Below are 57,671 nucleotides of genomic sequence, written 5' to 3' on the forward strand. Positions count from 1 at the left end.
GGGGGGGGGGGGGGGCCTTTTTTGTTGGTAACGTGGGGCGTCAGGAGCATCAAGGCTTGCGCGCGCTCTCCAGTTGCATCAGGTAGCTGGTGCCCCCGAGCTGGCTCATCTGCCGTCGAATCCACCCCGCCCGGCTGGCGACATAGGTACTCGGGCGGCTGGCGCTCCACTTGAGCGGGCTGGGCAGCACTGCCGCAAGCTGGCTGGCCTGCTGGCGCGTGAGGCGGCTGGCGTCGACGCCGAAGTGATAGCGCGCCGCTGCCTGGGCGCCGAATACGCCCGGGCCCCATTCGGCGCTGTTTAGATAGACCTCGAGGATTCGCTCTTTCGACCAGAACAGCTCCATCAGGCCGGTGAACCAGGCTTCCAGACCTTTGCGAAACCAGCTGCGCCCGGACCACAGGAACAGGTTCTTCGCCACTTGCTGGGAGAGTGTGCTGGCGCCGCGGATACTGCCGCCGCGCTCGTTATGGGCCAGCGCGGCCTGGATCGCGGGGATGTCGAACCCCCAGTGGCTGGCGAAACGCTGGTCCTCGCCCGCGATGACGGCTACCTTGAGGTCATCGGAGATCTCATCCCAGGGCGTCCAGTCGCGCTGCAGGTCGATCGGCTCACCACTGAACCAGGACTGCACCTTGCGTTCGACCATCAGCGCGGTGCCCGGTGGCGGCACCCAGCGCAGCACCAGCACCAGCACGATGCTGCCGGCGGCGAACCAGAGCAGGGCGCGGGCGAGACGGCGGATCAGGGATGACAGCATGTCGATAGCTTGGCCGGACCGATGGAACGGGCCATTATACAGACCCGTCTCGAGGAGTCGTCCCATGCTTCGCAGCTTCCTGATGCTCGCCGCGTTCTTTGGCTTTACGGGTGTGGCCCTGGGCGCTTTCGCCGCACACGGCCTGAAGAACCGTCTTACCGCCGATTACCTGGCAATCTTCCACACCGGCGTTACGTATCAACTGGTCCATGCCCTGGCGATCCTGGCGGTCGCGCTGCTTTCGGTGCACTTGCCGGGCCGCCTGGTCGGCTGGGCGGGTGGGCTGTTCGCGGTCGGTATCCTGCTGTTTTCCGGCAGCCTTTACGTATTGACCCTCACTGGGCTGGGCAAGCTTGGCATCATCACCCCCATCGGCGGCCTGTGCTTCCTCGCCGGCTGGCTGTGCCTGGGGTTGGCAGCCTGGCGCCTGGGCTGACCAAGCGGTCGGGAATCGCGACTAATGGCGCGCGTCGCCCTTGGGTTGCAAGGCTGATCGGGGCTAGAATGCGGGCCCCAATGAACGATGGTGGCCGTGCGCATGCGCATTCAACTGAACGGTGAACCTTACGAACTGCCTGCGGGCGAGAGCGTCGCGGCCCTGTTGGGCCGGCTGGAGCTGGTCGGGCGTCGTGTGGCGGTGGAACTGAACCTGGACATCGTGCCGCGCAGCCAGCACGAAAGCACCCTGTTGAACGAGGGTGACCAGGTCGAAGTGGTCCACGCCATCGGCGGCGGTTGAGCGCGCCCCGGCAAGTCACCCGTAAGCCCCGTAACCTTTGCAGAGGAACATCGATGAGCAACGTTCGCAGCGACAAGCCTTTCGTCCTGGCCGGGCGCACTTTCCAGTCGCGCCTGCTGGTGGGTACCGGCAAATACCGTGACATGGAAGAAACCCGCCTGGCCACCGAGGCCTCGGGTGCCGAGATCGTCACCGTAGCCGTGCGCCGCACCAACCTCGGCCAGAATGCGGGCGAGCCGAACCTGCTCGACGTGTTGTCGCCCGACAAGTACACCATCCTGCCGAACACCGCAGGCTGCTTCGATGCCGTTGAAGCGGTGCGTACCTGCCGCCTGGCCCGTGAGCTGCTCGAAGGGCACAAGTCCCACGAGAGCCGTACCCTGGTGAAGCTGGAAGTGCTGGCCGACCAGAAAACCCTGTTCCCCAACGTCATCGAAACCCTCAAGGCCGCCGAAGTGCTGGTCAAGGAAGGTTTCGACGTGATGGTCTACACCAGCGATGATCCGATCATCGCCCGTCAGCTGGCCGAAGCCGGCTGCATCGCGGTGATGCCACTAGCTGGCCTGATCGGCACCGGTCTCGGGATCTGCAACCCGTACAACCTGCAGATCATCCTCGAAGAATCGAAAGTACCGGTGCTGGTCGATGCCGGCGTGGGTACCGCCTCCGACGCCACCATCGCCATGGAAATGGGCTGCGAAGCGGTGCTGATGAACTCGGCAATCGCCCACGCGCAGCAACCGGTGCTGATGGCCGAGGCCATGAAGCACGCGATCCTTGCCGGCCGCATGGCGTACCTCGCCGGGCGCATGCCTAAGAAACTCTATGCCAGCGCGTCCTCGCCGCTGGAAGGTCTGATCAAGTAAGAGCCCCCGATGACTGAATCGCAAGAAACGCCGATCACTGCCGACGGCGAAGAGCGCCCGCACCGCCGCATCAAGAGCTTCGTGATGCGTGCAGGCCGCATGACCGAAGGCCAGCAACGCGGCCTGGACCAGGGCGGCCCCCTGTTCATTCTGCCGTTGGCCGAGAGCCCGGTAGACTACGACCAGGTGTTCGGGCGCTCGGCGCCGCGCACCCTGGAGATCGGCTTCGGCATGGGCCACTCGCTGCTGGAGATGGCCGCTGCTTCGCCTGAGCTGGACTTCATCGGCGTGGAAGTGCACCGCCCAGGTGTTGGTGCGCTGCTCAACGGCGTGCTGACCCAAGGGCTGAAGAACCTGCGGGTGTACGACTGCGATGCCATCGAGGTGCTCAACCGCTGTGTCGCCGACAACAGCCTCGACCGCCTGATGCTGTTCTTCCCCGATCCTTGGCACAAGGCGCGACACCACAAGCGCCGCATCGTCCAGCCCGAGTTCGCCGAGCTGGTACGGCGCAAGCTCAAGGTGGGCGGCGTGTTCCATATGGCCACCGACTGGGAACCCTATGCCGAGCACATGCTGGAGGTGATGAAGGTCGCGCCGGGCTATCGCAACCAGGCGGCGGATGGTGCTTACGTGCCACGCCCCGAGGAGCGTCCGATCACCAAGTTCGAGCGCCGCGGCGAGCGGCTCGGGCACGGGGTCTGGGACCTCAAGTTCGAGAAGCTGGACTGAAAAAAACGCCCTGGAAAGGGCGTTTTTTCATTTTGCGGCCTGTTACCCGCGGCGGTCGGCTACCACCCCGATGAGTACCAGCACCACCAGCAGCACTGGCGCCAACGCATAGTTGTTGAATTGCGCCAGCGCCTTCACCACCCAGGGCGTGGCATAGATCAGCGCCGCACCGCTGCCGATCATCACCAGCAGCGCCATGAACGGCACGCGCAGGGCACCGGCGAGGCCGCCCAGGCGCTGGTCGACCCAGCCCTTGAGGTCGGTGCCGAACAACACCAGCAAGCACCCTACGAGTGCCAGGGAAATCTCCGAGAGGTTGCTGCGGCTCCAGCGGGAAACGGTCGAGAGCAGGTCAAGTACCAGGTCCATGGGTCATCCTTAATTCAAGAAGTACTGCAGCAGGTCGTTGAGGAACAACTGGCCCCGCGGTGTGGCCGCCAGTCGATCGGGTTCGACCTGCAGAAGGCCCTTTTGTTCGGCCCCACGGCGAGCTTCTGCCAACCGTGCCAGCGGCAGGCCGGTGCGTCGGGTGAACAGCTCGGCCTCCACGCCATCGGTCAGGCGCAGGGCATTCATCAGGAATTCGAACGGTAGCTCATCGGCGGGCAGCAGCTTCTCGCCCGCTTTGAAGGGCTTCGCCGGGTTGAGGTAGTCCTTGGGCAGGCGGGTCTTCCAGGTGCGCAGGATACGCCCGTCCGGGAACGACAGCTTGCCGTGCGCCCCCGCGCCGATGCCGATGAAATCGCCGAAGCGCCAATAGTTGAGATTGTGCCGTGCGGCGCGTCCTGGCTGGGCGTAGGCCGAAACTTCGTACTGGCGATAGCCGTGGTCGGCCATCAGCGTCTGGCCGGCTTCCTGGATGTCCCAGAGGATGTCGTCCTCGGGCAGTTCGGGCGGCTGGTTCCAGAATACGGTGTTCGGTTCCAGGGTGAGCTGGTACCACGACAAGTGCGTAGGCGCGAGTGCGATGGCCTGGCGCAGGTCACCCAGCGCTTCGTCCAGCGACTGGTCCGGCAGGCCGTGCATCAGGTCCAGGTTGAAGTTGTCGAAACCTGCCGCGCGGGCCATGTCTGCCGCGCGCACGGCTTCATCGCCGTTGTGGATACGCCCGAGTTTTTCCAGCTTGGCCGGCTGGAAGCTCTGCACACCGATGGACAGACGGTTGATGCCGGTCTGGCGGTAGGCCTTGAACTTGTTCTGCTCGAAGGTGCCGGGGTTGGCTTCGAGGGTGATCTCGATCTCCGGGGCGAACGGGATACGTTGCTCGATACCGCGCAGCAGGCGACCCAGCGAGGCGGCACTGAACAGGCTGGGCGTGCCGCCGCCGAAGAAGATCGTGCTGATCGGGCGGCCCTGCACCGCGGGCAGTTCCTGGTCCAGGTCGGCGAGCAGCGCGTCGATGTAGTCGTCTTCGGGCAGCGTCGGGCCGGCCTGGTGCGAGTTGAAGTCGCAATAGGGGCACTTGCGCACACACCAGGGAATGTGGATGTACAGCGACAGCGGCGGGAGTTCTGGAAGGATCAGACCCGCCGGCTGCAGGGACGGCTGTTCGGTCATGCCAGGCCCAGACGCTGACGCAGCAGGGCCATGGCGCGGGCGCGATGGCTGAGCTGGTTCTTCTCGAGCGGTGCGAGGTCGGCGCTGGAGCAGTTGCGCTCCGGCACCCAGAACAATGGGTCATAGCCGAAGCCATGCTCGCCGCTGGCCTCGAACAGGATGCTGCCGTGCCACAGGCCTTCGCAGAGGATCGGCAGAGGGTCGTCGGCATGGCGTACCAGGGCCAGGACGCAGACGAACTGCGCGCCACGCTGCCCCTCGGGCACATCCTTCAGGGCGTCGAGCAGCTTGGCGTTGTTCGCCGCATCACCCTTGCCGTCGGCGTAGCGGGCCGAGTAGATGCCCGGTGCGCCGCCCAGGAAGTCCACCGCCAGGCCCGAGTCGTCGGCCAGTGCCGGCAGGCCGGAGAGGCGCGCGGCATTGCGAGCCTTGAGGATGGCGTTCTCGACGAATGACAAGCCGGTCTCCTCCGGCTCGACCTGGCTGAATTCGCCGATCGAGCGCAGTTGCACGGAACCGCCAAGCATGGCCTGGAGTTCTTTCAGTTTGCCGGCATTGTGGCTGGCCAATACGAGTTGCTGGAAATTCATCATTCGCCTGGGAACACTTCCTGGTTGAAGCTGAGTGTGTGGCTGACGCCGCCGGTTTCGATGTTGAGGTCGAAGGTCAGGGTTTCAGCCTGTGCGATCTTGAACTGGGCAATGTAGTACACCGCCCCCTGGTCGGTGATCTGCCTGAACGACAGCGGGCTGCTGCGGCCGGTGAGGTCCTTGACCGTGCCGCTGACCACCGCCGTGCCAGGCTTGCCGGCCTTGAGCACGGCGATGTTGAGCACGCCCTGGTTCTTGCTGCGGACAAGGCCGGTGGCTGCGGCGATGTCCGGCTGCAGCATGCTCGAGGTGAAGGCGCTGTAGTGCACCGTGACGTCGCCGAAGTCCTGCTTGCGCTCGGGACGGGCGGCATCGGCAGCCAGCACTGGCCATGCCAGGCACAGGCTGATCAGCAAAAGTGCGAGACGACGCATGGTGCCATTCCTCCGATAGGTGGATCAGACCGCGACCTGATGCTCTTGCAGCCCAGGACTGCTGACCCGATAGATGCCGATCTCTCCCAGAAGATTAGGCCAAAGCCGGCCGCCCCACCCGTTGCGGTGCAGATGGTCGACAGCGAGGCGGTCGAGCACCTTGGCGTTGCGCTCGCGGCACAGGTTCTCGAAGTCTTCGAAGGTGCAGAAGTGGATGTTCGGGGTGTTGTACCAGGTGTATGGCATGAAGTCCGACACCGGCATGCGCCCCTTGGTGGCCAGGTACCAGCGGCAGCGCCAGTGGCCGAAGTTGGGGAAGGTGATGATGCACTGGCGACCGACCCGCAGCATTTCGTCGAGAATGCGGTCGGGGTACTCCACCGCCTGCAGGGCCTGGGTCATGACCACCACGTCGAAGCTGTTGCTGGCAAAGTTGCCCAGGCCTTTGTCCAGGTCTTGTTCGATGACGTTGACGCCCTTGCTCACGCACTCGGCGATGTTGTCGGCGTCGATTTCCAGGCCATAGCCGGTGACGTTCTTGCGATCACGCAGCGAGGCCAGCAGTTCGCCGTTACCGCAGCCCAGGTCGAGTACCCGGCTGCCGGCGGGGATCCAGTCGTGGATGATTTCCAGGTCGGCTCTCATGCGGTCCTCAGAGGGTGATGCGGTTCATGTAGTTCGCGAAACCCTGCATGTAGCGCGGGGTCGGGATGAGGAAGGCGTCGTGGCCGTAGGGCGAGTCGATGTCCAGGTAGCAGACGTTCTTGCGCGCAGCCATCAGGGCATCGACGATCTCGCGCGAGCGGGCTGGCGAGAAGCGCCAGTCGGTGGTGAACGACATGATGCAGTAATGCGCCGTGACATGCGCCAGTGTGGCGGCCAGGTCGCCATCGTGGGCGGCGGCCGGGTCGAAGTAGTCCAGCGCCTTGGTCATCAGCAGGTAGGTGTTGGCGTCGAAGCGGCCCGAAAACTCCTCGCCCTGATAGCGCAGGTAGCTCTCGACCTGGAACTCGACGCTGTGGAAGTCGTAGTTGAGCTTGTCGCTCTTGAGCTCGCGGCCGAATTTCTCGCCCATCGAATCGTCGGACAGGTAGGTGATGTGCCCGACCATGCGCGCCAGCATCAGCCCGCGCTTGGGGATCACGCCCTGGTCCTGGAACGAGCCGCCGTGGAACTCGGGGTCGGTGAGGATAGCCTGGCGTGCCACTTCGTTGAAGGCGATGTTCTGTGCCGACAGCTTGGGTGCCGAGGCGATGTCCACGCAATGGCGTACGCGATCGGGGTAGGTGATGGTCCACTGCAGCGCTTGCATGCCGCCGAGGCTGCCGCCGACGATGGCGGCCCAGGTCTGGATGCCGAGGCGGTCGGCCAGGCGGGCCTGGCTGTGTACCCAGTCTTCCACGGTCAGCACCGGGAAGTCCGCGCCATAGGGCTTGCCGGTGGCCGGGTTGATGCTGCTCGGGCCGGTGCTGCCATTGCAGCCGCCCAGGTTGTTCAGGCTGACCACGAAGAAACGATTGGTATCGATCGGCTTGCCCGGGCCGATGCAGCTGTCCCACCAGCCCGGCTTGCGGTCGGTGTCGGCATGGTAGCCGGCGGCGTGGTGGTGACCGGACAGTGCGTGGCAGATCAGCACGGCATTGCTGGCGCTGGCGTTGAGCTGGCCATAGGTTTCGTAGATGAGTTCGTACGAGGCCAGGGCGCGGCCACAGGCCAGGGCCAGCGGTTCATCGAACCGGGCGATCTGGGGGGTTACCAGACCGACGGAATCTTCGGGAAAGACAGTGGACATCGACCCTGCTCACGCTTGACGGAGGCGTAAGTCTAAAGAGCGCTACCCCCAGCGGCAAGCAAAGGCTGCCGCTGGATGGCGCGGTGGGTCAGATCATCCGCCACAGCTCTCGCGGCATGCCGGCATAGGCAGCCAGTTGTGGCATCAGGAACGACTGGATCACCTGGATGGCGATGAAGGCGAAGATCGGCGAAATATCCATGCCGCCGAGGTTGGGCACCAGGCGACGGAACGGCGCCAGCACCGGCTCGCTGATCTGGTAGGCCAGTTCGGCGGCGGGATTGTGGCTGTTCGGCGCGACCCAGGAGACGATCACCATGACGATCATCGCGACCCAGAAAATCTTCAGGAACAGCGAGGTGATGCCGAGAATTGCCCACATCAGCAGGTGCAGGATGTCGCCGAAGGTGCCGTAGGTGACCATCAGCACGAAGGCCATCAGCAGTGCCTGGATCACGATCGCCAGCAGCAGCGAAGAGGTGTCCAGGCCAGCGATGCTGGGAATGACCCGGCGGATCGGCTTGAGCAGCGGCTGGGTGGCGCGCACGGCGAACTGGCTCAGCGGGTTGTAGAAGTCGGCCTTGACCAGTTGCAGCACGAAGCGCAGCAGGACGATCACCAGGTACAGGCTGACCAGGGTTTGCACCACGAAGATCGCGGCGCCGGACAATGCATTCATCGACAGCTCCTTATTTGCCCAATTGTTCGGCCAGCTCGGCGGAGCGCGTGGCCGCAGCCTGCAGCGCCTGCTCGACGATGGCCTCGAAACCGTTGGCCTGGAACGACTTGATCGCCGCTTCGGTGGTCCCGGCTGGAGAGGTGACGCGACGGCGCAGCTCGGCGGCATCGACATCGCTGGAAACCGCCATGTGCGCGGCGCCCAGGGCCGTTTGCAGGGTCAGTTGCGAGGCGGTTTCACGCGGCAGGCCGAGCTTTTCGCCCGCAGCGGTCATGGCCTCGATCAGCAGGAAGAAATACGCGGGGCCGCTGCCGGAGACCGCGGTCACGGCGTCCAGTTGCTGTTCCTGTTCCAGCCACAGGGCGGTGCCGACCGCAGTCAGCAGTTGCTCTGCCTGCTGGCGTTGTACGCCGGAGACCTGTGCAGTGGCGTACAAGCCGCTGGCGCCCTGGCGCAGCAGCGATGGCGTGTTGGGCATGCAGCGCACCACCGGGATCTCGCCCAGCCAGCTCTGCAGGCTCTGGCAGGTGATGCCGGCGGCGATGGACACCACCAGTTGGCCGGCCTTGAGGCTTGGCTTCAGGGTTTCGCACACGGCCTTCATGACCTGTGGCTTGACCGCCAGCACGATCACATCCGCGCCATCGATGGCCTGGGCGTTGTTTTCGAAGGTTTCGATGCCGTGCTCGGCATTGATCCGGGCGCGGGTCTCGGCACCCGGGTCGCTGGCGCGGATCTGCGCGGCGTCCAGGCCCTGGGCGCGCAGGCCGCCGATCAGGCTGGCGGCCATGTTGCCGGCGCCGATGAAGGCAATACGAGTCTTGCTCATGTCAGGTCCTTGAAGGAGAGAGTGAGTAAAGCATGGAATCAGGGCTGCCCGTAGTCGCGGGCGCCGAACAGGGCGGTGCCGATACGGACCCAGGTCGCACCCTGGGCGATGGCCGCCTCCAGGTCGTGGCTCATGCCCATGGACAGCGTGTCCAGGCCAAGGCCGAGGCTTTCCTGCAACTGGCGCAGGCAGGCGAAGGCGGCCTCCTGGGTGGCGCGGTCGTCGCTGGGCTCGGGAATCGCCATCAGCCCGCGCAGGCGCAGGTTGGGCAGCTTGGCCACGGCCTGGGCCAGTGCCGGCAGGTCGACCGGGGTGCAGCCGGATTTGCTGTCTTCGCCGCTGACGTTCACCTGCAGGCAGACGTTCAGCGCCGGCAGGCCGCTGGGGCGCTGCTCGCTCAGGCGTTGGGCGATTTTCAGGCGATCCACGCTGTGTACCCAGTCGAAGTGTTCGGCAATGGCCTTGGTCTTGTTCGACTGGATGGGGCCGATGAAGTGCCAGATCAAGGGCAGGTCGCGCAATTCATCCTGCTTGGCCAGGGCTTCCTGCAGGTAGTTCTCGCCGACGTCGCGTACGCCAGCGGCGTGGATTTCGCGAATGGCGCTGGCGGGCTTGGTCTTGCTCACGGCCAGCAGGTGCACGCTGGCGGTGTCGCGTCCGGCGGCTCGGGCCGCGTTGTCGATGCGTTCGCTGATAGCGCGAAGGTTGTCTGCTAGGGTGGACATGGATCGATGCCGGCAGCTCAGTGGTGTGCGGCATTCTACCTGCTTGATGGCCTTTGGGGAGTCTCATGGATGTGACCGACCTGCTGGCCCGGGCCGTGGCGGCGGGGGCTTCGGACCTGCACCTGGCTGCGGGCGAGGCGCCGCTGTGGCGTCTGGACGGCGAATTGCAGCGCCTGGCGTTGCCCGTGCTGCAAAGTGAAATGATCGAGCAAGGCATGGCGGCTTGGCTCGATGCGCCTCATCTGCACCAATGGCTGGCAGGTGACGAAATCGACCTGGCCCTTGATTTGCCTGGGCTTGGGCGTTTTCGTCTGAACCTGTACAGACAGTATCGGGGGCTGGCCGCGAGCTTGCGGCTGATACCTGCACAGGTGCCGACGGTCGAAGAACTCGACCTCACGGAAGTGTTTCGAGCCATTGCCGAGAGCCGTGATGGCCTGGTGCTGGTAGGTGGTCCGACCGGCAGTGGCAAGTCCAGTACCCTGGCTGCGTTGATCGCGCAGCTTGATCGTGAGCGCTCAAACCATATCCTCACATTGGAGGATCCGGTGGAATTCGTACACCGCGCCGAGCGTTGCCTGATCAATCAGCGTGAGATCGGTCGCCATAGCCGTGACTTTGCCCAGGGATTGCGCAGTGCCCTGCGCCAGGATCCGGATGTGATCATGATCGGTGAATTGCGTGACCTGGAAACCATCCGTCTGGCGCTGCGAGCGGCGCAGACCGGGCATCTGGTGCTGGCCACGGTGCATACGCGAACAGCCGCGAGCAGTGTCGATCGTCTGGTGGATGTGTTCGCCGCCGAAGAGAAGCCACTGGTGCGCGCCATGCTGGCCGAGTCGTTGCGTCTGGTGGTGGCGCAGGTGCTGGTGCGGCGGGTGGGCGGCGGTCGCGTGGCGGCGCGGGAGGTATTGGTGGCGACGCCTGCGGTGCGCAACCTGATTCGCGAGGGGCGCGTGGCGCAGTTGCAGTCGGTGATGCAGACCGGTGCGGCGCAGGGGATGGTGACGATGGAAGGGGCGATGCAGGCGCTGGTGGCGCGAGGGGTGATTCAGGGGGCTGGGTGAGGCAAGCCCTACAGATACCTCACCGCTGTTCGTGGGAGCGGGCTTGCCCGCGAAGAGTCCAGTGAGCCCCTGAGTATCCAGATCAGCGCTTGGCCAGGCGCAGCGCCTGTTGCTCCTTGGGCAGCACCCGCTTGGCAACCACGTAGTGCTTCTGCCAGTAAGGCTTCTCGAGGCTGTCGATGCTCACCCGCTTGCCAGTACGCGGCGCGTGGATGAAGCGGTCGTTGCCCAGGTAGATGGCAACGTGATTGACCCGACGGCTCTTGATGTTGAAGAAGATCAGGTCGCCCGGCTTGAGGTCGTCCCGCGCCACCTTGACGCCATGCCCTTGGGCCATGGCATTGGACGTGCGCGGCAGGTCGACATCGGCGACATCGTTGAACGCATACTTGACCAGGCCGCTGCAGTCGAAGCCCTTGCCGGGCGTGCTGCCGCCCCAACGGTAGGGGGTGCCGAGCACATTGACCGCGCGGCTGAGTACTTCGCTGCTCTGCTTGGGCGACATCGCCGCGACCTGGAGCGCGTGGTTCTTGGCGGCATTGGCCGGGCGCGCGCGCAGGCTGACCTGCTTGGCTGGAGCGCGTTTCACGGAAGCATCGGCGTTGGTGGTGTAGCCGGTGAATCCGTTGGGAAGTCGTTGCTCACGGTTGGTGGCGTGGGCGGCCAGGGGTAACAATAGGCAGAGGGTCAGCCATGTCTTGAAGAAAGGCGGCATAGTTGAAGCTCTTTATGGATGTTTATAGGTGTCGGCGCGCAACTTTATAACAGCTTTTTGATCAAATTCTGATCCGTTGGTCGTGTGGCTGGGTACCATACGTCGGGGCAAAACGAAAAAGTCACATTTTTCGTTAGAAAATTTTCGGCTATCCCACGAGGGTTTTGAATGAATACGTATCAACAGGGTGCGCCGCTTCATGACACGCACAGCAAGGTCATCGGGTACCTGTTGTGGATCTTCGGCTTCACCGGCTCGCACCGTTTCTACTACGGCAAGCCGATCACCGGGACCATCTGGTTCTTCACTTTGGGCTTGCTGGGTATCGGCTGGCTGATCGACCTGTTCCTGATCCCGTCCATGGACCGCGAGGCTGACCTGCGGTTCCAGCCAGGGCAGGTGAACTACAGCGTGGCGTGGCTGTTGCTGACGTTCCTGGGTATCTTCGGCATTCACCGGCTCTACCAGGGCAAGTGGATCAGCGCACTGGTCTACCTGTTTACCGGCGGTCTGTTCCTGATTGGCGTGCTGTATGACTTCTGGACCCTCAACACCCAGGTGTCCGAGGTCAACAGCGGGCGGCGCTGACGCCGTTGGAAAAAAGGCCTTGTCGCAGTGCGGCAAGGCCTTTTTCGTTATTGACGGGTCTGTCGCTGCTGCAACAGCAGGTTGTTGAAGCCTGCCCCGGCCAGCTGCTTCTGCGCCACGGTCAACTGCTCGCGGTTGCTGAACGGGCCGACCAGCACGCGGTACCAGGTCTCGTCCTTCACGGTTCCCGATTCCACCTTGACCACCTGGCCGAGCAGGATGATCTGCGCGCGCACCTTGTCGGCGTCAGCCTCCTTGCGGAATGAGCCGGCCTGGAGGAAGAACTGTGTCGTGGCCGCGGGTTTGATCACCGGTGGTGCGGGTGGTGGTGTCTGGCCCAGCAGCGCCGCCTGGGCGCGGGCGGTGTCGATCTTTGCCGCTTCCGCTGGCGTGACCGGCGTGGCGGGCTGTACCGGCTGGGCAGGCACGGGCGGCGTTTTTTCCGGTACCGCCTCGGGCGGCACGATCACTTCCGACTCCGGCAGCAGGGTGTAGAAGTCGTACTTGGGCTTGATCGGCTGCGGCGTGGTCGGCGCGGTGCCTTTGGTCGCCTCGGCGACCTTGGCGGGCTTCTGCTGTTCAGGCTTGGCACGCTTGATGTCGTCGCCGCCGGGCTCGAGCTTCATCAGGAAGACGATGAATGCGCCTACGGTCAGGCCGACCGCCAGCCACACCCAGCCCGGGATCGGCTGTTTGGCGGGTGGCTGGTGACGGCTGGCGCCGCGCTTGGGCGCGGGTTTTTTCTTGGCAGCCAACTTACATGCGCTCCAGGGTTTCCAGGCCGAGCAGCTCCAGGCCCTGCTTGAGGGTGCGGCCGGTCAGCGCGGCGAGGCGCAGGCGGCTCTGCTGCTGTTCGGCGGTTTCGGCGGCGAGGATCGGGCAGTTCTCGTAGAAGCTGGAGAACAGGCCGGCCAGGTCGTAGAGGTAGCTGCATAGCACGTGTGGGGTGCCTTTTTCGGCGACGTTGTTCAGCGTTTCGCCGAACTGCGCCAGGCGAGCGGCCAGGTCCTGCTCGTGGGCAGCCTGCAGCACGATGTCGCCCTCGACTTCGTCGAAACCCTTGCCCAGCTTGCGGAACACACCGGCCACGCGGGTGTAGGCGTAGAGCAGGTACGGCGCGGTGTTGCCGTCGAAGTTGAGCATCAGTTCGAAGTTGAAGCTGTAGTCGCTGGTCCGGTGCTTGGAGAGGTCGGCGTACTTCACCGCGCCGATCCCGACCACTTCACCGATATGACGCAATTCGTCTTCGGCCAGGCTCGGGTTCTTTTCCTTGACCAGCGCGTAGGCGCGTTCCTTGGCTTCGCTCAGCAGGTCGATCAGCTTCACGGTGCCGCCGTCGCGGGTCTTGAACGGGCGACCGTCGGCGCCGTTCATGGTGCCGAAGCCCATGTGCTCCATTTTCATCGGGTGCCCGACGAAGCCTGCGCGACGCGCCACTTCGAACACCTGGTTGAAGTGCAGCGCCTGGCGTTGGTCGACGAAGTACAGGGCGCGATCGGCCTTGAGCACATTACTGCGGTAGCGCACCGCGGCCAGGTCGGTGGTGGCGTAGAGATAGCCGCCGTCGGCCTTCTGCACGATCACCGGCAGGGGTTCGCCTTCGGTGTTCTTGAATTCTTCCAGGAATACGCACTGCGCGCCCTGGCTTTCGACCAGCAGGCCCTTGGCCTTGAGGTCGGCCACCACGTTGGCGAGGTCGGCGTTATAGGCGCTTTCGCCCATCACGTCGGCCATGGTCAGCTTGACGTTGAGCAGTTCGTAGGTCTTCTGGCAGTGCGACAGCGAGATATCCTTGAAGCGCGTCCACAGCGCCATGCACTCGGGGTCGCCGGCCTGCAGCTTGACCACCAGCCCACGGGCGCGGTTGGCGAAGTCTTCGGATTCGTCGAAGCGCTTCTTCGCCGCGCGGTAGAAGTTTTCCAGGTCCGACAGCTCGTCGCTGGTGATGGGGTTTTCTTCCAGGTAGGCCAGCAGCATGCCGAACTGGGTGCCCCAGTCGCCCACGTGGTTCTGGCGGATCACTTCGTCGCCGAGGAACTCCAGTACACGCGCAACGCTGTCGCCGATGATGGTCGAGCGCAGGTGGCCGACGTGCATCTCCTTGGCCAGGTTTGGCGCCGACATGTCGATGACCACTTTTTCCGCTGCGCCGGCCTTGCGCACGCCCAGGTGGGCGTCTGCAAGTGCCGCGTTCAGGCGGTTGGCCAGGGCGTCGGTGTTTTGGAAGAAGTTGAGGAAGCCGGGGCCGGCGATCTCGACCTTGCTGATGTCGGCGCTGGCAGGCAGGGCGGCGATCAGCTTGTCGGCCAGGTCGCGCGGCTTCATGCCAGCCGGTTTGGCCAGCATCATGGCGATGTTGCTGGCGAAGTCGCCGTGGGTCTTGTCGCGGGCGTTTTCCACCTGGATCGCTGGCGTCAGGCCTTCAGGCAACACACCTTCGTTGACGAGTTGGGTGAGGGCTTGCTGGATCAGCTGGCGAATGGTGTCTTTCATCGGGTTCTCTTTTCGACCGCAAGCGCGGTGCAGCGCTTCGATGCGCAGGTGGAAAAACGGAACATTATCCGTGGCCGGGGCTTGATTGCCAACCTTTACGGCTCGCGCAGGATTGCGCTGGCTTTCATGGCTTCAGTAGAGATCGACCGGGTCCACATCCAGCGACCAGCGCACCTGCCGCCCCGACGGCATCTGTTCCAACACTAGCAACCAGCTGCTGATCAGTCGATGCAGCGGCGCCCGGGCATTGGCCTGGATCAACAACTGCGCGCGGAAGCGCCCGGCGCGGCGCTCCATGGGGGCTGGTACGGGGCCGAGCAGCTCGATGCCGGTCAAGCCCTGCTCGGCCAGCACGGCCTCTGCGGCGGCGCAGGCCTCGTCGAGAAAGGCTTCCGCCTGCCCGGGCTTGTGCGCTTCGGCGCGCAGCAGGGCCAGGTGCGAGAAGGGCGGCAGGCCAGCGGCGCGCCGCTCGCTCAGGGCCTGCTCGGCGAAGGCGAAATAGCCCTGCTCGGTCAGTTGCACCAGCAGTGGATGCTCGGCCAGGTGGGTCTGCACGATCACCTTGCCAGGCTCCTCGGCCCGCCCGGCACGGCCGGCGACCTGAACGATCAGTTGCGCCATGCGCTCGCTGGCGCGGAAATCACCCGAGAACAGTCCGCCATCGGCATCGAGAATGGCCACGAGGGTTACCCGCGGAAAGTGATGCCCCTTCGCGAGCATCTGTGTGCCGACCAGAATGCTCGGCTGGCCGCGCTGGATGGTGGTGAACAAATGATGCATGGCGTCCTTGCGCGACGTGCTGTCGCGGTCCACGCGCAGGACGGGGTAATCGGGGAACAGGGTTTTCAGGCGCTCTTCGGCGCGCTCGGTGCCGGCACCGACTGGGCGCAGGTCGACGTGGGCGCATTGCGGGCATTGCAGGGGCAGGCGTTCGTCATAACCACAGTGGTGGCAGCGCAGTACGCCGGAGCGCTGATGCACGGTCATGCGTGCATCGCAGCGCGGGCATTCCGACAGCCAGCCACAGTCGTGGCACAGCAGGGTCGGGGCGAAGCCGCGGCGGTTGAGGAACACCAGCACTTGCTGGCCGGCTGCCAGGGTCTGGCCGATGGCCTGCTGCAGCGGGCCACTGATGCCGCTGTCCAGCGGCAGGCTGCGCACGTCCAGGCGCATGAAGCGTGGCGGGCGGGCGCCGCCGGCCCGCTGGTTCATGCGCAGCAGGCCGTAGCGCCCGCTGTGGGCGTTGTGCAGGCTTTCCAGCGAAGGTGTCGCCGACCCCAGCAGGATCGGGATGTTCTCCTGGTGTGCGCGAACCACGGCCAGGTCGCGGGCGTGATAGCGCAGCCCTTCCTGCTGTTTGTAGGAGCCGTCGTGCTCTTCGTCGATGATGATCAGGCCCGGGTTCTTCATGGGCGTGAACAGTGCCGAACGTGTGCCGATGATGATGTCGGCCTCGCCATCGCGGGCCGCCAGCCAGGCGTCCAGGCGCTCGCGGTCGTTGACCGCCGAGTGCAGCAGGGCGATGCGGGCATTGAAGCGCTGCTCGAAGCGCGCCAGGGTCTGCGGGCCGAGGTTGATTTCGGGGATCAGGATCAGCGCCTGCTTTCCGGCTTCCAGGGTTTCGCGAATCAGCTGCAGGTAGACCTCGGTCTTGCCGCTGCCGGTGACACCGGCCAGCAGGAAGGCATGGAAGCTGCCGAAGCCTGCACGTACGGCCTGGAAGGCGGCGCTCTGCTCGTCGTTGAGCGGCAGTTCCGGCTGGGCCAGCCAGCGGTCATGGCGTGGTGCCGGCAGATGCCGACGCACCTCGACCTGCACCAGTTCCTTGGCCAGCAGCAGGTCGAGGCTATCCTTGTTCAGGCCGAGTTTGGCCAGCACGCTGTGGGCCACGCCATGAGGGTGCTGGGCGAGGGCCTGCAAGGCCTCTTTCTGGCGCGGCGCGCGGGCGATGCGTGGGTCGTCCAGACGCGCGCCGGGGGTGGCATGCCAGAAGCGCTCCTGGCGAACTTCAGCCGCCTCGCCCTGACGCAGCAGCACCGGCAGCGCCCAGCTCAGGGTGTCGCCCAGGCTGTGCTGATAGTAGTGGGCGGTCCACAGGCACAGCTTGAACAGCGCCGGAGGCAGCGGCGAGACCGGGTCGAGCAACTGGCTCGCCGGCTTGAGCTTGTCGGCAGGTACTTCGCTCTGCTCGCAGACCTCCACCAGTACACCGATCATCTCGCGCCGGCCGAACGGTACGCGGATGCGCATGCCTGGTGTCAGTTGCTGACGTGCCATGGCGGCCGGGGCCCGGTAGTCGAACAGGCGACGCAGGGGCGAGGGCAGGGCAAGGCGCAGGATGACGTCGGACACGCGGCAAGTCTTCGTAGCTGGTCGGGAATCGCACGAGCCTAGCAGACGACGGTCGGTGCAAGCGACAACTTGCGCTGGCCTGAAGGTCTGGTATTATTCGCCGCCTAATTACGTGCGGTATTCAACAATTGGTGTTGGGTGGCGGCACGCAGCTCGAGGAAGTGACCATGAAAGCCGATATTCATCCGAACTACGAAGCAGTTGCTGTCACCTGCAGCTGCGGCAACAAATTCGAAACCCGTTCGACCCTGGGCGACACCCTGGCGATCGACGTTTGCAACCTCTGCCACCCGTTCTACACCGGTAAGCAGAAGGTCCTGGACACCGGTGGTCGCGTACAGAAGTTCGCCGATCGCTTCGGTATGTTCGGTACCAAGAAGTAATCATGCGCACGGCGAGCCCTTCGGGTTTCGCATTGCTGCAAAAGAAGGCGCCCCTCGTGGGCGCCTTTTTTGTGGGCGCAATCTGGCATGTTCCCGCGCAGGCCTTCTGCCCGGTACCCGAGGCGGTGCAGTCGGTGACGGTGCGTCAGGTCGTCGATGGCGATACCGTGCGTCTGGGGGATGGCCGCAGCGTACGGCTGATTGGCATCAATGCACCGGAGATCGGGCGCAAGGGGCGCACCAGCGAACCCTATGCCGAGGCGGCCAGGCGGCGGCTGGAGGCATTGGTGCAGGCCAGTGATGGCCAGGTGGGTCTGGTGCCGGGTGTGGAGCCCAGGGACAAGTACGGGCGCACCTTGGCGCACATCTATGGCCGTAATGGCGACAATCTTGAAGCGCAGCTGCTCAGTGAAGGCTTGGCCTATCGCGTTGCGGTGGCACCCAACGTCCGTCTGGTCGGTTGCCAACAACAGGCCGAGCAGGTCGCGCGCGCGGGTGGCCTCGGGCTCTGGCGGCAGTCGCCGGTCATCGCTGCAGGGCGCCTGAGGCAATCCGGATTCGCCGTGATCGGCGGCAGGGTCAGCGCGATCGATCGCAATCGAGGCGGCGTCTGGCTGGAGCTTGACGAGGCTGTGGTGCTGCAGGTCCCCGCTCGTCTGCAACGCGCCTTCCCCGACAGTTTCTTCGATAATCTCAAGGGGCATCAGGTCGAGGCGCGCGGCTGGGTGCTGGACCGTTCCCGCAAGGGCGGGCTCAAGCCTGGCCAGCGACGCTGGCTGTTGCCACTGACCGATCCGAGCATGTTGGAGCGGATTTCGGGGAAAAAATAGTTGTAGACATTATGATCCTGGATTGTACACACTCAAGGTCGTAAGCCCCGCGGGTTGTAGCGTAAAGTCGTAGGCCAAGGGCCTTGACACATGTGACCGGGCAGTCTTGTCGCTTCCCGGCTCTTTGCGTATCCTCGGCGGTCCGTCAGAACAGTAAACAAGCGGAATGCCCACCATGTCAGACTTGAAAACCGCCGCTCTCGAATATCACGCTCAACCTCGCCCGGGGAAACTGAGCGTCGAACTCTCCAAGCCAACCGCCACCGCCCGTGACCTTGCCCTGGCCTACAGCCCAGGCGTCGCCGAGCCGGTACGCGAAATTGGCCGTGATCCGGAGCTGGCCTACAAATACACCGGCAAGGGCAACCTGGTCGCTGTGATCTCCGACGGTACTGCCATCCTCGGCCTGGGTGACCTCGGCCCGTTGGCCTCCAAGCCAGTCATGGAAGGCAAGGGTGTTCTGTTCAAGCGTTTCGCCGGTATCGACGTGTTCGACATCGAAGTCGAGTCGGAAAGCCCACAGGCTTTCATCGACACCGTTCGCCGCATCTCTATCACCTTCGGTGGCATCAACCTCGAAGACATCAAGGCACCTGAGTGCTTCGAGATCGAGCGCACCCTGATCGAACAGTGCGACATCCCGGTCTTCCACGATGACCAGCACGGCACCGCCATCGTGACGGCGGCCGGCATGATCAACGCCCTGGAAATCGCAGGCAAGAAGCTCGAAGACGCCAAGATCGTCTGCCTGGGTGCCGGCGCTGCCGCCATCTCCTGCATGAAGCTGCTGGTCAGCATGGGTGCCAAGGTCGAGAACATCTACATGATCGACCGTAGCGGCGTGATCCACGCTGGCCGCGACGACCTGAACCAGTACAAGGCGCAGTTCGCCCACGCCACCGACAAGCGCACCCTGGCTGACGCGCTGGAAGGTGCTGACGTGTTCGTTGGCCTGTCCGGCCCGAACCTGCTGAGCCCGGAAGGCCTGAAGTCGATGGCTGCCAACCCGATCGTGTTCGCCTGCTCGAACCCGGATCCGGAAATCGCTCCAGAGCTGGCTCACGCCACTCGCAGCGACGTGATCATGGCCACCGGTCGTTCCGACTACCCGAACCAGGTCAACAACGTACTGGGCTTCCCCTTCATCTTCCGTGGTGCCCTGGACGTTCGCGCCAAGCGCATCAACGAAGAAATGAAGATCGCCGCCGCCGTCGCCCTGAAAGACCTGGCCAAGCTGCCGGTTCCGAAGGAAGTCTGCGAGGCCTACGGCGTCGAAGGTCTGGAGTTCGGTCGTGAGTACATCATTCCGAAGCCACTGGACGCTCGCCTGATCACCGTCGTTTCCGATGCCGTGGCCAAGGCCGCCATCGAATCCGGTGTGGCGACCCTGCCGTATCCGAAGCACTACCCGCTCAAGAGCGTGGATGACGTGTTCAACGGCTGATCCCGTTGTAGCGACATGAAAAAGCCCCGGCTCGCGAGAGTCGGGGCTTTTTATTGGCCGCTGTTCTACAGATGGCCGCTCCACCTGTAGAAGCGGCACAAGGCCGCTGCTACAGGTTCACATCACCACTCAGAACAGATCCATCGGCGCCGCTTCATCGGCCGGCAGCGGGCTGCCCGGTGCTGCACCGTTGCCCAGCTCATCCACCGACGGTGGGGAATCCTCGGCCTTGAACAGCTCGAAGTAGGCGTTTGGCGTGCTTGGCGTCGCCGCGCGACCGCTGACCGGATCCACGCGCAGGCTGAGGATGCCCTCAGGCTCTGCCGGTGCGTGTTCAGGCTTGCCCTTGAGTGCCGGGCCCATGAAGTCCATCCAGATCGGCAGTGCAACGGTGCCGCCATATTCTCGGCGACCAAGTGTTTCAGGCTGGTCGAAACCGACCCAGACCGTGGTCACGTAGTCGGCGTTGTAGCCGGAGAACCAGGCGTCCTTGGATTCGTTGGTGGTGCCGGTCTTGCCCGCGATGTCGCTGCGGCCCAGGGCCAGGGCGCGACGGCCCGTACCACGCTTGATCACATCCTGCAGCATGCTGGTCAGGATGTAGGTGGTACGGCCATCGACGATACGCTCGGCGATGGCCGGCGTTTGCGGTGGCGGGGCGATCTGGCCCAGTGCCGAAGGCGCGGTGCCCGGTTGTGGGAGCGTGGTGATCGGCTCTTCGGGCGCGGCGATGCCGGCCTGGTCCTGGTTGCCCTGGGGGACGCGTGCCGGGTTGGCGGTGAACAGGGTTTCGCCGTTGCGGCTTTCGACGCGCTCGATCAGGTATGGGTTGATCTTGTAGCCGCCGTTGGCAAAGGTGCTCCAGCCGGTGGCGATCTCCATCGGGGTGAGCGTTGCGGTACCCAATGCCAGCGACAGGTTGCGCGGCAGGTCCTGCTTGTTGAAGCCGAACTTGGCAATGTAGTCGATGGTGCGGTCGACCCCCATCGCCTGGAGCAGGCGGATCGAGACCAGGTTGCGCGACTTGTACAGCGCCTCGCGCATGCGAATCGGGCCGAGGAAGGTGTTGGTGTCGTTCTTCGGACGCCAGACCTTGTCGAGGTATTCGTCGACGAACACGATCGGTGCGTCGTTGACCAGGCTGGCGGCGGTGTAGCCGTTGTCCAGCGCAGCGCTATAGACGAAGGGCTTGAAGCTGGAGCCTGGCTGGCGCTTGGCCTGCATGGCGCGGTTGTAGTTGCTCTGCTCGAACGAGAATCCACCGACCAGGGCGCGGATTGCACCGTTGTTCGGGTCAAGCGTGACCAGTGCGCTCTGGGCGCCCGGCACCTGGCTGAACTTGAGCTTGCCGTCGTCCAGGCGTTGCAGGCGCACCAGGTCGCCGATCTGCGCGACGTCGGCCGGCGACTGAGGCGTGCGACCCTGGGCATTGCTGTTGATGAACGGACGGGCCCACTTCATGGTGTCCCAGGCCACGTCTTCGTCCTGGCCACCGCGGGTCATGACTTTCAGGCCGGTCTTGTCCACCTGGGTGACGATGGCCGGTTCCAGGCCGCCGAGGGTGCGTTGCTTGCCCAGTTCCTGCTGCCAGGCGGCGCGGGTCTTGCCTGGGAAGCGCGCTTCGGGACCACGGTAGCCGTGGCGCTCGTCGTATTGGGAGAGGCCGTTGAGGACTGCCTTGTTGGCGATTTCCTGCGTGTCGCTGGGCACGGTCGTGGTGACCCGGAAACCTTCGGTATAGGCATCGCTGCCGTAGCGGCCGACCATTTCGGCGCGGGCCATTTCGGCGACGAACGGCGCATTCACCTCAGGTGTCGGTACGTGATAGCTGGCGTTCAGCGGCTCGGCGAGGGCGGCCTGGTAGCTGGCCTCATCGATCTTGCCGAGTTTGTACATGCGGCCGAGGATCCAGTCGCGGCGCTCCTTGGCGCGCACCGGGTTGGCCAGCGGGTTGAAGCGCGAAGGGGCTTTCGGCAGGCCGGCGATCATCGCCATCTGCGCCAGGCTGACATCGCGGATCGACTTGCCGTAGTACACCTGCGCGGCGGCGTCGATACCGTAGGCGCGGTTGCCCAGGTAGATCTTGTTGACGTACAGCTCGAGGATTTCGTCCTTGGTCAGCTCGCGTTCGATCTGCAGCGCCAGGAGGATCTCGTTGGTCTTGCGCGAGAAGCTGCGCTCGCTGGTGAGGAAGAAGTTCTTCGCCACCTGCATGGTGATGGTGCTGCCGCCGGTCTGGATATGACCGGATTTCACCAACTGGGTCGCGGCGCGCATCAGGCTGCTCGGATCGACCCCGTAGTGATTGAGGAAATTGTCGTCTTCGGCTGACAGAAGCGCCTGGATGAACTGTGGGGGAATTTCCGCAAAACGGATCGGCGAGCGGCGCATTTCGCCAAACTCGGCAATCAGTTTGCCGTCGCTGCTGTACACCCTCAGGGGGATCTGCAACTGGATGCTTCTGAGCGAGTCGACCGAAGGCAGGCTGGGACTAAGATACAGAAACGCACCACTCAGACCGAGCACGAGCGCGCAGATGACGGCGACGAAAGACCACCAGAAGAACTTCAGCAGGCGTATCAAGGCTTTTGGGTGTCCAGGTTGAGAAGTGGAGTGCACGCAGGCCCGGCGGCCGGGGAAAAACGCTGGGCATTATAAGCATTTTCGCCCCGCCGGGTCATCGGTCGGTCGGGGCAAGGGGCGCAATCGCCCCGGATGGCAAGGGTTTGCCACGGTCATGAAAAGGAGCAGCGATGCTTGGACGCTTTGGCAGGGATGCCGGTTCAGTATTGGGGGTGGAAATTGCCTCCGATTCGGTGAGGATTGTTGAATTACAGCGGCGACGAGGGCGCCATGAGCTGACTGCCTGGGCGGTCGAGCCGATCCAGCGGGGCGGTGTCGATACCGAAGTGCAGGCGATGGCCCTGCGTCAGGCGTGGCATCGTTGTGGTAGCCGGTCTAGACGGGTTGCGCTGGCCGTGCCCGGCTCGCAGGTGATCTGCAAGGTGGGCCAGTTGCCCGCCGCGCTGGCGGAGTCCGAACGAGAGGCGCGCCTGCTGGCTGATGCCGAGCGGCTTTTCCCGTTCCCGATTGACGATCTGGCCCTGGACTTTCAGGTGCTTGGTACTTCGCAGCAGGCACCGGACATGCTCGATGTACTGGTCGGGGCCGCTCGCCAGAGCTTCCTGGAGCCTCTGTTGCAGCCATTCGAGGCGGCAGGCCTGGAGGTGGTTGTCGTCGAGCTGGACGGCCTGGCGCTGCGTCGTTTGCAGGCCGTCGAGTACTGTCGGCCACTGCTGCAGGTCGAGGCCGACAGCCTGACCCTGCATGGCTGGCCCGATGGCCCCATGCCTTGGCGCAAGGCGCAGAGGATCGAGCCTGGCGTAGGGACGACAGAATTTCTGACGCGCGTCGAGAGCTTGCTGGAGGGGGATCGCCCCTTCGAGCTGACTGCCGGGTTGATGGTCGGCGGCGGGGCGGCGACGGATGCTTGCGTGCGGTCGCTGGCGCGGCATTTCGGGTTCCCCTGTGAGCAGGTTTGCCCGCAGGGTGTCCACGCGGGTTCGCTGCCAGACCGCTGCAGTGCCCTGGTCCTGCCTCTCAGCCTCGCCCTGGGAGGTGCGCAATGAACCTGCGCCTGAATCTGCTGCCCTGGCGTGAGCGCCAGCGTCTGGTGGCGCTGCGCAACTTCCAGCTGGTGTTTCTGGGCAGTCTGTTCGCAGCTTTTGTCGTGGTCATGCTGGTCGATCGGTTCGCCCATCTGCGCCTGAAGCAGCAAGCCGCTGCCGGTGTGCAGCGTCAGCAGCAGTTGCAGTGGCTGGATGGGCAAGTGGCACGTCTCGAGCAACTGCGCGAGGCGCACGCGGGCCTGCGTAGTCAGGTCGATGCGCTGGGTGGGCTGCGCTCGTCGCAGCACGGCGTGCCGCAGCTGTTGATCGAGATCGAGCTGGCGATGCCGCAAGGGATGCAACTGACCCGCCTGGACGTGCAGGGCGATCGTCTGCAGGTCAATGGACTGGCGGTTTCTGCTGCTGTGCTGGCCCAGTTCATGCGCGACCTGCAGCGCTCGCCTGTACTCCTGGACCTTGAGCTCAAGCACGTCATCGCGCGCGCGGGTGGCGACGCATTTTTACTCGTTGCCCGGGTGGTGGCCTCCTGAGCATGCGCATTGCAGAGGTGCTGGGCTGGCACGAGATGGCCGGGCGCTCGCGTATGTACAGGGGCGCGGTCGTGGCCGCTGGTGTGTTGCTGGTACTGGCCTGCGGCTATCAGCTTCGTCTGCAGGAGGTGCGCGCAGCCTACCGTCAAGGCGTGGCGAGTGAAGTCGAGCAGCGGCGGCTGTTGCAGGCGCGGGAGCAACAGGTCCTGGCGCTGGATGACGCCGAGGCGGCGCTGGACAGCGAGGAGAAGCGGCTGCGGGATGCGCGCTGGCGATTGTCGGGTGGCGAGAGCATGAGCGATCTGCTCGACCAGTTGGCGGTTTCGGGACGCACCTACGGCCTGGTTTTCGAGCGCCTCGACGTGGAAGAAGGCGTCGAGGCGCAGGGTTACCGCCAGGTGCCCTTGCAGATGCAGGTGAGTGGGCGCTATGCCGCCCTGCGTCCCTGGCTGGGCGAGTGGCTGGGGCAGTTGCGCCTGCTGCAGGTGACCCGTTTGCAACTGGAGCCTGCAGCAGACCGGCCGGGGCTATTGCAGCTTCAAGTGTCAGTGCAGGCATTTCATGCCGGCGAGACGCTGCCGGTGCCCGCTTCGCTGGCCGATGAGCCCGCGGGTCCGATCGGTCGGGCGCCGGAGCTGGACCCGTTTGCACCCTGGTCGTCGCGTCGGCATGCGGAGGGGTTGGCGGGGGTGCCACTGGAGCAGTTGGAGATGGTTGGCAGCCTGTCCCGCGCAGGGCAAACCCAGGCGCTGGTGCGCTGGGCCGGGCGTGTTTACCGGGTTGCCAAGGGGGACCGCCTGGGCCGTGAAGAGGGTGAAGTGATACAGGTCGACCAGGATCAGGTCGAGATCAGCGAGCGGCTGTTCAATGGTGGCAAGTGGCAACAGCATTCGAGCTACCTGACGTTAAGCAGGCGCACAGGCGCAAGGAGCGAACGTGAAGAGACTGTTGATCGGCATCATGGCGATGCTGCTGGCGCTACGGGCAATGGCGGAGCCCCTTTACAAAGGTGAGCCGCTTTCGCTGAACTTCCAGGACGTCGAGGTCCGTGCGGTACTGCAGGTGCTAGCCGATTATGCCGGCATCAACCTGGTTGCCAGTGACACGGTGCGGGGCAATGTCACCCTGCGGCTGCACGAGGTGCCTTGGGACCAGGCGCTGGACCTGGTGTTGCGCAGCCGGGGGCTGGCCAGGCGCGAGGAGGGCAACGTGCTATTGGTCGCGCCCGCTGCCGAGCTCGCCGAGCAGTCGCGCGAGGCGCGCATCGACCAGGCACTCGAGGCGCAGTTGCAGCCGCTGCGTCGGGAGTTGCTGCCGATCCATCACGCCGATGCGGCCGACCTGGCGAAACTGTTGCTGGAAAGCCTGGCGGATGACGACCCCGCAGCAGGGCGCGGCAGCTTGAGCGTGGACTCGCGGACCAACACCCTGATCGCCACCCAGTCTGCCGCGCGCCTGGCCGAGTTGCGGCAACTGGTGGCGCACCTGGATGTGCCGGTGCGCCAGGTAATGATCGAGGCCCGGATCGTCGAGGCCAACGTCGATTATGAGAACGTGCTCGGGATTCGCTGGGGAGCAGGGCTGGGTGGTATGCCAGGGCGGCCCGCCGGTGAGCTGTTTGTCGATCTCGGCGCGCAGGGGGCGACCTCTGGCGTAGGAGTGGGGCTGGTGCGTGGCGATGTGCTGCTTGACCTGGAGCTCAGTGCCATGGAGAAAAGCGGCAATGGCGAGATCATCTCCCAGCCCAAGGTGGTCACTGCCGACAAGGAAACCGCGCGGATCCTCAAGGGCACCGAAGTGCCGTACCAGCAGTCGAGCAAGAGCGGTGCAACCTCCGTGGCATTCCGTGAGGCATCGCTGTCACTGGAGGTCACGCCGCAGATCACTCCGGATGGCAAGGTCATCATGGCGGTGCGGGTGACCAAGGACGAGCCGGACTACCTCAATGCCCTCAACGATGTGCCGCCGATCCGCAAGAACGAGGTCAACGCCAAGGTGCGAGTGGCCGATGGCGAGACGATTGTGATTGGTGGCGTGTACTCGACGTCGCATAACAATGTGGTGGACAAGGTGCCATTTCTTGGCGATCTGCCGTATGTTGGACGGCTGTTTCGACGCGATGCATTACAAGAGAAAAAATCTGAGCTGCTGGTCTTCCTGACTCCGCGTATCATGGGTGACCGGGCGATAGCTGTGAGTCGTTGATTCTGTGCGAAATTTGATACTTGTAGGGCCCATGGGCGCCGGTAAGAGCACCATCGGGCGCCTTTTGGCCAAAGAGCTGCGCCTGCTGTTCAAGGATTCCGACAAGGAAATCGAGCTGCGAACCGGCGCCAACATCCCGTGGATCTTCGACAAGGAAGGCGAGCCGGGCTTCCGTGATCGTGAGCAGGCGATGATTGCCGAGCTCTGCGAGCTCGACGGCGTGGTTGTCGCAACCGGTGGCGGCGCGGTGATGCGCGAAGCCAATCGCCAGGCGTTGTACAAGGGCGGGCGTGTCATCTACCTGCATGCTTCGGTGGAACAGCAGGTTGGCCGCACTGCGCGTGATCGCAACCGCCCACTGCTGCGGACCGCCAACCCGGAAGCCACGCTTCGTGCATTGCTGGAAACCCGCGACCCGCTCTATCGCGAGATAGCCGACCTCGTGGTGGAAACCGACGAACGGCCACCGCGCATGGTCGTGCTCGATATTCTCGAGCGTTTGCAGCAGTTGCCGCCCCGCTGAGCCGGGACTATCCTCGGCGACCAACGCCGGGGCGAGGTTGAACGTTACCGCGCTGGCCGCTCAGGCAAGGCCGCGCCAAAGCATATTGTGGGGATACATGCAGACATTGAAGGTCGATCTGGGCGAACGTAGCTATCCGATCTACATTGGCGAGGGCCTGCTGGACCAGCCCGAGCTGCTGGCGCCGCACATTGCCGGACGGCAGGTCGCCATCGTCTCCAACGAAACCGTCGCGCCCCTGTATCTCGAGCGGCTGAGCAAGACGCTCGGCGCCTGGTCGGTGCTACCAGTGGTGCTGCCTGACGGCGAAGCCCACAAGAACTGGGAAACCCTTCAGCTGATTTTCGATGCCCTGCTCACGGCCCGCCATGATCGGCGCACCACTGTGGTCGCGCTGGGCGGCGGAGTGATCGGCGACATGGCTGGATTTGCCGCGGCCTGTTACCAGCGAGGTGTCGACTTCATCCAGGTGCCGACCACGCTGCTGTCCCAGGTGGATTCGTCCGTTGGTGGCAAGACCGGCATCAACCACCCGCTGGGCAAGAACATGGTCGGTGCCTTCTATCAGCCCAACGCGGTGCTGATCGACACCACCAGCCTGCGTACCCTGCCACCCCGCGAGCTGTCGGCAGGTCTCGCTGAAGTGATCAAGTACGGCCTGATCTGCGACGAGCCATTCCTCGGCTGGCTGGAAGACAACATGGCGGCGCTGCGCAAGCTCGATTCCGTGGCGCTGACCGAAGCCATCCGCCGCTCCTGTGCGGCGAAGGCGGCGGTGGTGGGCGCCGACGAGCGTGAGTCCGGTGTGCGTGCCACCCTGAACCTCGGCCATACCTTCGGCCATGCCATCGAAACCCACATGGGTTACGGGGTATGGTTGCATGGCGAGGCCGTCGCTGCCGGGACCGTCATGGCCCTGGAGATGTCCATGCGCCTGGGCTGGATCGACCAGTCGGCGCGTGATCGCGGAATTCGCCTGCTGCAGGATGCAGGCTTGCCGGTGGTGCCCCCACAGGAAATGACCCCGGCGCATTTCATGGAACATATGGCGGTCGACAAGAAGGTGCTCGACGGACGCCTGCGCCTGGTGCTGTTGCGCCAGATGGGCGAGGCCGTGATCACCGACGACTATCCGAAAGAGATTCTTCAGGCCACGCTTGCAGCGGATTACCGCGCGATCGTGGCGCAGCTTTGAGGTTGTGACAGCGCGATGACCAGTTTGCATGCCGATGAGGCTTTCCTCGATCACTACCAGTTGAGTCACGATCCGTTCGCGCCTCGGGTGCCCGGGTTCAAGTTCTTCCCTGCCCAGCGCAAGCCGGTGCTGGGCCAACTGCATCACCTGGCGCGTTACAGCCACCTGATGCTGGTGGTGACCGGCCCGTTGGGCAGCGGCAAGACCCTGCTGCGCCAGGCCCTGGTGGCCAGCACCAACAAGCAGTCGGTGCAGAGCGTGGTCGTTTCTGCGCGCGGCGCAAGCGATGCTGCCAGCGTGCTGGGCCAGGTAGCCCAGGCGCTGAACGTCGCGCAGCCGGAAGTGCAGGCGATCCTGTCCCAGGTCGTCCAGTTGGCTCTGACCGGGCAGGAAGTCTATCTGCTGGTGGACGATGCGGAACAACTCGACGAGTCGGCACTCCAAGCGTTGCTGGAGCTGACGGCAGGCGTTCCGGAAGGGCGCCCGCATGTGTTTCTGTTCGGTGAGCCTTCGCTGATTGCCGGGTTGGACGAACTCAGTGTCGAGGAAGAACGCTTCCACATCATCGAGCTTGCCCCCTACAGCGAAGAAGAGACTCGGGAGTATCTGGAGCAGCGTCTGGAAGGTGCTGGCCGGGGCCTTGAGGTGTTCAGCGCCGAACAGATCGCCGATATCCACGAAAACTCCGACGGCTGGCCAGGAAACATCAACCAGGTTGCCCGCGATACCTTGATCGAAGCCATGATCGCTACCCGCAGTACGGAAAAGCGACCATCCATGGGGTTCAAAATGCCTAAGAAACATGTGCTCGCGCTGTCCGCTGTCGTTGTGGTCGCTGTCGCTGCCGCGGTCCTGATGCCCAAGAAAGCCGACAAGGCGCCGACCGACGCGCCAGCTGCCCAGGCCCAGTTGCCACTGGGGCAGTCGGGCAACGGCGGCCCGACCGTCGAATTCTCCGGTTCGTCGCAGCCCATGCCGCTGCCGCTGGTGGGGCAGTCGCAGCCGGTCATGCGTGAGCCGCTGGCCCAGGCCGCAGGCATGGGCGATGGTGACGAGGCTGGCCCTGCCGGTAATACGGCGCTGCAGCCTTCAGCGCCTTCGGCTGCCGTTCCTCCCACCGTCACCACCACTGCGCCGCCCCAAGGTGTCGCTGCTGGCCCTGCACCTGCTCCAGCCCAGCCAGTAGCCAGCGTGCCTGCCCAGCCGGTTGCGCCTGTACAGAAACCTGTCGCAACCCAGCCGGCAAAACCGGTTGCGCCTGCTGCCAAGCCAGCGCCGGCTCCGACCCAGGTGGCCAGCGCCAAGCCCGCAGCCAAGCCTGCCGAGAAACCCGCCGCCGGAGGCGCAGGCAACAGCGGCTGGTACAGCGGCCAGAAGCCGGGCAACTATGTGGTTCAGGTGTTCGGTACCAGCAATGAATCCGCTGCCCAATCGTTCGTCAGGGAGCAGGGTGGCGACTATCGCTACTTCAAGAAAACCCTGCAGGGCAAGCCGCTGTACGTGGTGACCTACGGCAACTTCGGCAGCCGCGATGCCGCAGCTGCGGCAATCAAGAACTTGCCAGCGAAGGTCCAGGCTGGTAAACCTTGGCCTCGTACCGTCGGCAGCGTTCAACAAGAGCTGGCCACGGCCCGCTGATCCTTCCGGGCGGCACCACCCCCGCCGCCCAGTTGCTGAGCGAATCCCGGACTCGACAAAGCCTGCTGTGCTGATGCGCGGCAGGCTTTTCTGTCCCAGACTGCCGGCCACAAGCCTTCTGTTGCAGTCACGGCTGAAACGCTTCAGACTCGAGTCAAGCCGCTATCACGGCGCATGACGCAAAAACATTCAAAAATGCGACATAAACTTTCAACGACTCGTCGTGAAAATTTGTGGGCCTCCCTGTCGCTGTGCAACAATGGTTTCCCTATACCCACCGCAAAAAAGCTGGCATTCGATCGGCGTGGATGGTAAGTGGTTGTACTAAAAAGAGATTTGCCTTGGTTGAGAGGCGAACCTGGTGAGAAAGTGTCTATGAAAACAGGTCTGTACCATCCCGAAGAGTTCAAGGATAACTGTGGTTTTGGCCTGATCGCCCATATGACGGGCGAGCCGAGTCACCACCTTCTGCAAACTGCCGTCGAGGCCCTGACCTGCATGACCCACCGTGGTGGGATCAACGCAGATGGCAAGACCGGTGACGGTTGTGGCCTGCTGATGCAGAAGCCCGATCAGTTCCTGCGTGCCGTGGCCCAGGAGCACTTTGCCGTCGAACTGCCCAAGCAGTACGCCGTCGGCATGGTGTTCTTCAATCAGGACCCTGTGAAAGCCGAGGCTGCGCGCGCCAACATGGACCGCGAGATCCTCGCTGCCGGCCTGCAACTGGTCGGCTGGCGCAAAGTGCCGATCGACACCAGCGTGCTCGGTCGCCTGGCCCTCGAACGTCTGCCGCAGATCGAGCAGGTGTTCATCGGCGGTGAAGGTCTGACCGACCAGGAATTCGCCATCAAGCTGTTCAGTGCCCGTCGCCGTTCGTCCGTGGCCAACGCCCACGACGCCGACCACTACATCTGCAGCTTCTCGCACAAGACCATCATCTACAAAGGCCTGATGATGCCGGCGGACCTCACCGCCTTCTATCCGGACCTGGGCGATGAGCGCCTGAAGACCGCCATCTGTGTCTTCCACCAGCGCTTCTCCACCAACACCCTGCCGAAATGGCCGCTGGCACAGCCATTCCGCTTCCTCGCCCACAACGGCGAGATCAACACCATCACCGGCAACCGCAACTGGGCCATGGCCCGTCGCACCAAGTTCGCCAACGACCTGATCCCCGATCTGGAAGAGCTCGGTCCGCTGGTCAACCGTGTCGGCTCCGACTCCTCCAGCATGGACAACATGCTCGAGCTGATGGTCACTGGCGGCATCGACCTGTTCCGTGGTGTGCGCATGCTCGTGCCACCGGCCTGGCAGAACGTCGAGACCATGGACGCCGACCTGCGCGCCTTCTACGAATACAACTCCATGCACATGGAGCCGTGGGACGGCCCGGCCGGCATCGTCATGACCGAAGGCCGCCACGCCGTGTGCCTGCTCGACCGCAACGGCCTGCGTCCGGCGCGCTGGGTGACCACCAAGAACGGCTACATCACCCTCGCCTCGGAAATCGGCGTGTGGAACTACAAGCCTGAGGACGTCATCGCCAAGGGTCGTGTCGGCCCGGGTCAGATCTTCGCCGTGGACACCGAAACCGGTCAGATCCTCGACACCGACGCCATCGACAACCGTCTCAAGTCGCGCCATCCCTACAAGCGCTGGCTGCGTCAGCACGCCACCCGCATCCAGGCGACGCTGACCGACGACCAGGGCGTGGCCAGCTACGATGCCGACCAGCTCAAGCAATACATGAAGATGTTCCAGGTCACCTTCGAGGAGCGTGACCAGGTGCTGCGCCCGCTCGGCGAGCAGGGCCAGGAAGCAGTCGGTTCGATGGGCGACGACACGCCGATGGCCGTGCTTTCGCAGCGCGTGCGTTCGCCGTACGACTTCTTCCGCCAGCAGTTTGCCCAGGTGACCAACCCGCCGATCGACCCGCTGCGCGAGGCGATCGTGATGTCCCTGGAAATCTGCCTGGGCGCCGAGCGCAACATCTTCCAGGAGTCCCCGGAGCACGCCTCCCGAGTGATCCTCAGTTCGCCGGTGATCTCGCCCGCCAAGTGGCGCTCGCTGATGAGCCTGGAGCGCGAAGGCTTCGACCGTCACCTGATCGACCTCAACTACGAGCAGGATGTCGGCCTTGAAGCGGCCATTCGCAACATCGCCGACCAGGCCGAAGAAGCGGTGCGCAGCGGCAAGACCCAGCTGGTGCTGAGCGACCGTTTCATCGCGCCGGGCAAGCTGCCGGTGCACGCTTCGCTGGCCGTTGGTGCAGTGCATCACCGCCTGACCGAGCAGGGCCTGCGCTGCGACAGCAACATCCTTGTGGAAACCGCCACCGCCCGTGACCCGCACCACTTCGCCGTGCTGCTGGGCTTCGGCGCTTCGGCTGTCTATCCGTACCTGGCGTACGAGGTGTTGGCCGACCTGATCCGCACCGGCGAAGTGCTGGGCGATCTGGATGAAGTGTTCAAGTACTACCGCAAAGGCATCTCCAAGGGCCTGTTGAAGATCCTGTCGAAGATGGGCATCTCGACCGTCGCCTCCTACCGTGGCGCGCAACTCTTCGAGGCCATCGGCCTGTCGGACGAAGTGGTCGGCCTGAGCTTCAAGGGCGTGTCCAGTCGTATCAAGGGTGCGCGTTTCGAAGACCTGGAGAGCGACCAGAAGCTGCTCGCCGCCGAAGCCTGGAGCGCGCGCAAGCCGATCCAGCAGGGCGGCTTGCTCAAGTTCGTCCACGGCGGTGAATACCACGCGTACAACCCGGACGTGGTCAACACCCTGCAGGCTGCAGTGCAGCAGGGCGACTACGCCAAGTTCAAGGAATACACCACGCTGGTCGATCAGCGTCCGGTATCGATGATCCGCGACCTGCTCAAGGTCAAGGTTGCCGATCAGGCGCTGGCGCTGGACCAGATCGAGCCGCTGGAGGCGATCCTCAAGCGCTTCGACTCTGCCGGTATCTCCCTGGGTGCGCTGTCGCCGGAAGCCCACGAAGCGCTGGCCGAGGCGATGAACCGCCTGGGCGCGCGCTCCAACTCCGGTGAGGGCGGCGAAGACCCGGCCCGCTATGGCACCCTCAAGAGCTCGAAGATCAAGCAGGTGGCCACTGGCCGCTTTGGTGTGACCCCGGAATACCTGGTCAACGCCGAGGTCCTGCAGATCAAGGTTGCCCAGGGCGCCAAGCCCGGCGAGGGCGGCCAGCTGCCTGGCGGCAAGGTCAACGGCCTGATCGCCAAGCTGCGCTATGCGGTGCCGGGCGTGACCCTGATCTCGCCGCCACCGCACCACGACATCTATTCGATCGAAGACCTGGCGCAGCTGATCTACGACCTCAAGCAGGTCAACCCGCAGGCGCTGGTGTCGGTCAAGCTGGTGGCCGAAGCCGGTGTCGGCACGATCGCTGCCGGTGTGGCCAAGGCCTATGCCGACCTGATCACCATCTCCGGCTACGACGGTGGCACCGGCGCCTCGCCGCTGACCTCGATCAAGTACGCCGGTGCCCCGTGGGAGCTGGGCCTGGCCGAAACCCACCAGACCCTGCGTGGCAACGACCTGCGCGGCAAGGTGCGGGTACAGACCGACGGCGGTCTGAAGACCGGCCTGGACGTGATCAAGGCCGCGATCCTCGGTGCCGAAAGCTTCGGTTTCGGCACTGCGCCGATGATCGCCCTGGGCTGCAAATACCTGCGCATCTGCCACCTGAACAACTGCGCCACGGGTGTCGCCACGCAGAACGACAAGCTGCGCAAGGACCACTACATCGGCACTGTCGACATGGTGATCAACTTCTTCACCTTCGTCGCTGAAGAGACCCGCGAGTGGCTGGCCAAGCTGGGCGTGCGCAGCCTCGGCGAGTTGATCGGTCGTACCGACCTGCTCGAAGTGCTGCCGGGCGACACCGAGCGCCAGCACCACCTGGATCTCACGCCGCTGCTGGGCAGCTCGCACATTCCGGCCGACAAGCCGCAATTCTGCGAAGTCGACAAGAACCCGCCGTTCGACAAGGGCGAACTGGCCGAGAAGATGGTCGAGATGGCCTTGCCGGCAATCCGCGACCAGGCCGGTGGCGAGTTCGCCCTCGACATCTGCAACTGCGATCGTTCCATCGGTGCGCGTATCTCTGGCGAGATCGCCCGCCTGCATGGCAACCAGGGCATGGCGGCTAACCCGATCACCTTCCGCTTCAAGGGGACGGCGGGTCAGAGCTTCGGCGTGTGGAACGCCGGTGGCCTGAACCTGCACCTGGAAGGCGATGCCAACGACTACGTCGGCAAGGGCATGACCGGTGGCAAGGTCACCATCGTGCCGCCTGCCGGCAGCCCGTTCGAAACCCAGCACAGCGCCATCGTCGGCAACACCTGCCTGTACGGCGCCACGGGCGGCAAGCTGTTCGCCGCCGGTACCGCGGGCGAGCGCTTCGCTGTGCGTAACTCCGGCGCCCACGCTGTGGTCGAGGGCACCGGTGATCACTGCTGTGAATACATGACCGGCGGCTTTGTCTGCGTTCTGGGCAAGACCGGTTACAACTTCGGTTCTGGCATGACGGGCGGCTTCGCCTACGTGCTCGACATGGACAACACCTTCGTCGACAAACTCAACCACGAGCTGGTGGAAATCCAGCGCATCAGTGGTGAGGCGATGGAGGCCTACCGCAGCCACCTGGCGCGGGTCCTGGGCGAGTACGTGGAAGAAACCGGCAGTGAGTGGGGGCGTGAGCTCTCCGAGAACCTGGACGACTATGTGCGGCGCTTCTGGCTGGTCAAGCCGAAGGCGGCCAATCTGAAGCAACTGTTGTCCAGCACCCGTGCCAACCCGCAGTAAGAGCAGCTGCAAGTGGCGAGCTGCAAGCTGCACGCAGAGGCAGCGTGCGGTTCGCCTGGCTTAAGTGATCGTCTTGCGGCTTGCAGCGTGTAGCTTGCAGCTGCTGTTAAGAGGTTTTGAAAAATGGCTGAACGTCTGAGCAACGACTTCCAGTTCATCGAAGTGGGCCGCAAGGACCCGAAGAAAAAGCTGCTGCGCCAGCGCAAGAAGGAGTTCGTCGAGATCTACGAACCCTTCAAGCCGCAGCAGTCCGTGGAGCAGGCGCACCGCTGCCTGGGCTGCGGCAACCCCTATTGCGAGTGGAAGTGCCCGGTACACAACTTCATCCCCAACTGGTTGAAGCTGGTGTCCGAAGGCAACATCCTGGCGGCGGCGGAGCTGTCGCACCAGACCAACACCCTGCCGGAAGTGTGCGGCCGCGTATGCCCGCAGGACCGTCTGTGCGAGGGTGCCTGTACCCTGAACGACGGGTTCGGCGCAGTGACCATCGGCTCGGTGGAGAAGTACATCACCGACACCGCCTTCGCCATGGGCTGGCGTCCGGACATGTCCAAGGTCAAACCGACCGGCAAGCGCGTTGCGATCATCGGTGCCGGCCCCGCGGGCCTGGGCTGTGCCGACGTGCTGGTGCGTGCTGGCGTGACGCCGGTAGTGTTCGACAAGAACCCCGAGATCGGCGGCTTGCTGACCTTCGGCATCCCCGAGTTCAAGCTGGAAAAGACCGTGTTGAGCAATCGCCGCGAAGTCTTCACCGGCATGGGCATCGAGTTCCGCCTGAACACCGAGGTGGGCAAGGACATCACCATGGAACAGCTGCTCGCCGAGTACGATGCAGTGTTCATGGGCATGGGCACCTACACCTACATGAAGGGTGGCTTCCCGGGTGAAGACCTGCCAGGTGTGCACGACGCCCTGGACTTCCTGATCGCCAACGTCAACCGCAACCTGGGCTTCGAGAAGTCGCCAGAAGACTTCATCGACATGCAGGGCAAGAAGGTCGTGGTGCTCGGCGGTGGCGACACCGCGATGGACTGCAACCGCACCTCGATCCGCCAGGGCGCCAAGGCCGTGACCTGCGCTTATCGTCGCGACGAGGCCAACATGCCTGGCTCGCGCAAAGAGGTGAAGAACGCCAAGGAAGAGGGCGTGAAGTTCCTCTACAACCGCCAGCCGATCGCCATTGTCGGCGAGGACAAGGTGGAGGGCGTCAAGGTGGTCGAAACCCGTCTCGGCGAGCCGGACGCCCGTGGCCGCCGCAGCCCCGAGCCGATCCCGGGTTCCGAAGAGATCCTGCCGGCCGATGCCGTGGTGATCGCCTTCGGCTTCCGCCCGAGCCCGGCGCCGTGGTTCGAGCAGCATGGCATCCAGATGGACAGCCAGGGCCGCGTCGTGGCTCCGGAGAAAGGCAAGTTCAAGCACCAGACCAGCAACCCGAAAGTCTTTGCCGGTGGCGACATGGTGCGCGGGTCGGACCTGGTGGTGACGGCGATCTTCGAAGGGCGTACTGCTGCTGAAGGGATTCTGGACTACCTCGAAGTCTGATCGATCGCTATCGCGGGGCAAGCCCGCTCCTGCAGGGACCACGCATCCCTTTGCAGGAGCAGGCTTGCCCCGCGATGCATTTTGTATACAAAAAACCTTGATCCATGGCACCCGATAGACAAAACGCATGGCCCTGGCCGTGCCTTTTGTGCTGGCGTCTGAGAAAATGCCCGCACTTTTTTGCTGGATGCCGACATGACTGCCCTGAAGAACGATCGTTTCCTGCGTGCACTGCTCAAGCAACCCGTAGACGTGACCCCGGTGTGGATGATGCGCCAGGCGGGCCGCTACCTGCCGGAGTATCGCGCCAGCCGCGCCAATGCCGGCGACTTCATGAGCCTGTGCATGAACCCGCAGTTCGCCTGTGAGGTGACGCTCCAGCCGTTGGACCGCTACCCGCTCGACGCCGCAATCCTCTTCTCCGACATCCTCACCATTCCCGATGCCATGGGCCAGGGCCTGTACTTCGAGACGGGCGAAGGCCCACGTTTCAAGAAGGTCGTCAGCACCCTGGCCGATATCGAGGCGCTGCCGATCCCCGATCCGCACAAGGACCTGGGCTATGTGATGGACGCGGTCAGCACCATCCGCCGTGAGCTCAACGGGCGCGTGCCACTGATCGGCTTCTCCGGCAGCCCCTGGACCCTGGCGACCTACATGGTCGAGGGCGGCTCGTCGAAGGACTTCCGCAAGACCAAGGCGATGCTGTACGACCAGCCCGAGGCCATGCACCTGCTGCTCGACAAGCTGGCGCAGTCGGTCACCAGCTACCTCAACGGCCAGATCAAGGCCGGCGCCCAGGCCGTGCAGATCTTCGACACCTGGGGCGGGGCGCTGTCGGCAGCGGCCTATCAGGAGTTCTCCCTGGCCTACATGCGCAAGATCGTCAGCGGTCTGATTCGCGAGCATGAAGGGCGCAAGGTGCCGGTCATCCTGTTCACCAAGAACGGCGGCCTGTGGCTGGAAAGCATCGCCGAGGCCGGTGCCGACGCGCTGGGGCTGGACTGGACCTGCGAGATCGGCGACGCCCGTCGTCGCGTCGGCGACAAGGTCGCGCTGCAGGGCAACATGGACCCGACCGTGCTTTACGCCAAGCCTGAGGCGATCCGCAACGAAGTGCAGCGGATCCTGGCCAGCTACGGGCAGGGCAGCGGCCATGTGTTCAACCTGGGTCATGGCATCACGCCGGAGGTGGACCCGGAACATGCCGGTGTGTTCATCAACGCCGTGCACGAGTTCTCGGCGCAATATCACCAGTAGAATCGGCGTGTTCGGCAAAAAGCCCGGCCCTGTGCCGGGCTTTTTGCTTCATTAAGCTTGAATTCAGCGATCGTCGGTAATCTGGTGCCATCAAAACGCAAACAGGACTCGATCATCATGAAAGCTCGCTATCTCGCCCTCATCCTCGCCCCTCTGTTCAGCACCGCCGCCCTGGCTTCCAGTTACACCGGCCCAGGTGCCCAAGCGGTGACTACTGTCGCCGCCGCCAAGGAAGCCGCCGACGACACTCCCGTGGTGCTGCAGGGCTACGTGACCAAGAAGATCAACAACGACGACAAGTACGAGTTCAAGGACAACACCGGCACCATCACCGTCGAAATCGACAACGAAGACCTGCCGCCGACGCCGTTCAACGACAAGACCAAGGTCAAGCTGACCGGCGAGGTGGAGAAACACCTGATGAGCCGTGAGGTGGATGTGGATATCGTTGAGATCGTCAACTGACGAAGGCTGCTTCGCGACGGTTCGGCGCCCCGAACCGCCGCGAATGCCTCACACCGACTTAGGTGCCAACTTGCTCAGGCGCAACGCCACCAGCAATGCCACTGCCAGCAAACTGCCGATGAACAGGCCGATGCCATTCCACCCGGCGTAATGCCAGAACATCCCGCCCGCCGTCCCGGCGACACTCGATCCTGCGTAATAGCAGAACAGGTACAACGAAGACGCCTGCCCTTTGGCCTTGAGCGCGCGTCGGCCGATCCAGCTGCTGGCCACCGAATGGGCGCCGAAGAAGCCGAAGGTGAACACCAGCATTCCGACGATCACCACTGGCAACGGGGTGAACAGAGTCATCAGCATGCCACCGGCCATCACCAGGATGCTCGCCCAGAACACCCTGCGACGCCCCAGCCGATCGGCCAGCGCGCCAACCTGCGCCGAGCTGTAGATGCCCGACAGGTACACCACCGACAGCAAGCCGACCAGCGCCTGGTTCATGTGATAGGGCTCGGCCAGCAGGCGATAGCCGATGTAGTTGAACAGAGTGACGAAGGCGCCCATCAGCAGGAAGGCTTCGAGGAACAGCCAGGGCAGGCCGGCATCCTTGAAGTGCATGAGGAAGCCGTCGAGCAGATTGCGTGGCTTCAGCGACTGGGCGCGGAAGTTGCGTGATTCCGGCAGCACCTTCCAGAACACCACCGCGGCCAGCAGCGCCAGGCCGCCTATCACCAGCATCGCGGTGTGCCAGCTGACGAAGTCGATCAGCACCCCAGTGATCAGCCGTCCGCTCATCCCGCCGATGGCATTGCCACCGATGTACAGGCCCATGGCCAGGCCGATGTGCTGCGGGTGGATCTCCTCGCTCAGGTAGGTCATCGCCACCGCCGCCAGGCCGCTCAGCGACAGGCCGACCAGCGCGCGGGTGGCGAGCACGCCTTCCCAGGTCGGCATCACTGCGCTGGCCAGTGTCGCCAGGGCAGCGCACACCAGGGCCGAGACCATCACCGGCTTGCGCCCGATGCGATCGGAAATAGGCCCGGTGACCAGCAGGCCGAACGCCAGCATGGCGGTGGACACCGAGAGCACCAGGCTGCTCTGCGCAGCATTGATCGAGAACTCCTGCGACAGCAGCGGCATCATCGGTTGCACGCAGTAGAGCAGGGCGAACGTGGCGAACCCGCCGCTGAACAGCGCCAGCACGGTTTTCATGAAGGCTGGGGTGCCTTTTTCGATCCACACGTCGTTCAGGGGAGGCACTTCGGGTTCGGCAGGAAGGAGGGCTACAGCAGTTTTCACGGGTGATACCTCTGGCGCAATGAAAAAAGCATATAGCTGGCTAATAATTAGATCCAATATATTGTTCGACCTATTTGATAGCTTTAGCGACTTATTTGGGGCCGATCATGGAACTGCGTCATTTGCGTTACTTCATCGCCGTCGCCGAAGAACTGCACTTCGGCCGTGCAGCCCAACAGTTGGGCATCTCCCAGCCACCCTTGAGCCAGCAGATACAGGCGCTGGAACAGGAGCTGGGGGCGCGTCTGTTCGAGCGCACCAATCGTCGGGTCGAGCTGAGCGAGGCTGGACGACTGTTTCTCGAGGAGGCACGCCAGGTGCTGGCGCAAGTCGACAAGGCGGCCGATGTGGCGCGTCGTGCGCAGTTGGGGGAACTGGGCGAGATGAAGATTGGCTTCACCTCGTCGGCGCCCTTCACCTCGAGGATTCCCCAGGCGATCCACGCCTTCCGCCAGCGCTTCCCGGCGGTGCACCTGCACCTCACGGAAATGAGCAGCCGTGAGGTGGTCGACGCGGTGTTCGACGAATCCATCGAGGTCGGCCTGATGCGTCCGCTGCCGGTGCCGGAAGGGCTGGCGGTCACCGAGTTGTTTCGCGAGCCGCTGGTCGTGGTGCTCAATGCCTCTCATCCGCTGGCGCTGGGCAGCGAGCAAGGCCTGTATATGCGGGACCTGGCTCACGAGCCGTTCGTATTCTTCCCACGCAGCTACGGCAGCGGTCTGTATGCGCAACTGATGGACCTGGCGCGCCAGGCTGGCTTCAGCCCGCATTTTGCCCAGGAAGCCGGTGAGGCGCTGACCATCATCGGGTTGGTCTCGGCGGGCCTCGGGGTATCGGTGCTGCCAGCGTCGTTCCAGCGCATCCGCATCGATGGCGTGGTGTACCGCACGCTGCTCGACGAGCAGGCGAGCAGTGCGGTCTGGCTGGTGCGCCGCGAGGGCGCGGGCTCCGCGATGGCGAGGGCATTCGTCGATCTGCTGGCGGGGTTGGAAAAGCCCGAAGGTGCTGGCTAAACCGCCGCGCCGGACACATACTCGGGCATTCCCTGATACACGGAGGTCAGTCATGCGGCGCGTGGTGTTCAATCAGAAAGGTGGCGTGGGCAAGTCGAGCATCGCCTGCAACCTGGCGGCGGTCAGTGCCAACGAAGGCTACCGGACCCTGTTGATCGACCTGGATGCCCAGGCCAACTCGACCCAGTACCTGACCGGTTTGACGGGTGACGATATCCCCATGGGTATTGCCGATTTCTTCAAGCAGAGCCTGTCCAGCGGGCCGTTCAGCAAGAAGAACAAGGTCGATATCTACGAAACGCCCTTCGACAACCTGCACGTGGTCACCGCCACCGCCGAGCTGGCCGACCTGCAGCCCAAGCTCGAGGCCAAGCACAAGATCAACAAGCTGCGCAAATTGCTCGATGAGCTGGACGAAGACTACGAGCGGATCTACATCGACACCCCGCCAGCGTTGAATTTCTATGCGGTTTCCGCGTTGATCGCCGCAGATCGTGTGCTTATTCCCTTCGATTGCGACAGCTTCTCGCGCCAGGCCCTGTACGGCCTGCTGGCCGAGATCGAGGAACTCAAGGACGACCACAACGAAGACCTCCAGGTAGAGGGCATCGTGGTCAACCAGTTCCAGTCACGGGCCAGCCTGCCTCAGCAGATGCTCGACGAGCTGCTCGCCGAGGGCCTGCCGGTGCTGCCGGTGTACCTGGGCAGCTCGGTGAAGATGCGCGAATCCCACCACGCCAGCCTGCCGCTGATTCACCTGGAGCCGCGGCACAAGCTGACACAGCAGTTTGTCGAGCTGCACTCGCTGCTCGAAGAAAACGCTTAGATCCCTTGCCTGCGCACCCACTCCAGCAATGACTGGAGTGGAAACGCCCCCGCTGCGCGGTGAATGGCACCGGCTTTGCCGGTGTTCGCGGGCAAGTCGGGGCGCCGAACCGCCGCTTCCACAGGGATGGATTGCCCCCAAGAAGTTGGACACCAATCCAACCCTTGGGGGCAGTCCAGGTCAGTCGTAGTTCAGGAAGAGCAGCTGATTTCCAGGTGCTTGCCCCACTCCGGTGGCCGCTCGGCATAGGCATGCATCCCGGGCTGCTCCTCGAACGGCTTGCACAGGACCTGGTGCAGGCGTCGCACTTCACTGTAGTCCCCGCCCTCTGCCGCTTCGATGGCGCGCTGCGCGAGATAGTTACGCAGGATGTACAGCGGGTTGACCGCATGCATGCGCTCACGCCGACCCTGCGCGTTACCCGCTTCGCGCTGGCAGCGCGCCAGGTAGTCGGCGCCCCAGGCGTCGAAGCCGGCGAGGTCGATGAAGTCATCGCGAACCACCTGCAGTGCCTGTTCCACAGGTTGCTCGCCAAGGCGGCGGAAGAACAGGGTGTAGTCCACGCCGCCACTCTGCATGCGTTGCAGCAGGCGTTCGACCAGGGCCATGTCGCCGTCTTCGGCGGTGGTCAGGCCCAGTCGTCGGCGCATCAGGTCCAGGTAGTGCGCCTGGTACAGCGGCAGGAACAGCCCCAGGGTTTCCTTGAGCGCATCTACTTCGATCACCTTGGTCAGGGCCTGGGCCAGGGCGCTCAGGTTCCAGTGGGCGATCGGCACCTGGTTGGCGTAGCTGTAGCGGCCGCGGTCGTCGGAGTGGTTGCAGATGAAGTTGGCGTCGAAGTCGTCGAGGAAGGCATAGGGGCCAAAATCGAAGGTGATGCCCAGGATCGACATGTTGTCGGTGTTCATCACCCCATGACAGAAACCATAGGCCTGCCAGCACGCGATCAGCTCGGCGTTGCGCTCGACGATGGTGCGGAACATCGCCAGGTAGGGTTGTTCGGCGTCGCGACATTCGGGGTAGTGCTGTTCGAGCACGTGGTCGATCAGTACGCGTTGCTGCTCGGGCTGCTGGGTGTAGTAGAAGTATTCGAAATGACCGAAGCGCACGTGGCTCTGCGCCAGGCGTAGCAGCATGGCCGCGCTTTCACGAGTCTCGCGCCACACCGGGGTGCTCGAACCCACCACGCACAGCGCCCGGCTGCTGGGGATGCCCAGGGCGTGCAGTGCTTCTGAAGCAAGGAATTCGCGGATCGAGGAGCGCAGCACTGCGCGGCCGTCGCCCATGCGTGAGTACGGGGTCTGGCCGGCGCCCTTGAGGTGCAGGTCCCAATGCTCGCCGGCATCGTTCAGCACCTCGCCCAGCAGCAGGCCGCGGCCGTCCCCCAGGCGCGGGTTGTAAGAGCCGAACTGATGGCCGGAATAGACCATCGCCCGTGGGTCGGCCTCTTCCCAGAGCTTGTGGCCGCTGAACAGCTCGGCGAACACCGGCTCATCGGCCTGGGCCGGGTCGAGGTCGAGCAGGGCCATGGCCGATTCACTGGCGACCACCAGGCGCGGCTCGGCAATCGGCTCGGGCAGCACCTGGGTGGAGTAGGTGTCGCCGAGTTGGGCGAAGCGGTTATCGAAGGTGAGTTGGTCGAGGGCTTTCACGGGGCCGGCTCCTGGCTATCAGTGACATGGTGCCGCCTTGCGGCCCTGCGCGGGGCAAAGCCCGCACCTACAGAACTCGGTTTCCTGTGGGAGCGGGCTTGTCCCGCGATCGAGGGCAAAGCCCTCGCAGGCATTCTGGGCGCTTGCACCCATCAGCGTCCACTCAGCTCGGTGGTGTGCTGTCGGGTTTGCTCTCCAGCGGGATCATCTGCTGCTTGCCGCCCTTGGTGTCCATCAGGAACACCTCCACCTGGCGGACCGAGATCTTGATGTCGTGGGCCTTGAACTCACGGTTGATATAGCGGTTGATCTCGTCCAGCGTCGGGTTGCGGTCGCCCAGGTCGCGCACGTGCATGCGCAACTCATGATCCAGCGAGCTTTCGCCGAACTGCAGGAAATACACGATCGGCTCAGGGTCCTTGAGCACGCGTGGATTTTCGTGGGCGCCCTTGAGCAGCAGCTCGCGCACCAGGTCCAGGTCGGAGCCGTAGTCGATGCCCAGCTTGAGCGTCACCCGTGTAACGGTGTCGGTCAGCGACCAGTTGATCAACTGGCCAGTGATGAACGTCTTGTTGGGGACGATGATGTCCTTGCGGTCGAAGTCGGTGATGGTCGTGGCGCGAATGCGGATCTTGCTCACCGTGCCGGACAGGTTGCCGATGGTGATGGTGTCGCCGATCCGCACCGGGCGCTCGAACAGGATCATGATGCCGGAGATGAAGTTGGCGAAGATCTCCTGCATGCCGAAGCCCAGGCCCAGAGACAGGGCGGCGACCAGCCATTGCAGCTTGTCCCAGCTCACCCCGAGGGTGGCCAGGGTGCTGACGATGCCCACGCCGACGATCACGTAGGACAGCAGCGTGGTGATCGCGTAGGCACTGCCCTGGGCCAGGCTCAGGCGCGACAGTACCAGCACTTCCAGCAGGCCCGGCAGGTTGCTGGCCAGGGCAATGGTGATGCCGGCAATGACCAGTGCACCAAGCAGGTCGCCGAGGCTGATCGGCACCATGCTGGCCGTTGCGCCGGTGCCGCTGGCGTATTCGTACAGGGTGACGTTGTTGAGGTAGGAGAATACGGTGATCAGGTCCGACCATACCCAGTACAACCCACCGATGAAGCCGCCGAGCAGGGCCAGGCGGATCAGGCGCAAGGACTGCTGGTTGACCTGCTCGATGTCCAGGGTCGGTTCCTCGACGATGACTTCGCCGTCCAGGCCTTCCTTGGCGGCCGCGCGCTTGCTCAACGCGCGCTGGTAGGCCAGGCGTCGCGCCGCCACCGACAGGCCGCGAACGAACGCCGCCTCGATCACCAGCCAGAACAGCAGCAGGTAGAGGGTGTAGATCAGGCGGTCGGTGAGTTTCAGTGCGGTGTAGTAGTAGCCGAAGCACACCGCGACGAACAACGCGATCGGCAGCGCGGTGAACGCTACCCCGACCGCCTTGCGGAACAGCGATGTGTCACGGTGTGCCGGGCTGCTCAGCAGCAGACGGCTGAGCAGCCAGGCCATCAGTGCATAGCAGGCCAGCACCACGCCGATGCCCAGCACGTCGTCGGCCAGCGCCGAAGGCTGGTGTTCGGCCACCGCGACCACACCCACCAGGGCCAGCACCACCGTGCCGAGCCTGCGTACCCAACCGCGCAGGAACTCGACCTGCGGCTTGTGCCAGCGGAAGTGCACCTCGGCCACGCCTCCGGGGGCCAGCACGCGGTAGGCGGTGTAGAACACCAGCCAGGCCTGGGCCAGTTGCCACAGCGCGGCGCCGAGATTGGCGTTCTGGCCGCGGGCGTCGATCTGCAAGGCATAGCTGCACAGTGCCAGGCCCAGGCTTACCGGCATGGCCAGGAGGATGTTGATCAGGATCGCCTGGGGGGTGTGCCACTGGCTGTCGCGACGGAAGTGGCCGATATCCTGGTGCACCTTGCCCAGGCGCTGGTACAGGTACTTGCGCCTCCACAGCAGCGCGCCGATCACCAGCAGCAGCGGCAGGAACAGCAGTGGGCGCTGGCTCAGGCCGTCGGCCAGTTCCTTGATGCCCGAACCCCAGGGCAGGCTGGCGACCTGGTCGGCGAAGCGCTCGGGCACATAGCGCAACCAGTCCCAGTCCAGCGGCTTGTTGCTGGGGATCCAGAACATCTGCTCATCGAGGGTGGTGCGCAGATTCTGCGCGGTGCCCAGCAGCTGCTTCTGGTTGAGCTGCAGGGTGATGGATTCGTTGAGCAGTGCCGACAGTTCGCGGTTCAGGCGCTCGAGCAGGTCGCTGCGGGTGATGGCGACTTCCAGCAGGGCCTTGCGCAGTTGCGGGGTGACGTCCTGCTCAGGCTGGGTGGACAGCAGCTTGTCGACATAGCTGACCGGGCTGCTCATCTGCTCGCGCTGCTGGTTGACCTCGAACTGGTACAGGCGGATATCGGCGATCTGGTCAGCCAGGTCGCGATCCACCTTCAGGTGCGGCAGCGCCTGCTTCTGCTTGTAAAGGATCTTCGACAGCAGCAGGCTGCCCTTGAGTACGTTGATCTGCTCGTCCAGCGCCTGGTCGGCCTGGGTCAGGGTGTCGAGCTGCTGCTTGGTCTGCAGGTTCTGCTGGGTGAGTTCGTTGAGGCGGTCGGTGCTGCGCAGCAGGTAGTCGGAGAGCTTGAGGTTGGCGGCGCTCTCGTTGGCCAGCAGGGTGCTGCCGCCGGCCTTCTGCGCTTCGATCGACTGCTGGGTGACGGTCTGTTGCGACTGTGCCAGGCGTTTCTCGTTGATCAGTGTCTGCAGGTCCTGGATTTCTTGCTCAAGGCGTGTGGCACGCTCGATCAGCAGGTCGTGGCGGGCGTTGCCCAAATCCTGCAGCAGGCTGTTGCCGGCCAGCTCCTGGCGGCGCAGCAGGGTGAGGGCGTTGAGCGAGGCCAGTTCGGCGTTGAGCTGGTTGCGCTGGTCGACGGAAATCGCCTTGCCGTTGTCCTTGCCCGATTTCAGCGCGTTGTTGATCTGCTGGGCGCGGGTCTGGTTGTTGCTGATCTCGGCCTGGGCACGTTCGGGGCGGGTCTGGGAGTTGATGATCAGGCTGTTGGCTTCGGACAGCGCCTTTTGCAGCTCGCCCTGCTGGGTGCTGCGTTCGCTGAGCATCTGCTCGAGCTGCGGCACGCTGAGGCTGGCATAGCGCTGGGCCACGGGCGTGACCTTGGTGTCCTTGAGCTTGGCCAGTTCGCGCTGGCTGTCGCGGGTTTCCTGAGGGGCGCCGGCCAATTGCTGCTTGAGGTCGGCGAGTTTCTTCTCGCTATCCTCTTTGCTGGCGATCAACGCGAGGGTCTGCTCCAGCACCTGCTGGAGCGCCTTCTGCTCGGGCTCCGGCAGCTTGCGCTCGGCAATCTTGTCGAGGCTGTTCTGGATGCCGGGAGCGGCCGGCACCTCGGCCGCCACGGCGGCGAACGACAGGGAAAGGCACAGCCCCAGCAGGGCTGCGCGGACATACACGCGCAGGGACATAGGCAGACTACTTGCGAGAGGGCACGAACGGAGTTTAGAGGAACAGCCCCGGGCCGGGCCGGGTTCCTTCGGGGAATCTGACGCCCACTTTCTGGATCTTGTTCCCGTCCATGGTCGCGACTGTCCAGATCGTGCTGTGCCATTCGACCTGGTCGCCTACGACTGGAGCGCCTCCGACCTTCTGTCGGATGAACTGCGCCAACGGCATTTTCGCATCCAGCCCGTCGAGCTTCAGGCCATAAAGTGCTGCCACCGCGCCGAGCTCGGCATCGCCTTCGAGGACGAAGTCACCGAAGAAGCGCAGGTCCAGGCCGCGCTGTGGCGCCTGGCTGAACAGTTTGCCCAGGGCTGGCAGGTTGTGCTCATGGCCGATCACGCAGAGCATGTCGCCGACCTCCAGCACGGTACTGCCCGAGGGGTGCAGCAACTGCTCGCCACGGAACAGCGCGGCAATGCGCGTGCCCTCGGGCATCTTCAGCTCGCGCAGGGCTGCGCCGATGCACCATTTTTCCGCGCCCAGGCGGTAGACGAACAGCTCCCATTCGCTGGTGATGTGCACCTCCAGCGCCGAGCGCGAGATCGGCGCTGGATCTGGCGGCACCGTGACCTTCAGCAGCTTGGCCATCCACGGCAGGCTGGTGCCTTGCACCAGCAGCGACACCAGCACGATGAAGAACGCCAGGTTGAAGAACAACTGCGCATCGGGCAGGCCCGCCATCAGCGGGAACACCGCAAGGATGATCGGTACCGCGCCGCGCAGGCCAACCCAGGAAATGAAGCCCTTTTCGCGGCCGTGGAACGCCTTGAACGGCAGCAGTGCGGCCAGCACCGACAGTGGGCGGGCGAAGAGGATCATCCACAGCGCCAGGCCCAGGGCGGGCAGGGCGATGGGCAGCAGGTCGTGCGGGGTGACCAGCAGCCCCAGCACCAGGAACATGCCGATCTGCGCCAGCCAGGCCATGCCGTCGAGCATGTGCAGGATGCCGTGGCGGCTGCGGATCGGCTTGTTGCCCAGCACCAGGCCGCACAGGTAGACGGCAAGGAAGCCGCTGCCGTGCAGGGCGTTGGTCAGGGAGAACACCACCAGGCCCCCGGCGATCACCAGGATCGGGTACAGGCCACCGGCCAGGTTGATGCGGTTGACCAGTTGCAGCATCAGCCAGCCGCCACCCAGGCCCAGCAGGCCGCCGATGCCGAACTCGCGGATCAGGTGGGTCAGCAGGCTCCAGTGCAGGCCGGTCTGGCCGCTGGCGATCATGTCGATCAGGGTGACGGTGAGGAATACCGCCATCGGGTCGTTGCTGCCCGACTCGATCTCGAGCGTCGCCGTGACCCGTTCGTTCAGGCCTTTGCCACCGAGCAGCGAAAACACCGCCGCGGCGTCGGTAGAGCCGACGATGGCGCCGATCAGCAGGCCCTGGATCAGGCTCAGGTCGAACAGCCAGGCGGCGACCATGCCGGTCAGGCCGGTGGTGATGAGCACGCCCACCGTGGCCAGCGACAAGGCCGGCCACAGGGCCACGCGGAAACTCGCTACCCGCGTACGCAGGCCGCCGTCGAGCAGGATCACGGCCAGCGCGAGGTTGCCCACCAGGTAGGCGGTCGGGTAGTTGTTGAAGATGATGCCGCCACCATCGACACCGGCGACCATGCCGACCGCGAGGATGATGACCAGGATAGGGATGCCCAGGCGCGACGACAGAGAGCTGACCAGGATACTCGCGCCCACCAGCAGTGCGCCGATCAGGAACAGGCTGTTGATGGTGCTGGCATCCAAAGGCAGGTACTCCGGGATATCGCGGAAAGATGACTTGACTCGCAAGTCGCGTGCCAATCGATTCTAACCTGATGAATTGCCAGCATGTAAAGCGTTTCTGCAGATGTACAAAAGGCACCGCGGTGGGTGCCTTTTGTTGTGTTGCCTATGCGGGCCCTTTCGCGGGCAAGCCCGCTCCCACAGATTCACCACAGGCATGAAGACTTGTGCAGTACCTGTGGGGAGCTGGCTTGTCGGGGCGACGAACCGCCGCGAAGAGCCCGGTGCAGGATTACGCCTGCTTCACCTCACGCATCGGCTTGCCCTTCACCGGCGCACCGTTGGCCTTGTAGTACTTGGCCGTGCTGCGTGGCAGTGGCTTGCGGCCACGGATCTTGTCGGAGATTTTCTCGGCGATCATGATCGTGGTGGCGTTGAGGTTGCCGGTGATGATGATCGGCATGATCGACGCATCGACCACACGCAGGCCTTGCATGCCATGCACGCGGCCTTCGCCATCGACCACCGCCATGTCGTCGGTGCCCATCTTGCACGAGCAGGATGGGTGGAACGCGGTTTCGGCGTGCTCGCGGATGAATTTGTCCAGCTCTTCATCGGTCTGCACGTGCGCGCCCGGGCTGATCTCGCGACCGCGATACGGGTCCAGCGCAGGCTGGGCCATGATCTCGCGGGTCAGGCGGATGCCGTCGCGGAACTCTTGCCAGTCCTGTTCGGTGGCCATGTAGTTGAACAGGATGCTCGGGTGCTGGCGCGGGTCCTTGGACTTGAGTTGGATGCGGCCACGGCTTGGCGAACGCATCGAGCCCATGTGCGCCTGGAAGCCATGTTCCTTCACGCCGTTGGAGCCGTTGTAGTTGATCGCCACCGGCAGGAAGTGGTACTGGATGTTCGGCCACTCGAACTCAGGGCGGGTGCGGATGAAACCACCGGCCTCGAACTGGTTGCTGGCGCCGATGCCGGTGCCGTTGAACAGCCACTCGGCACCGATGGCCGGCTGGTTCCACCACAGCAGCGATGGGTACAGCGACACCGGCTGGGTGCAGGCGTACTGCAGATACAGTTCCAGGTGGTCCTGCAGGTTCTCGCCGACGCCCGGCAGGTCGTGGACCACCGGAATGTCGAGGCTCTCCAGCAGGGCGCGCGGGCCGACACCGGAGCGCTGCAGCAGCTGCGGCGAAGCGATGGCGCCGGAGCTGACGATGACTTCCTTGCGGGCACGGGCTTCGACGCGCTCTTCGCTGTCACCGACCAGATAGGTCACACCCACGGCGCGCTTGCCTTCGAAGAGTACGCGGTCGCTCAGGGCGTGGGTGACGATGGTCAGGTTCGGGCGCTTCTTGGCCTGGTCCAGGTAGCCGCGGGCGGTGCTGGAGCGACGACCGTTCTTGGTCACCGAACGGTCCATCGGACCGAAGCCTTCCTGCTGGTAGCCGTTGAGGTCTTCGGTGCGTGGGTAACCGGCCTGTACACCGGCTTCGACCATGGCATGGAACAGCGGGTTGTTGCCGGCTTTTGGCGTGGCAACGCTGACCGGGCCGTCGCCACCGTGGTAGTCGTTCGGGCCGATGTCGCGGGTTTCGGCTTTCTTGAAGTAGGGCAGGCAGTCCAGGTAGGTCCAGTCTTCCAGGCCTGGCAGTTCGGCCCAGCCGTCGAAGTCCATGGCGTTGCCGCGGATGTAGCACATGCCGTTGATCAGCGAGGAGCCACCCAGGCCCTTGCCGCGGCCACATTCCATGCGGCGGCCATCCATGTGCGGCTCAGGGTCGGTCTCGTAGGCCCAGTTGTAGCGGCGGCCCTGCAGCGGGAAGGCCAGGGCTGCTGGCATCTGGGTGCGGAAATCGAAGCGGTAGTCGGGGCCGCCGGCTTCCAGCAGCAGCACCGAGACGCTGGCGTCTTCGGTCAGGCGGGTGGCCAGGGTGTTACCGGCCGAACCGGCACCGACGATGATGTAATCGTATTCTTGGGACATGCAAAGTACCCTCGTTGGCAGTGTTCAGGGAGCGGGAGTGCCCGTGCGCAAAGGCACGGGCGTGGCCAGACCGGTCTTAGAAGACCGAGTTGTAGCCGCCCAGCTCGACCTGCACCGACTTGATGCGAGTGTATTGAGCCAGCGAGCTGACGCCGTTCTCACGGCCGACGCCCGACTGCTTGTAGCCGCCAACCGGCATTTCGGCTGGCGATTCACCCCAGGCGTTGATCCAGCAGATGCCGGCTTCGAGCTTGTGGATGATGCGGTGGGCGCGGGTGATGTCGTTGGTGCATACGCCCGCAGCCAGGCCGTACTCGGTGTCGTTGGCGCGGCGGATGACTTCTTCTTCGGTTTCGTAGGTGAGGATGCTCATCACCGGCCCGAAGATTTCTTCCTTGACGATGGTCATGTCGTCGCGGCAGTCGGTGAACACGGTCGGGGCGACGAAGGCGCCCTTGGCGAACGCGCCTTCGGTCAGACGCTCACCGCCGCACAGCACGCGGGCGCCTTCTTCCTTGCCCTTGGCGATGTAGCCCAGGACGCTTTCCATGTGCTGGAAGCTGACCAGCGGGCCGAAGTTGGTGTTCTCGTCTTCCGGGTTGCCGATGCGGATGCGTGCGACGCGCTCGGCGATCTTGGCTTCGAACGCCGCTTTCATCGCGACCGGGACGAACACGCGGGTGCCGTTGGTGCAGACCTGACCGGAGCTGTAGAAGTTGGCCATCATGGCGATGTCGGCGGCCTTGTCCAGGTCGGCGTCGTCGCAGATGATCAGCGGCGACTTGCCGCCCAGTTCCATGGTCACTTCCTTGAGCGAGGAGCTCGAGGCGCTGGCCATGACCTTCTTGCCGGTGGTGGTGCCGCCGGTGAAGGAGACTTTCTCGATGCGTGGGTGCTCGGTCAACAGGGTGCCGACTTCACGGCCGCTACCGGTCAGGACGTTGAACACGCCATCCGGCAGGCCGGCTTCGGTGAAGATCTCGGCCAGTTTCAGGGTGGTCAGCGAGGTGACTTCCGACGGTTTGAAGATCATCGCGTTGCCAGCGGCCAGGGCAGGCGCGGACTTCCACAGGGCGATCTGGATCGGGTAGTTCCACGCGCCGATACCGGCAGTCACGCCCAGTGGCTCGCGACGGGTGTAGACGAAGGACGATTCGCGCAGCGGGATCTGCTCGCCTTCGATTGCCGGGACCAGGCCTGCGTAGTACTCCAGTACATCGGCACCGGTGACGATGTCGACGTAGCGGGTTTCGGAGTACGACTTGCCAGTGTCCAGGGTTTCCAGCATGGCCAGCTCGTCGTTGCGCTCGCGCAGGATGTCGACGGCGCGGCGCAGGATGCGCGAACGCTGCATGGCGGTCATCGCGGCCCAGACTTTCTGGCCACGTTCGGCGCTCTCGACGGCGCGCTCGACGTCAGCCTCGGTCGCACGCTGGACGTGGGCAAGGACTTCGCCGGTGGCCGGGTTGATGGCCTCGAAGGTGGCATCGCTGCCAGCGTCGACATAACCACCATCGATGTAGAGTTTTTGCGTTCCGAAACGGGCCATAGAGTCCTCGCAAGTGCAGTGTGTGATTGGCTAGCCGCGTCGTGCTCCTGCCGATTGGGCAGTCGCTGCGTGCGATCGTTCAGCCGCCTGGGGGTTGGAATCCAGGTCGTGCTGCTTAGCCAGTTGTAGATCAATGTATTCGTAGGCGATCCGTATTGCCTGCTCTGTGTCGAACGCGTCGCCCGAGAGCGCACCGCGCAGCCACAGGCCGTCGATCAGGGCCGCCAGCCCGCGAGCGGCCTTGCGCGCATGGTAGAGCGGCAAGACACGGCGGAACTGGCAGCACAGGTTGGAGTAAAGGCGGTGATCGTTGATCCGCTGCAACCTGTGCAAGGACGGCTGGTGCATGCTGGCGGCCCAGAAGGCCAACCAGGTTTTCATTGCCGGGCCGCTGACCTGGCTTGCGTCGAAGTTGCCTTCGACGATCACTCTCAGGTGCGCCCGCGGGCTGTCGTCTGTGAGGGCTTGTCGGCGGGCGACGGTGCCTTCGCTCAACGCGTTCATGAGGTAGCGCATGGTCGCTGCGATCAGGCCGTTCTTGTCCTGAAAGTAGTGACTGATGATGCCGTTCGACACACCGGCCAAACGGGCAATCAGCGCAATGCTGGCATCTCCCAGACCGACCTGGTCGACAGCCTGCAATGTGGCGTCGATCAACTGCTGGCGGCGGATGGGTTGCATACCGACCTTGGGCATCTTGCTATCTCCTCAGGCCTGCGAGCGGACGACCTGCATCCGACTCGGCAAGGGCCAGTCTATTTTGTTTTGATTGAACGTTCAATCAATAAAGAATAAGCTCTGCGACAATTTGTGCCATTGACAGTTTTTCAGGCGGTCGAGAAAGCACGGATTGACACCCCAGGAAAACGTGTAACCCCCGGAATACAAGGCGTTGACGGGCAAGAACGATGCATGGACAGATTCTGCCGAGCGGTCGATGACCGCGCGGACGACCCTTGGAGCGGGTCAGGCGAGCTGTGACGAATGCGCGCATCCAGCAAGGATGGCAGCGTTCAGGCAGTGCCCGCCGGTCTGTTTAATTGCAGCGTTTCGATTCGGGATCACGGTTTCCAGGGTGCTTTTATAACACCTGACGCAGTGGGGCTATTGCACCAATTGCGCGGGAACTGACTGATTAGCCTCCACAGCCTTACTGCCCGGAGCATTCGTGCAATGAGTTCTGCCTCCCTGACAAAGCCCCCCGCCGAGAGGGTTCGGGTCAACCGCGTGGTGTTCTTCACCTCCGCGCTGCTGGTCCTCGCGTTGACTGCCTTGCTTATCGCTGTACCCGAAACCGCCGGCCAGGTGCTGGGCGTGGCCCAGAGATGGCTGACGCGCACCTTCGGCTGGTACTACATGCTGGTGATCTGTGGTTACCTCGTGTTCGTCGTCTTCCTGGCCTTCTCCGACTACGGCAAGCTCAAGCTGGGCGGCAAGGATGACCAGCCCGACTTCAGCTATGGCGCCTGGGCCGGCATGCTGTTCTCGTCCGGTATCGGTATCTCGCTGCTGTATTTCGGCGCATCCGAACCGCTGGATCACTACTTCAACCCGCCCGAAGGCTCCCCCGCGAGCCTCGAAGCTGCGCGCCAGGGCCTGCAACTGACCTTCCTTCACTGGGGCCTGCATGGCTGGGCGATCTACGCCCTGGTGGGCCTGGCCGTGGGCTACTTCGCCTACCGCCACAACCAGCCGCTGGCGCTGCGTTCGGCGCTGTACCCGCTGGTCGGTGAGCGCTGGGTCAAGGGCGCGGCGGGCAACGCCGTGGACATCTTCGGCATGTTCGTCACCCTGCTGGGCCTGGTGACCAACCTGGGTATCGGTTCGATGCAGGTGTCTTCGGGCCTGGAATACCTGTTCGGCATGGACCACAGCAAGACCAACCTGCTGGTGGTCATTCTGGTGATGGCTGGGGTGGCCACCGTCGCCGCCGTGTCGGGGGTGGAAAACGGCATTCGCCGCCTGTCCAACCTGAACATCATGCTGTTCAGCGGCTTGCTGATCTTCGTCCTGCTTGGCGGCAACACCCTGCACCTGCTCAACGGCTTCGTGCAGAACGTCGGCGACTACCTCAACGGCATCGTGCTCAAGACCTTCGACCTCTACGTCTACGAGGGCGAGGCGGGCAAATCCGAGCGCTGGCTGGGCTTGTGGACCGTGTTCTACTGGGCCTGGTGGATCTCCTGGGGCCCGTTCGTCGGCATGTTCATCGCCCGTATCTCCAAGGGCCGTACCGTACGCCAGCTGGTCAGCGGCGTGCTGCTGATCCCGCTGGGCTTCACCCTGGCGTGGCTGTCGATCTTCGGCAACACCGCGTTGGACCTGGTAATCAACCAGGGCGCCGTGGAGCTGGGCAAGACCGCGTTGGAACAGCCGTCGATGTCGATCTACCAGTTGCTGGAATACTTCCCGGCGGCCAAGGTGGTGATCGGTGTGGCGGTGTTCGTCGGCTTCGTGCTGTTCCTCACCCCGGCCGACTCGGGTGCGGTGATGATGGCCAACCTTTCGTGCAAAGGTGGCCAGGTCGACGAGGACGCGCCGCACTGGATGGTGGTGTTCTGGTCGGTGATCATCACCCTGGTCACCATCGGCCTGCTGTTCGCCGGCAACTTCGAAGCCATGCAGACCATGGTGGTGCTGGCCGGCCTGCCGTTCTCGGTGGTGCTGGTGCTGTTCATGTTCGGCTTGTACAAGGCGATGAAGCAGGATGTCGCGGTCGAGCAGGAACGTGCGGAGCTGGCTGCCCGTGGCCGTCGTGGCTTCAGCGAGCGCCTTACGCAACTGGAGCTCGAGCCGACCCAGGCGGTGGTGCAGCGCTTCATGGACAAGCAGGTCAGCCCGGCCCTCAAGGAGGCGGCTGAACAACTGCGCGCCCAGGGCTTCGAGGTGGAGACCCGCGTCGGTCAGTCGCGCAACATGATGGGTGTGCGGGTGATGATGGAAGAGGGCAACCCCTTCGTTTATGAAGTCAGCCTGGACGGCTATCTGGCGGCACCGAGCGAGGCATCTGCCGGGGGCGAGCCTGAAGTGCGCCAGCGCTTCTACCGCGCCGAGGTGTACCTGCACAACGGTAGCCAGGAGTACGACCTGATGGGCTTCCTGCCCGAGCAGATCGTGCGCGATGTGCTCGATCAGTTCGAAAGCCATCGCCAGTTGCTGGGGCGTGTCTACAGCTGATCGCCCCTACGCGTGCTGTCATGAAAAGGCCCTGTCACACGACAGGGCCTTTTTGTTTGCCTCAGCGAGCTACAGGCGCAATCACGTCGGTGCGGACCGCAGATTGTTGGCGGATGATGTCCTCGCCTCGGGTGCAGATCTTCAGCGGCAGCTTGCTGGCCTCGAAGGTGAAGTGGGTGTGACGCAGGAGGCCAAAGCCCTTGGGGTCGTCACAGTCGATCTTCGCTGCCGGGCCTTGCTTGACCCGGTAGTGGACCACGTCCGGTGGATGGCGTGTCCAGGTGACTCGCACGCCACCATTGTCCTGATACGCATAGGTCACGTCGGGGAAGGGCACGTCCTTGGCGGGCAACAGTTCCGTCGCCAGCGTCAGGCTGTTGGCCATCAGCGCGACCGAGGGCGCCTGCTCGGGGGTATTCACGCCGATCAGGCAGAGAAAGTGCCAGCCGGGCTCTGGGCCGACGGGGGCGTCGATCGGCACTTCCCCCGCAGCGATGGTGCCGCTGTAGCCGGTCGGCTCTTCGCAGGCCAGTGGGTCGGTCGTGGTCTTGAAGCGGTAGCGGGGCGTGTCGAGGGTGAAGTGCAGGTTCCAGCCGGGCGGGGTGTACTGCCCTTGCTCATCGCTGGCGATCTTTTCGAGAAAGCGAGGCCGCTTGGTCACCGTTGCCGAGAAGCCGGGCAGTAGCTGGCAGCTGTCCAGTGCCAGGTCGGCCACACCTTGCTTGAAGCAGCCGAGGACCCTGTTCAGCGGCATGGCGATGTTGCGTGGCGGGGCGTCTTGCGAGCCTTGCGCATTTACGCAAGGGCTGTTTGTAGCGCAGGGCGCGCTGGCGTCGCTGGTGACACTGTTGATCACTGCGATCACCTGCTGGTCGTCTGGCGTTATCACGGGGCTGCCTGAGGCACCGGCACTGACCCCGGGGCAGTCGTTGACGCGTATGTTGCGCCAGACCCAGGGGTGCTCCAGGGCAAAGTCGGCGGGGTGCTCGGTACAGCTTGCCACGCGCAGGCCCTTGCCGATGCTGCTGGGTTCACCAATGACCACAACCGGTTTTTCTTTGGCCGGGTTGCTGCCCATGCGCAGCGGCATGATGCCTTGTGACATGACTTCATCGAGCGTGGCGTCCAGCTCAAGCAGTGCCAGGTCGGTGCCCTGCATGCTGTTCCACAGGCTGCGCTTGAGAGCGAAGGTCTTGCGCTGCTCCTGGGTGTCGATGAAGTAGTTGAAGGCGATGCTGCCGTGTGTCGGCTGGTCCTGGCCGATGCGGCCATTGCGCGTGTCCACGCAGTGGCCGCTGGTCAGGATGTAGGCGGGGCCGCTGTCGGTCGTGGGCGGGTTGTCGCGGCTGTCGATCAAGGTGGCGATGCACAGTCTGCCGTTGTCCATGGTCAATCGGCCGATTCCGCTCCAGTGCGCATGTTGCGCCTGGGCATTCAACACGGGGCTTGGTGTGCTTGCAGGTTCTGCCATGAGGGCTGCAGGGGCTAATGCACCGAGCAGGGCGGCGAGGCTCCAGGGAGATAGTGAGGGCATCAGTAGGCTCCGTTGTGGGGACACGCAGCAGCCTGTTCTGACAAGAGAGGGTGTGGGCGGTAGATATCGCGTGACCTGATGCAGGGGAGAGGCAAAACGCCAAGCTTGAGGAGCTGCGGACCAAGCTCGTCAAGGTGAAAGAAACACTCGACCAACCGCCTCCCACGGATCCGGACAACCTTTCCCGGTTCAACACGTTGACCGAACTGTACACCGCAAAACGCGATGCACTGATGCGCGAGATGAACGGCCTGCGCCGGCAGCGTATCGAACTGGTGTATTCCATGTTCGAGCACTACGTCAACGCAGAGAACAGCATTGTCACGCTGCTGGATAACCCTAACTATACCCGCACGACCGCCCACGACAGGGACCAGCGACAAACCCTCACGAATGTGCGTCGAGACCTGATCAGCTATGGCGTGTTCATCCTCGATGAAGCGGTGGCGGTGGGTAACTTCCATGAGTATGACCGGATTGCCAGCAGTTTGAGCGGGGCCACGCCGCAAGCCCGCGCAGCCCTCTATGTCAGGTGCCGGGAGTTGCTTGAGGGGCTGGTGCTGGACCAGCCAAGGATCATGGAGGTCTCCAGCCAGATGGATCGTGTGCTGGCGGTCAGCGATATCGGTATGGAGATCGAATCGAGCAGGGGCCGTGTCACCGTTGCGCAAGTCATCGCCGCTCGCAAGACGTCTACGGTCATGATCCGCTTCTTCCAGGCCATGAGCCTGGTCGAACTGGCCCTTCGCTTGAAAGAAGGAGCCACCAACCAGCATTACACGATCTTCCGTGACGCGATCGCCAGTTACCGTTTGCGTGTTGCCGCCAACTCCCACCATCTCTCGATGTTCTGCGAGCTGCCGATTGCCGAGCGCATCGAGGTGCTGCAAGGTGCCTGGGATGAGTACCTGGCAGCGATCCTCAACTGCGACCGCATCACCAAGCTGGGCAGACGCTTGGTCGATATCCAGCGCCTGGCATCCTACAGAGAGCAGATGGTGCTGTTGAAGACAATGGCAGGCGATTCGCTGGTCGAAGCCATGCGTGAGCAGGCAGCCGGGCAAGCCCAGGCGCCGCGTCGTGCGGTTTATCCGCTGCGTGCATTGCAAGTGGCGCGCACCCATGCAGGCCAGACAGTGCTGGGTACCGAGGTCATGGTCGATGGGAAGTCGGAATTGCAGGTCAAGGGCGCGTTCAGCGCCCAGGTCCAACACCGTTTTCACAAGACAGGCGGTGCATGGTTCGAAGAGGTCGCGAGCACAGCACCTGAGCCGCAATCGCGGGCCTCGACGCCGGAATTCGAGAGGAAAAGCCGTGAACTGGCTGAGGGCATACTGGCGCAGAACGAGAGCGTCATCGAACAGGCCAAGGCATTGGTGGCCAACGACGCGCAGGACAGCGGGTTGATCTCGATGCTCGATGCGCAGGTCGCCGAGGTGCTGGACTTGCGCGAACAGTTGGCGGACGTGGATAGCACCGACAGCCTGCTGGGTCGCCTGGATGACGCTGTGATCCGGTTACGCGAGCAGAAGCGCGAATGCCTGGTCGAGCTTTATACCAAGACGCGCTATCCCGGCGCCCATGGGTTGAGCTTCCTCCATCAGCAAGGCTTGATCGCGGTCGAGTACGTGGGGCCGCGCAAGTCGGTTTCGGATGGTTTCCTGGATGAGTACCGCATCAACCTGCTCAAGTCGTCCGCTGACAGCAAGGGCCGACCCCTGTGGGCTGCGCACTTCCACTTCGCTGACTCCCAGGCGGCGCCCACCGCGTTCGGCAAGGGCCACCTGAAGCTCTGGAGCCAGCGCAAGATGGGCTATAGGGAGCAGATGAGGGCCGCGAGCGAGGGGCAGGTGCTGAGCATCTACCGGGGCAATCTGACCTACGCCCAGGCCAAGGACATCATTCCCTTCAACAGCCTGTAGGCGCTCTGAACGGCGCGCGTATCAACGGTTGCTGTATCGACCGTTGCGACCGTGCGCCGGCATGGCCTGGTTGCTGCGCTCGGCGATCATCTGGCGCAGTTCGATCA

General features: G+C 63.9%; 48 protein-coding genes (1 of these 48 running past the window's edge). 24 read left to right on the top strand and 24 right to left on the bottom strand.

All coding sequences use genetic code 11. The features are described 5' to 3' along the window. Window positions 1–49: 49 nt before the first annotated feature. Complete coding sequence (gene mtgA / locus HU729_RS05050) at window positions 50–760, bottom strand: monofunctional biosynthetic peptidoglycan transglycosylase (RefSeq protein ID WP_186665584.1); 711 nt, start codon at window positions 758–760, stop codon at window positions 50–52. Window positions 761–824: 64 nt separating this feature from the next. Here mtgA and HU729_RS05055 point away from each other — a divergent pair, with 64 nt between their 5' ends. The 4 genes from HU729_RS05055 to trmB all read left to right on the top strand — a co-directional run bounded on the left by HU729_RS05055 (window position 825) and on the right by trmB (window position 3,097). Continuing rightward, entirely contained in the window at window positions 825–1,196 is a 372-nt protein-coding gene (locus tag HU729_RS05055; RefSeq protein WP_054891165.1) for a DUF423 domain-containing protein, read from the top strand. A gap of 102 nt (window positions 1,197–1,298) precedes the next feature. Continuing rightward, window positions 1,299–1,499 (top strand): sulfur carrier protein ThiS, encoded by a 201-nt coding sequence (thiS, locus tag HU729_RS05060; protein ID WP_054891258.1) that lies wholly within the window; start codon window positions 1,299–1,301, stop codon window positions 1,497–1,499. A 53-nt stretch (window positions 1,500–1,552) separates the two neighbouring features. Further along, window positions 1,553–2,365: a thiazole synthase gene (locus HU729_RS05065; protein ID WP_186665585.1), complete on the top strand. Its 813-nt coding sequence runs from the start codon at window positions 1,553–1,555 to the stop codon at window positions 2,363–2,365. Window positions 2,366–2,374: 9 nt separating this feature from the next. Continuing rightward, complete coding sequence (trmB, locus tag HU729_RS05070; RefSeq protein WP_186665587.1) at window positions 2,375–3,097, top strand: tRNA (guanosine(46)-N7)-methyltransferase TrmB; 723 nt, start codon at window positions 2,375–2,377, stop codon at window positions 3,095–3,097. Between the two features lie 42 nt (window positions 3,098–3,139). On the opposite strand, the gene HU729_RS05075 is transcribed toward trmB, so the two are convergent. The 9 genes from HU729_RS05075 to HU729_RS05115 all read right to left on the bottom strand — a co-directional run bounded on the left by HU729_RS05075 (window position 3,140) and on the right by HU729_RS05115 (window position 9,703). Then, window positions 3,140–3,466, bottom strand: coding sequence for a DUF3392 family protein (locus HU729_RS05075; protein ID WP_054891168.1), 327 nt, complete (start codon window positions 3,464–3,466; stop codon window positions 3,140–3,142). 9 nt (window positions 3,467–3,475) lie between these two features. Further along, window positions 3,476–4,654 carry a radical SAM family heme chaperone HemW gene (gene hemW, locus HU729_RS05080; protein WP_186708674.1) on the bottom strand — a complete coding sequence of 393 codons (1,179 nt, stop codon included), beginning with the start codon at window positions 4,652–4,654 and terminating at the stop codon, window positions 3,476–3,478. After that, complete coding sequence (rdgB, locus tag HU729_RS05085; RefSeq protein WP_186665592.1) at window positions 4,651–5,247, bottom strand: RdgB/HAM1 family non-canonical purine NTP pyrophosphatase; 597 nt, start codon at window positions 5,245–5,247, stop codon at window positions 4,651–4,653. The genes hemW and rdgB overlap by 4 nt, the downstream gene beginning before the upstream one ends. Then, window positions 5,244–5,678: a DUF4426 domain-containing protein gene (locus tag HU729_RS05090; RefSeq protein ID WP_186665594.1), complete on the bottom strand. Its 435-nt coding sequence runs from the start codon at window positions 5,676–5,678 to the stop codon at window positions 5,244–5,246. Before HU729_RS05090 ends, rdgB begins: the two co-directional genes overlap by 4 nt. A gap of 24 nt (window positions 5,679–5,702) precedes the next feature. Next, window positions 5,703–6,323, bottom strand: coding sequence for a methionine biosynthesis protein MetW (metW, locus tag HU729_RS05095; RefSeq protein WP_186665596.1), 621 nt, complete (start codon window positions 6,321–6,323; stop codon window positions 5,703–5,705). Between the two features lie 7 nt (window positions 6,324–6,330). Then, window positions 6,331–7,470, bottom strand: a complete 1,140-nt coding sequence (locus tag HU729_RS05100; protein ID WP_186665597.1) for a homoserine O-acetyltransferase — start codon at window positions 7,468–7,470, stop codon at window positions 6,331–6,333. A gap of 88 nt (window positions 7,471–7,558) precedes the next feature. Further along, entirely contained in the window at window positions 7,559–8,149 is a 591-nt protein-coding gene (locus tag HU729_RS05105; protein ID WP_186708676.1) for a YggT family protein, read from the bottom strand. A 10-nt stretch (window positions 8,150–8,159) separates the two neighbouring features. Continuing rightward, window positions 8,160–8,978, bottom strand: a complete 819-nt coding sequence (gene proC, locus HU729_RS05110; RefSeq protein WP_186708678.1) for a pyrroline-5-carboxylate reductase — start codon at window positions 8,976–8,978, stop codon at window positions 8,160–8,162. Window positions 8,979–9,016: 38 nt separating this feature from the next. Further along, on the bottom strand, window positions 9,017–9,703 hold the full coding sequence (locus HU729_RS05115) for a YggS family pyridoxal phosphate-dependent enzyme (protein WP_186665603.1): 687 nt from the start codon (window positions 9,701–9,703) through the stop codon (window positions 9,017–9,019). Between the two features lie 65 nt (window positions 9,704–9,768). On the opposite strand from HU729_RS05115, the gene HU729_RS05120 reads away from it, so the two are divergent. Beyond that, window positions 9,769–10,770, top strand: a complete 1,002-nt coding sequence (locus HU729_RS05120) for a PilT/PilU family type 4a pilus ATPase (RefSeq protein ID WP_186665605.1) — start codon at window positions 9,769–9,771, stop codon at window positions 10,768–10,770. A gap of 82 nt (window positions 10,771–10,852) precedes the next feature. Here the strand turns inward: HU729_RS05120 and HU729_RS05125 are convergent, their stop codons facing one another. After that, entirely contained in the window at window positions 10,853–11,485 is a 633-nt protein-coding gene (locus tag HU729_RS05125; RefSeq protein ID WP_186665606.1) for an NlpC/P60 family protein, read from the bottom strand. 168 nt (window positions 11,486–11,653) lie between these two features. Between HU729_RS05125 and HU729_RS05130 the strand changes: the two genes are divergently transcribed. Further along, window positions 11,654–12,073, top strand: coding sequence for a TM2 domain-containing protein (locus HU729_RS05130; RefSeq protein ID WP_186708680.1), 420 nt, complete (start codon window positions 11,654–11,656; stop codon window positions 12,071–12,073). A 47-nt stretch (window positions 12,074–12,120) separates the two neighbouring features. Here HU729_RS05130 and HU729_RS05135 read toward each other — a convergent pair whose 3' ends face one another. From HU729_RS05135 to HU729_RS05145, 3 genes are all read right to left on the bottom strand, one after another. Then, window positions 12,121–12,828 carry an SPOR domain-containing protein gene (locus tag HU729_RS05135; RefSeq protein WP_186665608.1) on the bottom strand — a complete coding sequence of 236 codons (708 nt, stop codon included), beginning with the start codon at window positions 12,826–12,828 and terminating at the stop codon, window positions 12,121–12,123. A 1-nt stretch (window position 12,829) separates the two neighbouring features. Beyond that, on the bottom strand, window positions 12,830–14,566 hold the full coding sequence (gene argS, locus HU729_RS05140; protein WP_186708682.1) for an arginine--tRNA ligase: 1,737 nt from the start codon (window positions 14,564–14,566) through the stop codon (window positions 12,830–12,832). Between the two features lie 132 nt (window positions 14,567–14,698). Then, a complete protein-coding gene (locus tag HU729_RS05145; protein WP_186665610.1) occupies window positions 14,699–16,918 on the bottom strand; it encodes a primosomal protein N' in 2,220 nt (739 codons plus the stop codon). A 167-nt stretch (window positions 16,919–17,085) separates the two neighbouring features. On the opposite strand from HU729_RS05145, the gene rpmE reads away from it, so the two are divergent. From rpmE to HU729_RS05160, 3 genes are all read left to right on the top strand, one after another. Further along, window positions 17,086–17,301: a 50S ribosomal protein L31 gene (gene rpmE / locus HU729_RS05150; RefSeq protein ID WP_186665611.1), complete on the top strand. Its 216-nt coding sequence runs from the start codon at window positions 17,086–17,088 to the stop codon at window positions 17,299–17,301. Between the two features lie 2 nt (window positions 17,302–17,303). Beyond that, window positions 17,304–18,131 (top strand): thermonuclease family protein, encoded by an 828-nt coding sequence (locus tag HU729_RS05155; RefSeq protein ID WP_186708684.1) that lies wholly within the window; start codon window positions 17,304–17,306, stop codon window positions 18,129–18,131. 175 nt (window positions 18,132–18,306) lie between these two features. Next, window positions 18,307–19,575, top strand: coding sequence for a malic enzyme-like NAD(P)-binding protein (locus tag HU729_RS05160; protein WP_186665614.1), 1,269 nt, complete (start codon window positions 18,307–18,309; stop codon window positions 19,573–19,575). Window positions 19,576–19,704: 129 nt separating this feature from the next. Here HU729_RS05160 and HU729_RS05165 read toward each other — a convergent pair whose 3' ends face one another. Further along, on the bottom strand, window positions 19,705–22,158 hold the full coding sequence (locus tag HU729_RS05165; RefSeq protein WP_186665615.1) for a penicillin-binding protein 1A: 2,454 nt from the start codon (window positions 22,156–22,158) through the stop codon (window positions 19,705–19,707). 170 nt (window positions 22,159–22,328) lie between these two features. Between HU729_RS05165 and pilM the strand changes: the two genes are divergently transcribed. The 11 genes from pilM (at window position 22,329) to HU729_RS05220 (ending at window position 37,383) form a co-directional block, all read left to right on the top strand. Then, a complete protein-coding gene (pilM, locus tag HU729_RS05170) occupies window positions 22,329–23,204 on the top strand; it encodes a pilus assembly protein PilM (RefSeq protein WP_186708686.1) in 876 nt (291 codons plus the stop codon). Then, window positions 23,201–23,734, top strand: coding sequence for a PilN domain-containing protein (locus HU729_RS05175; RefSeq protein WP_186665617.1), 534 nt, complete (start codon window positions 23,201–23,203; stop codon window positions 23,732–23,734). The genes pilM and HU729_RS05175 overlap by 4 nt, the downstream gene beginning before the upstream one ends. Window positions 23,735–23,736: 2 nt before the next feature. Beyond that, on the top strand, window positions 23,737–24,747 hold the full coding sequence (locus HU729_RS05180; RefSeq protein ID WP_186708688.1) for a pilus assembly protein PilP: 1,011 nt from the start codon (window positions 23,737–23,739) through the stop codon (window positions 24,745–24,747). Continuing rightward, window positions 24,695–25,939, top strand: a complete 1,245-nt coding sequence (locus HU729_RS05185; RefSeq protein ID WP_186708723.1) for a type IV pilus secretin PilQ family protein — start codon at window positions 24,695–24,697, stop codon at window positions 25,937–25,939. The genes HU729_RS05180 and HU729_RS05185 overlap by 53 nt, the downstream gene beginning before the upstream one ends. A 4-nt stretch (window positions 25,940–25,943) precedes the next feature. Beyond that, window positions 25,944–26,462 carry a shikimate kinase AroK gene (gene aroK / locus HU729_RS05190; RefSeq protein WP_186665619.1) on the top strand — a complete coding sequence of 173 codons (519 nt, stop codon included), beginning with the start codon at window positions 25,944–25,946 and terminating at the stop codon, window positions 26,460–26,462. A gap of 97 nt (window positions 26,463–26,559) precedes the next feature. Further along, a complete protein-coding gene (gene aroB / locus HU729_RS05195; RefSeq protein ID WP_186708690.1) occupies window positions 26,560–27,657 on the top strand; it encodes a 3-dehydroquinate synthase in 1,098 nt (365 codons plus the stop codon). A gap of 15 nt (window positions 27,658–27,672) precedes the next feature. Then, complete coding sequence (locus tag HU729_RS05200; RefSeq protein ID WP_186708692.1) at window positions 27,673–29,295, top strand: AAA family ATPase; 1,623 nt, start codon at window positions 27,673–27,675, stop codon at window positions 29,293–29,295. Window positions 29,296–29,670: 375 nt separating this feature from the next. Continuing rightward, window positions 29,671–34,116: a glutamate synthase large subunit gene (gene gltB / locus HU729_RS05205; RefSeq protein ID WP_186665625.1), complete on the top strand. Its 4,446-nt coding sequence runs from the start codon at window positions 29,671–29,673 to the stop codon at window positions 34,114–34,116. 123 nt (window positions 34,117–34,239) lie between these two features. Then, a complete protein-coding gene (locus tag HU729_RS05210) occupies window positions 34,240–35,658 on the top strand; it encodes an FAD-dependent oxidoreductase (protein WP_054891194.1) in 1,419 nt (472 codons plus the stop codon). A gap of 195 nt (window positions 35,659–35,853) precedes the next feature. After that, window positions 35,854–36,918 (top strand): uroporphyrinogen decarboxylase, encoded by a 1,065-nt coding sequence (hemE, locus tag HU729_RS05215; protein ID WP_186665628.1) that lies wholly within the window; start codon window positions 35,854–35,856, stop codon window positions 36,916–36,918. A gap of 117 nt (window positions 36,919–37,035) precedes the next feature. Beyond that, a complete protein-coding gene (locus HU729_RS05220; RefSeq protein WP_186665630.1) occupies window positions 37,036–37,383 on the top strand; it encodes a NirD/YgiW/YdeI family stress tolerance protein in 348 nt (115 codons plus the stop codon). 48 nt (window positions 37,384–37,431) lie between these two features. On the opposite strand, the gene HU729_RS05225 is transcribed toward HU729_RS05220, so the two are convergent. Next, the gene (locus tag HU729_RS05225) at window positions 37,432–38,589 is read right to left on the bottom strand and encodes an MFS transporter (RefSeq protein ID WP_238348307.1); all 1,158 of its coding nucleotides are present in this window, start codon (window positions 38,587–38,589) and stop codon (window positions 37,432–37,434) included. 194 nt (window positions 38,590–38,783) lie between these two features. Here HU729_RS05225 and HU729_RS05230 point away from each other — a divergent pair, with 194 nt between their 5' ends. Together HU729_RS05230 and HU729_RS05235 are read left to right on the top strand one after the other, a co-directional pair. Next, on the top strand, window positions 38,784–39,689 hold the full coding sequence (locus tag HU729_RS05230; RefSeq protein WP_186708696.1) for a LysR family transcriptional regulator: 906 nt from the start codon (window positions 38,784–38,786) through the stop codon (window positions 39,687–39,689). 52 nt (window positions 39,690–39,741) lie between these two features. Continuing rightward, window positions 39,742–40,515 carry a ParA family protein gene (locus HU729_RS05235; RefSeq protein ID WP_054891199.1) on the top strand — a complete coding sequence of 258 codons (774 nt, stop codon included), beginning with the start codon at window positions 39,742–39,744 and terminating at the stop codon, window positions 40,513–40,515. A gap of 191 nt (window positions 40,516–40,706) precedes the next feature. Here HU729_RS05235 and HU729_RS05240 read toward each other — a convergent pair whose 3' ends face one another. The 6 genes from HU729_RS05240 to betI form a co-directional block, all read right to left on the bottom strand. Further along, entirely contained in the window at window positions 40,707–42,167 is a 1,461-nt protein-coding gene (locus HU729_RS05240; RefSeq protein WP_186708698.1) for a protein adenylyltransferase SelO, read from the bottom strand. A gap of 163 nt (window positions 42,168–42,330) precedes the next feature. Further along, window positions 42,331–45,636 (bottom strand): mechanosensitive channel MscK, encoded by a 3,306-nt coding sequence (mscK, locus tag HU729_RS05245; RefSeq protein WP_186708700.1) that lies wholly within the window; start codon window positions 45,634–45,636, stop codon window positions 42,331–42,333. Between the two features lie 34 nt (window positions 45,637–45,670). Beyond that, window positions 45,671–47,413, bottom strand: a complete 1,743-nt coding sequence (locus HU729_RS05250; protein WP_186666100.1) for a potassium/proton antiporter — start codon at window positions 47,411–47,413, stop codon at window positions 45,671–45,673. Between the two features lie 271 nt (window positions 47,414–47,684). Further along, window positions 47,685–49,382: a choline dehydrogenase gene (gene betA, locus HU729_RS05255; protein ID WP_186665639.1), complete on the bottom strand. Its 1,698-nt coding sequence runs from the start codon at window positions 49,380–49,382 to the stop codon at window positions 47,685–47,687. 76 nt (window positions 49,383–49,458) lie between these two features. After that, complete coding sequence (gene betB / locus HU729_RS05260; protein WP_186665641.1) at window positions 49,459–50,931, bottom strand: betaine-aldehyde dehydrogenase; 1,473 nt, start codon at window positions 50,929–50,931, stop codon at window positions 49,459–49,461. A 30-nt stretch (window positions 50,932–50,961) separates the two neighbouring features. Next, window positions 50,962–51,627, bottom strand: a complete 666-nt coding sequence (gene betI / locus HU729_RS05265) for a transcriptional regulator BetI (protein WP_186708702.1) — start codon at window positions 51,625–51,627, stop codon at window positions 50,962–50,964. Between the two features lie 534 nt (window positions 51,628–52,161). Here betI and HU729_RS05270 point away from each other — a divergent pair. Further along, entirely contained in the window at window positions 52,162–54,108 is a 1,947-nt protein-coding gene (locus HU729_RS05270) for a BCCT family transporter (RefSeq protein ID WP_346655287.1), read from the top strand. 61 nt (window positions 54,109–54,169) lie between these two features. Here HU729_RS05270 and HU729_RS05275 read toward each other — a convergent pair whose 3' ends face one another. After that, window positions 54,170–55,642, bottom strand: a complete 1,473-nt coding sequence (locus HU729_RS05275; protein ID WP_186708706.1) for a trypsin-like peptidase domain-containing protein — start codon at window positions 55,640–55,642, stop codon at window positions 54,170–54,172. 197 nt (window positions 55,643–55,839) lie between these two features. Here HU729_RS05275 and HU729_RS05280 point away from each other — a divergent pair, with 197 nt between their 5' ends. Beyond that, window positions 55,840–57,564: a hypothetical protein gene (locus HU729_RS05280; RefSeq protein ID WP_186708708.1), complete on the top strand. Its 1,725-nt coding sequence runs from the start codon at window positions 55,840–55,842 to the stop codon at window positions 57,562–57,564. A 21-nt stretch (window positions 57,565–57,585) separates the two neighbouring features. Here HU729_RS05280 and HU729_RS05285 read toward each other — a convergent pair whose 3' ends face one another. Continuing rightward, window positions 57,586–57,671 carry the 3' portion of a divergent polysaccharide deacetylase family protein gene (locus HU729_RS05285; protein ID WP_186665648.1) on the bottom strand. It continues 673 nt past the right edge of the window, so 86 of the gene's 759 nt are visible here — the last part of the coding sequence; the start codon falls outside the window, past its right edge; it ends in the stop codon at window positions 57,586–57,588.

It is taken from the genome of Pseudomonas sp. RW10S2 (genome assembly GCF_014268985.1).
GTDB classification, from domain to species: Bacteria; Pseudomonadota; Gammaproteobacteria; order Pseudomonadales; family Pseudomonadaceae; genus Aquipseudomonas; species Aquipseudomonas wayambapalatensis.

Coding starts and splice junctions, on each gene's coding strand:
- HU729_RS05225 (WP_238348307.1), bottom strand. CDS start 38,589: ATGAAAACCGTGCTGGCGCTGTTCAGCGGCGGGTTCGCCACGTTCGCC.
- HU729_RS05125 (WP_186665606.1), bottom strand. CDS start 11,485: ATGCCGCCTTTCTTCAAGACATGGCTGACCCTCTGCCTATTGTTACCC.
- HU729_RS05120 (WP_186665605.1), top strand. CDS start 9,769: ATGGATGTGACCGACCTGCTGGCCCGGGCCGTGGCGGCGGGGGCTTCG.
- hemE (WP_186665628.1), top strand. CDS start 35,854: ATGACTGCCCTGAAGAACGATCGTTTCCTGCGTGCACTGCTCAAGCAA.
- metW (WP_186665596.1), bottom strand. CDS start 6,323: ATGAGAGCCGACCTGGAAATCATCCACGACTGGATCCCCGCCGGCAGC.
- HU729_RS05185 (WP_186708723.1), top strand. CDS start 24,695: ATGGCGATGCTGCTGGCGCTACGGGCAATGGCGGAGCCCCTTTACAAA.
- HU729_RS05175 (WP_186665617.1), top strand. CDS start 23,201: ATGAACCTGCGCCTGAATCTGCTGCCCTGGCGTGAGCGCCAGCGTCTG.
- argS (WP_186708682.1), bottom strand. CDS start 14,566: ATGAAAGACACCATTCGCCAGCTGATCCAGCAAGCCCTCACCCAACTC.
- HU729_RS05100 (WP_186665597.1), bottom strand. CDS start 7,470: ATGTCCACTGTCTTTCCCGAAGATTCCGTCGGTCTGGTAACCCCCCAG.
- hemW (WP_186708674.1), bottom strand. CDS start 4,654: ATGACCGAACAGCCGTCCCTGCAGCCGGCGGGTCTGATCCTTCCAGAA.
- aroB (WP_186708690.1), top strand. CDS start 26,560: ATGCAGACATTGAAGGTCGATCTGGGCGAACGTAGCTATCCGATCTAC.
- betB (WP_186665641.1), bottom strand. CDS start 50,931: ATGGCCCGTTTCGGAACGCAAAAACTCTACATCGATGGTGGTTATGTC.
- HU729_RS05105 (WP_186708676.1), bottom strand. CDS start 8,149: ATGAATGCATTGTCCGGCGCCGCGATCTTCGTGGTGCAAACCCTGGTC.
- HU729_RS05065 (WP_186665585.1), top strand. CDS start 1,553: ATGAGCAACGTTCGCAGCGACAAGCCTTTCGTCCTGGCCGGGCGCACT.
- gltB (WP_186665625.1), top strand. CDS start 29,671: ATGAAAACAGGTCTGTACCATCCCGAAGAGTTCAAGGATAACTGTGGT.
- proC (WP_186708678.1), bottom strand. CDS start 8,978: ATGAGCAAGACTCGTATTGCCTTCATCGGCGCCGGCAACATGGCCGCC.
- HU729_RS05115 (WP_186665603.1), bottom strand. CDS start 9,703: ATGTCCACCCTAGCAGACAACCTTCGCGCTATCAGCGAACGCATCGAC.
- HU729_RS05220 (WP_186665630.1), top strand. CDS start 37,036: ATGAAAGCTCGCTATCTCGCCCTCATCCTCGCCCCTCTGTTCAGCACC.
- HU729_RS05210 (WP_054891194.1), top strand. CDS start 34,240: ATGGCTGAACGTCTGAGCAACGACTTCCAGTTCATCGAAGTGGGCCGC.
- betI (WP_186708702.1), bottom strand. CDS start 51,627: ATGCCCAAGGTCGGTATGCAACCCATCCGCCGCCAGCAGTTGATCGAC.
- HU729_RS05180 (WP_186708688.1), top strand. CDS start 23,737: ATGCGCATTGCAGAGGTGCTGGGCTGGCACGAGATGGCCGGGCGCTCG.
- HU729_RS05235 (WP_054891199.1), top strand. CDS start 39,742: ATGCGGCGCGTGGTGTTCAATCAGAAAGGTGGCGTGGGCAAGTCGAGC.
- HU729_RS05130 (WP_186708680.1), top strand. CDS start 11,654: ATGAATACGTATCAACAGGGTGCGCCGCTTCATGACACGCACAGCAAG.
- rpmE (WP_186665611.1), top strand. CDS start 17,086: ATGAAAGCCGATATTCATCCGAACTACGAAGCAGTTGCTGTCACCTGC.
- mtgA (WP_186665584.1), bottom strand. CDS start 760: ATGCTGTCATCCCTGATCCGCCGTCTCGCCCGCGCCCTGCTCTGGTTC.
- HU729_RS05055 (WP_054891165.1), top strand. CDS start 825: ATGCTTCGCAGCTTCCTGATGCTCGCCGCGTTCTTTGGCTTTACGGGT.
- pilM (WP_186708686.1), top strand. CDS start 22,329: ATGCTTGGACGCTTTGGCAGGGATGCCGGTTCAGTATTGGGGGTGGAA.
- HU729_RS05200 (WP_186708692.1), top strand. CDS start 27,673: ATGACCAGTTTGCATGCCGATGAGGCTTTCCTCGATCACTACCAGTTG.
- HU729_RS05075 (WP_054891168.1), bottom strand. CDS start 3,466: ATGGACCTGGTACTTGACCTGCTCTCGACCGTTTCCCGCTGGAGCCGC.
- HU729_RS05275 (WP_186708706.1), bottom strand. CDS start 55,642: ATGCCCTCACTATCTCCCTGGAGCCTCGCCGCCCTGCTCGGTGCATTA.
- trmB (WP_186665587.1), top strand. CDS start 2,375: ATGACTGAATCGCAAGAAACGCCGATCACTGCCGACGGCGAAGAGCGC.
- thiS (WP_054891258.1), top strand. CDS start 1,299: ATGCGCATTCAACTGAACGGTGAACCTTACGAACTGCCTGCGGGCGAG.
- mscK (WP_186708700.1), bottom strand. CDS start 45,636: ATGTCCCTGCGCGTGTATGTCCGCGCAGCCCTGCTGGGGCTGTGCCTT.
- betA (WP_186665639.1), bottom strand. CDS start 49,382: ATGTCCCAAGAATACGATTACATCATCGTCGGTGCCGGTTCGGCCGGT.
- HU729_RS05230 (WP_186708696.1), top strand. CDS start 38,784: ATGGAACTGCGTCATTTGCGTTACTTCATCGCCGTCGCCGAAGAACTG.
- rdgB (WP_186665592.1), bottom strand. CDS start 5,247: ATGATGAATTTCCAGCAACTCGTATTGGCCAGCCACAATGCCGGCAAA.
- HU729_RS05160 (WP_186665614.1), top strand. CDS start 18,307: ATGTCAGACTTGAAAACCGCCGCTCTCGAATATCACGCTCAACCTCGC.
- HU729_RS05155 (WP_186708684.1), top strand. CDS start 17,304: ATGCGCACGGCGAGCCCTTCGGGTTTCGCATTGCTGCAAAAGAAGGCG.
- HU729_RS05090 (WP_186665594.1), bottom strand. CDS start 5,678: ATGCGTCGTCTCGCACTTTTGCTGATCAGCCTGTGCCTGGCATGGCCA.